We start from the raw sequence: 57,671 nt of genomic DNA on the forward strand, positions 1-57,671 counted from the left end.
AAATCATCTGGACTATTAAAAATTCCTAAATCATCTGTAATAGAAAAACTTTGAATATATGTGCTTTTCCCCTGCCAGCAGATATTTATTTTTTCTTTATCCTCTACAGAAATCCCATAACCTATATATCCATTATTAAAATTATAAAGCTTATCTTTTACTTGATTAAGATATTCTTCATCAATGATTACACCTTCTAAAGCTACCCATTCATCATTAAAATATACTTCAGACCAAGCATGAACTATTTTATTAGGAGCAAATAAATAGGTAATTCCTGTTAATGCTCCTTTCTGCATTTTTTTATCAATATAGAAACCATGAATTCTGCACGGAATATTTAAAGCTCTTAATAAAGCCATTAGAAGTATACTTTTTGTATTACATTGTCCATATCCATCCCTTAGAACTTCCGATGCAGGTATATCATCACTTCTATTATAACCAAACTTAATTTCATTTCTTACGAAGCTATAAACCGCCGCTATCTTCTCTTTTTCTTCTAGTTGCTCCCACCCTTTCTCTGCAATTAAGTTTTGAATAGATGGTATATTAAAATCTAGTAATTTTGTTTGTTTTAAATATATATCCATATAATCACCTTTTTTATTTTATTATAAGGTGTTTTTCATAATTATACTTGCATATATCTGCTATTTTTTATTATTATTCTTGGACTCATTCCTAATTTATCACGAACACTATTAGTAAAATGGGAAGAACTACTAAATCCAGCTTCTATTGCTGCATCAGTAATACTCATTCCATTGAGTATTAGGTAAAAAGCTCTTTCTACTTTTTTATGGAGAATATAACTAGTTAAGGATATACCTATTTCCTCTTTAAACAAATGAGATAATCTACTTTCTGATAAAAAAATTACATTGCTTAATTCTTTAACTGATAATCTATCTAATGGATAAGTTTCTATATATGTTAAAATCTCCTGTATACGACTATCTATTGTATGATCCAAATAAAAATTTGACAATCCTAGAATTTCTCTAAACTTTTTTATAAACTCATTATATTCAATCAAACCAGATTTCTCTGAGGTTGATTGAATATCAAGTTTAACAATATCATTTATTTCTTCCTCACCTACTAAATATACTTCTTTTTCATGTAAGAATTTTCTTTTTATTGACTCTCCAAATATAGATTCTGGGTTAATTAATAGGTACAATTGCCACTCATTATATCCGTGTAACTTGTGATCAATATTAGAATCTAAAATAATTCCTTTTGTATAAAAAGAATCTTCTTCTGTAGTAATGTAGAAATCTTGTTCAAGTCCAATAGTTATCTGGATATAATTATGGCTATGATAAGAAGTATCTACCTTATCTGTAATAAAAGCAATGTGATTGTCAGAGTGAAATAGAATTAATTGATTATTTACTATTTTGATTGAATTTAATTTATTAATCACCATTAAATATACTCCTCTCAAAAAACATATTATAACTAAATAAATCTTACTCTATATTTGGGTTGTTTATAATTCCGATAAATAAAGGTGAGCCTTCTACACCTGTTATTGCAAATATGAAGGGCCTATTTAATATCATTTCAGCTCTTCCATTTGGTTGTGCTGCTCCAGTATAGTCTATTTTTGTATAGGCTGTTGCCTCTACGCCCTTTTCATCAATAGATATAGTTGAACTTTGAGTGATATCTGAAATAAATAACGGTTTGGTATCAGAAAGAGAAGTAAAATCAGAAGTCTCTTGAAAAATCTCTTTTATTCCCAATTCTTCACAAATATCTTTTAATTTAAGCTTCGATGAAAACTTAAATTTAGGAATTTTAAATATAACCTCTCCCATCTTCCTCTTATCTGTTGATAATGAGTTAATAGCTTCATCTAATAACTGCGGGTCTGATATGATATCAAATGGAGATAATCCCTCATCAGGTAAAATAAATATCATTCTGCCGTTGTTCTTTAAATTAAGATGAGAAACAGTATAACCATCAACTCCTACAAAACTATGACTTCCGTATTTCATATTCATAAAGTCAGATTTAACTATATTTCCATCTTCAAGGTAAAATTCATCTTCTTTTGTATCATTAATATTAAATCGATCTATCCACTCATCATAAAAATATATGGTGCTTACTAATGCCATAACATCATCTTGATTTAAAGAAAAGTCATCATAACGATTTTCAAGTTTTCCACCTATTTGATTTGATACCCATTTACTAATCTTTTTAGAACTTTCATTATCATTAAAATCAAGACTAAAAGAGCTAGCATAGTAATCTTTTGCCAATAAATCTAGTGTATTAATGTTAAACCTCACATCCTTATTTAACCATAAAGAATTGCCAAGACTTAATTTGCCTATTTCATTATGATAATAAAGTTTTCTAAATAATTTACCAGTTTCACTTCTTACCATATCAATACTATCCATGTTCAACACTCGTAAAATCTCTTCTTGAGTCTCTCCATTGGCTGTTTCAGCAGCCATAGATAAAGCCATATATAAGCTTATTGGAGAGTATAGGCTATTTATATCCTTATCTGTCCTACTCAGTACTAATGAGGATGATTTAATTGAAAACTTACCAAGTTCTTTTAGAAAGTTCTTGTCTATATCTTCTCTCCTTTTTACTTGTTCATCAAAATCTTCAAATCCAATTTTTTTTGGATATATTGGTTTTGCTATGGTATTAATATTTATTCTATTACCTCTTAAGAGAAATTTAGATAGAATTATCCCTATAACTACGATTATTGCAGCAATTTTAAAAACCTTTTTAGATCCTTTTATATTTAGTGGCTTATTTACAGTTGATTCTTTTAGGGGTTTATCACTTTCCATATAATTATTGGCTTCTTTATGTAATTTTCTAAACATAATCTACCTCCCCTTTATTCATTATATTTTTATCACTGAATAACTTCTTTATAGTCAGTTTAATTTTCACATGACAGATTGTCAAGTACAATAATAAAAGCTTCTATCCTAGATAAAATCTAACTAAAAGTCAGATACTATCATTTATCTTAATTATTCACTATCCTAGCAAAGTAGGAAAAGGATTTTATCGGTAAATATGCTAACATATAATTATCGTACGAAAATTAACTTTTTAAAGGAGGGATCCTCTTGGACTATGTAGATTTAATCCAAAATACCATAGATTATATTGACAACAACATTAATGAAAAAATAACAGTTAATAAGCTGGCAGAAATTGCAGGCTTCTCTACCTATCATTATTATAGGGTATTCCATAGTTTTGTTGGGATTCCTGTTATGGAATATGTAACAAGGCGAAAGCTTCAATATGCTCTTTCTGAACTTAGTAATAATAAAAAGGTATTTGATATCGCCTTGGATTTAGGCTTTGAAACCCATGCAGGATTTACAAAGGCTTTTAAGAAATGTTTTGGATATACACCAAGTTTTTATAGAATACATGCACCAATAGGTTTTCCGCAAAAAGTAGATTTAAAGAAAATTAAAATAAATAAAATTGGAGGTATCATAATGCAACCTAAAATAATAAATAGAGATTCTTTTAAAATAGTAGGATATGAGTTTAAAACAACCCTAAGAAATAATGCTCATTCCAGAGATATTCCTGCCTTTTGGGATCAATGTAATATAGAAGGTAAGGAAGCACATTTATATAGAACACAAAACCCTCCTAGACACGGAGAATACGGAATTTGTGTAAATACCAATATGGAAACCGATGAATTTTCTTATGTACTAGGCATAGAAGTCACTAACTTTAATCATGCAACTAATGAAATGTGTACACTTGAAGTACCAGCCGCAACCTATGCTGTTTTCACAACTCCTGCTGTAGATTCAAATGATGATAGCTTTGTAAATTCAATCAAAGGCACCTGGAAATATATACTTGAAGAATGGTTCCCAAATTCTGGCTATGAAATTGATGACTCAAAGCTAGATTTTGAATTCTATGATGAGCGTTGCCATTCTTGGGAATATGAAAAAATCTGTATGGATATTTATATTCCAATAAAAAGGAGATAAATAAAACTACAGTGAGATTTCCTGTTTAAATCTCACTGTAGTTTTATTTTAGAACCTTTTCATCACAAATATTATTTTCTACAAGAATTAATCTTTTTTAAATAATCTTCCTTTGTTAATCCAAATAGAATTTCATCATGGTATCTTCCATTTGTATAAATATTTTGCTTACACACACCCTCTTGTTCACATCCAAGCTTTTCATGCATGGCAATAGATTCTAAATTACCTTCTAAAATACTTGCACAATATTTATTTAACCTTTTTTCCATAAAAGCATACTTAAGCATTATTCTCATCGCAGCAGTGCCATAACCTTTTCCTCTATACTCCTTATCAATCTTTGTTGCAACTTCAAAAGTTCCATGTTGTTCATCACCTAATAATATATTTATTCTCCCAACAAGAGTACCATCTAAAGTCTCTATAGCAAAATAAGTTCTATTATTAGCTGTTGAAAAATCTTTAATTCTTTCTGAAAATTTTTGTGATGCTACAACTGTTGGTGGCAATGAAAGTTCACAATCTGCTAATCTTAAAGTTTCACTATCAAAATTAGTGCAATAATCCCAATTCCAATCATCTGCACTCCAAGCTCTTAATCTGATCAAATCATTTTGCCAATAATAATTATCATATACTATCTCTCTCATATAAATATCTCTCCCTTTATCGTACTCAAGACACAGAATTTTAGTTGCACTGTTTTAATTCGCCATATACTCTATTAATAATGTAATAATATCCTTTTCCTTCAATTTAATTATTTTGTATACATCAAAATACGGGGATCATATAATCACCACCAGTCTTTTTATATTCATTTGATATGCTATATGGAAATTTAGATATTAGGTTACCTTATTCGTAATATTTAATTTTTAGCAACAAAAAAGCCATAAGAAGAAATAATCTACTTATAGCCTAATATCAAGCATAAAATATTATATTAAAATCCTATAAGGATAAATGTATAGCTTTAGAATCAAAGACAATACATTATATTATATAAAGATTTTAATTCATTATAATAGTTATTTATAGTTAAGTAAGCGACCTTCTAAATTATTAATTCCATAAAAAGCATAACAAACAAGCCTAGATTAGGCAAAATTAATACTTTCTAAGAAATACATATTAATCTTTGATTAATATTAACAATTTAATATCATCATCGCTTACTTTCCTCCTTAAACTAAGATTTCATAGGTATCATAACTTACAATTACCTTTTTGTCAATATACTTGCAATATCTATTTGCTATCTTCAATTCAGCAATGGCGTACACTCTCCAGAATAGTATATACATAAAATATGAAGTGCTCTGGTACAGGCAGTATAGAGAAGCAGCCTTTCCTCCTCACAGTAGTAATTCCCATTTCCTACATTATAAATAAGCACAACATCAAATTCTAATCCCTTAGCAAGATATGCTGGTATTACTAAAGTATCACTAACATATCCATCATCGTCTTTCCTTATGGCTTTAATATGAATCTTCTCTTTTAAAAAATTATATACCTCAGATGTTTCCTTTATAGTTCTTGTTATTATTCCAATGGATTTATAACTTTTATCCTTATATGTCCTTATATCCTCAAGAATCCTTTCTTTTATGGCCTCTTCATCTGGAAATCCAAGAAATAAAGGTCTCTCTCCACTTCTTTGTATGCCTTCGTCCATAATTTCATTATTTAGCAGCTTTCTGGAAAATTCAGTGATTTCCTTTGTGGACCTATAGCTTTTGGTTAAATTCATTATACAAGTATTACTCTGAGAAAATATATGAGAGATATTATTATAATTTCCTACATTCATAAACGGATTAATGGATTGATTTAAATCACCCAATATAGTCATATTTGCAGACTCAAAAAGCTGATAAAAGATTTCATACTGAAGTGGTGTATAGTCCTGAGCCTCATCAATAATAACATATTTAATTTCTGAGGTTTTAGGAATGTCTCCTAATGCAATTTTCAGATATAAAAGTATAATCTGATCTTCGTAGTATAATCTATTAGCATTCAAGTTTTCTAATGTATATCTTCTGATTTTCTCAATCTTATCCTCAGCATATTCAATATTTAAACTTCTATAAAAAAATTCTAGATTTTCAAATAACTCTCTATAGATATTTTCTAAATTTAACTCAGTTATTCTATTGATTTCATTATATATATCCGCCATTTCCTCATTTACTAAAGTTATACTATCTCTTAAAAGCTCCACATGATTTATATAATTTCCAGTACCTTTTAATTCCTCCATGATTTCTTCCGATCTATGTTTTTTATATGGTTCCATAAGAAAAAATATTCTATTCTTTATCTTTTTAAGCCTCCTTTTTAGAGGAAGCTTTATATCCTCTTGGAAAAAAAGTTCTTCTAAGGCATCAGCAGAGACTATCAATTGATCCCTGAAAAATATATCTCTAAAATCTCTATTTTTCTTTTCCATATATGATACATAATATTTTAATATATTCATAAATTCTACAGTAGATTTATACCGTATATTATCAATTCTATTTTGATAATTTGGCTTCTCCTTTACATCCAAAATATATTCCATCATTTCGCAATAATCTTCCTTTGAAAATTCATTACCTAGAGCTTTATGCATATATTCCTTAAATGTTGTCTGATACATATTATCTTCTCCAAGCTCTGGCAATACATTAGAAATATAATCATTAAAGATTTCATTAGGTGAGAAAATCACTATGTTTTGAGGGGTTATCTTCTCTCTATATCTATATAATAAATACGCAATTCTATGAAGAGCAATGGAGGTTTTCCCACTCCCCGCAGGACCTTGAACAATGAGAATTTTATATTCTTCATCACGGATTACTCTATTCTGTTCTCTTTGAATTGTTGTCACTATGGTCTTCATCTTACTATCAGTACTCTTACTCAATATATTCTGAAGTATCTCATCGTCTATTTTGAGATTACTGTCAAACATGTATTCAATTTTTCCGTTATTGATTTTATATTGTCTTTTCAGAGTAAGCTCCCCTTCTATAATTCCTTCAGGGCATGTATAACCAGCTTCTCCGATTTCACAATCATAAAACATACTAGAAAGAGGTGCTCTCCAATCATATATAAGGAAATCAATATTATCATTGATAAGATTTGAAATTCCAATATAACACTTCTCTGCTTTGCTGTCTTCCTTTTCAATAAAATCAATTCTTCCAAAATAGGGTGAAGAAAGCATTCTTTCGTATTTCTCTTGAAGCCTTCTGGTTGATTCATGGCTTATCTTTTGTGTTTTCATAAAACTGATAAATTGCATAAAATCTGCAATTTGATCTAATCCATTTGCTATAGAAACTGAGCCTATTTCATCCCATAGCTCCTTTTGCGTCCTAATTGCATCCTCTTTAATTTTTTCTTTAAAATCTCTATTTTTATCATACTGTTTATGAATCTCAACAAGCACATCCTTCAACCATTCCTCTTCAATCTTCCATTCAAAATCATCTCTATTCACAGTATAACCTCCTTATAATAGATAATTTAATAAATTTTTAAAAAACCTATTGACATTGCTTTTAAAAAGATATATAATATAATTGGATATAAGTAAATATTTATTTAAGAGTGCCAATATAGGTTTATGTTATCACTTTTGTTTTGTTATGTCAATAAAAAAGACATTTGTTGCTAAGCAAATGTCTTTTTCTTATGTACTATCCATTTCTATAAAGGATAATAATATTCTTTATTCTAATAATTTGTAAGAACATAATCCATTCGTTTACACCCAATGGCAGAAGCAACTGAACTACATTTTGCTCTCAATAGATAGAATATATTCTTATCTTTAATATCACTCAATGTTTCAAAATTTGCTTGTCCTTTACTTATAATAAGATCTGCCTTACTAAATTCCCTTTTAAATGTACCTGAGCAATCTTTTAAAATCGTTCCTTGTGCAGAATGACCATTGTCAATAACATTTACCATATCTACAACGCCTGTGCTTATTGCATCATCCATAGTCGCATCATTAACTATTGGACCTCCTTTCACCACATAAGTAACTTTGCTTGTTGGAAGTCTCTCTAATAGAAATTTATCAAATATGATTTCACCGGAGTTATCAGCAATATACATAATATTATCTGCCTTTTTTACGGCTTCTCGAAGAGCTGCTGTTCCCGTACCAAATATACTATGTTTAATGCTATCCTCAACAGATTTAACAATATCTGAAGGCTCTAACTTTAATCCAGCTGAAAAATCTATAATATTTCCTGCAATAGCCAACCTACAGGCCATATCGAAGGGATCTTCTGCCTTATCCAACCATTTTTCTCCAATAATCCTATAATAAATCTCTTTAGCAATTTCATTGTATTGTTCCTTCAATCTTTTATATGGATCATTAATCCCAGTAATATTCTTAGCATGTTGATGCATCCTAAAAGCTATTTCAGGTGCTGTTTCATTGAAATCCATTTCTCCTAATTCTTTTAAAGATCTTTTTATTATTTCTTCTTGCATTGCAATATTACTCGTCGCTTCTTCAGCTATTTCTACTGCTTGTCTAGCAAGACAGCTAATACATTCACGTGATATTTTCATATATTTGTCTCCTAACGATGATATTTGGTAAACCTTTTTCTCATATTCCCTTCTCTAAAATTTCTATAGATGTTATATAATAATATCCTTTAGGAGGATTATCTAAAGCATCTTTATCAGAAGTAAATATATAGTCTTCTCCTAAATACTTAGCTGCTATACATAAATGGCAAATTCCTATACCCATGTCTATTTGATTCAGCCTATTATATATAATTCCCTTGATTAAATTTGATTTAACACAATATGCATGAATCTTATTTTTATCTACTTTAAAATACCAAGGTTGGCTATTTACTGCAGATGGTGCCAGACGAACTGCCTCTAGCAATTCATCTTTTCCTCCATTATTTCTTATTTCTGCAATTGCTTTTCTCTTAAACTCTGATAGATTATCTCTATGTATATTCTCTGCTGGTTTCCCAAATGCTAAAGCAATAATATAATTTAATTTAGATTCATTTGCTATTTCCTTCTTAGGTTGCGTCAACCCTGCCCAACAGCTCCCTATTCCATTAGCTGATAAAAACAAGTCCACTTGTTGAAGCATAAATCCTGCATTTGTTATATGCTTTTCTTTCTCTTCAGAATATACTAGGAGATAGTAAGGTGCTTTAATAGGAAATAAATTTCTAACTACTTCTCCTGTTACAATTTTCATTTGAACTTCTATATTTTCATACATAGGCTTTAGATCGCTAATATAATCTAAAAGCTCTTGAAGAATATTATTATCAAGTGATGATAAGTCATATTTCCTAATAGATTTCCTTTTGAAGATTATGTCGTAAAAATTGTTATAATCCACTCCTATCTCTCCTTCTTTATACATTTTAAAGTTTAAGATTCTCGTTTCGCACCCATCCAATTACTCCATCCTTTTTTACTAGAGTTATTTCATTAGCCTTTTCTATGATTGAAACTATACCGCCTTTTTCTGCATCGATAAAGTAATCGGTACAATCATAGCACCTTATACCATCTTCAGCTTTAAAAATTTTATCATTCCTAATTAAAAGATTATGACCTGAAGATACATGCTTACAAAGGCTAAACTCTTCTCCTTCTTTAAGTATATCAATTAGATTATCAATCCACGTAATTTGAATAGTATTCTTATTTGAATATTGAGTTTTTATTATCTCTCCTTTTAATAAATCATCTGCCGAATCAAAAGTAATATTATCACCATCTATAATTAGTGCATTTAGCTGACCCTCTGTCTTTATGGCATTTCCGCCATCTATACTTATAATCTTTTGCTTTTCATTTATAATGAGATTACAGCAACCTTTTTCTATTCCATAGTTTGCTGTTGGCCAATGCCCCACTACAACATATTTTGAAAAAACCAATTTTTCATTCATAAAGGCATCTCGTTTTATGACCTTATTTATCTCATTCTTTTCTAAATCTTCAGTTGTAATGCCAGCGTGAGCAAATATATAATCCTCTGTTTCAATTATATGTGGTAATTTCTCTAAGTAATCTAACTCCATAACAAAATTCGTCCTTAGTTGTTCATTAATAAAACTCATGTCTGATTTTTCATTAACTTCAATAGAAAGAACCTTACACATCTCATTTAATATGCTATTCTTTCTAAACAACATATATTTTAGGAGACTGTCATTATCAACTTCATACTTTATGTCTTCCCACAAAACATCACAGTTTCCTGTGACTACATAAACTTCTTGTTCATTAGATAGCTGAATAATATATCTTAAAGTTTCTAAACTATTTTCACCTTTTTCAATTAAATCTCCAACCAAAATCAAAACATCATCTTTTGTATAATTAACTTTCTCTAATAGCTTTTTAAAGAGCTTTAGCTTCCCATGTATATCACTTATGACGATAATTCTCCTATTTTTATAAAGAGTAACCTTTTCGACTTTAGCTTTCATTTAGCCATCTCCTAACATTCAAGTATTTTTATCATTTTATATTACTTTAACTTACTATATTAATAGGATTAATGCTAAAAAACCTATTTAATAATGATTATACCTTATCTAAAGTAACTTAGAATAATAATTTTTATTGAACAGCAAAATTCTCTATGCTATATTTAAGATAGCATATATTTAAGAGGAATAAGATAGATGAAATTAAGCTAAATCTACAGGAATGGCATAAAAAACAAGCAATCAATAATTTTAATAATACATGGGATTTAATTGATACAACTGATAGGATTAGAGAAGATAATATAAAAATGATACACACAGCTCATGCTTCGAGATTTCATTGGAGTGAGATTGGAGCTCCTATTTAATTTGCAATATCAGTTTTAATTATTTTCGCAAAATCTTATCCATTGCTTTTCCCTTTGCTAATTCATCAATCAGTTTATCTAAATAGCGAATTTCCTGCATAGTTGGCTCTTGGATATCTTCCACTCGGATACCGCAGACCACACCTTTGATTAAAGCCCGGGAAGGATTCAGTTGGGGTGCTTCCGCAAAGAATGTCTCAAGGTCTATCTGTTTTTCCAGTTGCATTTCCAACTCTTTCTGGCTATATCCTGTCAACCAACGAATGATTTCATCAACTTCTGTTTTCGTACGTCCTTTTTTCTCTGCCTTAGTAACATAAAGGGGATAGACCCTTGCTACACTCATTGTATATATATTATGTTTGGTCATGATACGTCCTCCCTTGCACGATTTTCTTTATTATATCATGAAGAATAATCAAGTTAAAGAAAAGCCGCCTTTGTTTTTTACCCATAAATCAACTTATTCTGTTTTAATGGTTTCTGTAAGAGAAACCGTATCAGTTTGACTCGCAAAAATTATTTAAGGGATATTTCTAAGATATGAGAAATTTTAGTACTTGCTGATTAAAGTCCTTAGCCTCTTCATATGCCCCATGTCCAAGACCTTTATACAAAATCAGTCTGCTTTTATCTATTCTCTCAGCCATTTCCTTGCTTGCATTTTCTCCTACAACTTTATCGCTATCACCGCCTATTACTAAAGTAGAGCATTTGATTTTATCTAATTCATCATAAGCATTATGATGAAGACACGCATTGGCCTGAACAATGAATCTGTTAAAATTTTTTGGTTTCCCAAATTTTGTGACAATGGGATAAAAAGCCCTATATTTCTTAAGTTTATCCTCTGTAAAGGTTTTTTCCATAGTATCTATAATTAGATTTCTATAATCATTATTCTCAGCCAATGTTATCCAATTTTTTATAGCTTTCTGCATAATATCATTTTGCTTCGAAACAGATACCCCTATAACGAGTTTATCTACCATTTCAGGGTAATCAATAGCAAAGTATTGAGATATCATCCCTCCTTGTGAAATACCCATTATATAAGCATTTTTTATGCCTAGGTTCTTCATGGCAATCTTTTGATCTTCTGCCATATCTCTAGTTGAATATCCTTCTTCAATATGATTCTTTCTACTAAAAACATATACTTTATATTCCTTAGCAAATAGTTTATACATCATTGCAAGCAATATTTTTGTTCCTTTGACAGTTTTTAATCCATCTCCTAATCCTGGTATAATAATAAAAGATTTTTGTCCCCTACCAAATGCGATATAATCCATATCCGTTCTACCGACCTTTACCTTCCCCTCTTCTGCTCCATAAAACATTATAATATCCCCCTCATTTAATAATATAATCCCTTTCTTAGGATTTCAACATACTTCCTAAGTTCTTCCATATAACAGTCCTTAATATCATTGATATTAGTATATTGATCTGCTTCTTTAATAAATTTTTCATTAAGCCCCTCTAGAACCCACTTTATAATATTTAAAACCCTTTCCTTTTCCCACTTTGATTCTGGTATTTCAGCACATTCCATGAGGCTTACATCACTATAAATTCATTGTCTCGATGATTTCTTCTTCAATTCCTTCAATCCAATCACGTGGAATATTTTCCTTGTTTATCAATGCCAACATTACTGCTATATCTGCTATTTTTGATAGTTTATACCAATCATCAGGTAATGTCCTTTGGCTCATAGCGTTATAGCCCTTAGCAAAATTACTTTTTATTTTATCATCTATATATTGAGAATAATTCTCTCTACTTCTAAAAAGTTTCCCAATATCATAATAACACGGCACGGAAAAACAATATTCAAAATCAATAAACCATGGTGATTCATATACATCTATAAGAATATTGGAGGGGATAAAATCCCCATGACAGAATACATTTTTTTCAGATATTCGCTCTATTAAGTGGCGATTAGCATCTATGAAATGTCCTAAATCTCGCTTTACTTTTTCATTCAAATGTCTTCCTGGCATTCCATCAAGAAAAAATTCATATTGATTTTGAAATTGTATTATTTGATTCTTAATACATAAATCAACATTTAATAATGCCGTACAAGTGTATTCCTTCCCATGTAGTAACGCAAGCATGCTTCCAACTTTATAGGCAACATCGTTTGAAAAACCTTTGTTTTTGGACACATATTCTCTTAATGTAAATCCGTCAATGTATTGAAAAATCGCATAAGTATTATCAATTATGGCCTTACTGTTATCAAAATGTAGTACCTCGGGAACTTTAATAATATTGTGAGCGTACTTATAGGCTGCTATTTCAATATCGCTATGGTCATTATCTTTAGGATAAACTTTAAGTAAATACTTTTTGTTTCTAGCTTCAATTATATAATTGCTTGTACTCATTCCAGCTATAATTGGGACTATATTTTGAATTAGAAGTCGGTTATTATATTTAGAAAAAATAGCATGAATGCTTTCTGTGTCTACAGATTCAAAATCAAATAATCTATAGTTATTTTGTGACATGTAATCACCTCACCTAATATAAATAATCATTACTTCAACATTGTTTACTAGTTCGTCATAACTAGTCTACTGATATACGGCAATTATATCATAATTTAGAAAACTACACCTAATAATTAAATGTAGTTTTCAACTATATCCTTTTGGAACAGTAATTTCTAGTAGCTTGCAGAAGTTCCTTAATGTATTCTTTACCATCTCTTATGATACACTTACCGAATCATTGCTTTCCAATTCCTTTCGTATCTATATTCTACGTCTGGCTTGAACATCTATTTCAGTCGTATAGCTTTCATTCTTTCAGCCTCCATTATCTTTATTAAAATTTCTTTTCTACTCTTATTAGTCTCTCAGGATTCATTTATGCATAGATATGATTCCATGTCTCCAAACTCAATTTTTTATGATACACACCTTATTTTTTTGCATAAAAATAAGGCATCCTAGTTAAAAGACACCTTAATAAACCTTACCTAATATAGCAAGATAATTATTTATAATGTTTAAAGATATTTATTACCACCAACCACCACCGCCACCAAAATAAATACTTAAAGCATTATATGGTATCGTAACTTCTCATCAACATCTATTATTATATCATCATTTCATGCACTAATGTTTAACCATCCGATAATTGTAATATTGACGTACTTGCTCAAAAAATTTTAAACTTAAAGATAATTTAATATAACTTTTATTTTATAAAAATTATATGTTAATTTTATAATTAATTTATTCAAGACATTAGTTTTCTAGCTATAAATTTTAATACCTTTTTCTAATACATCTGCAAAACATTGAATAGATGGACCAAGGGTTTCTAACCATTGTTTAGTAGATTCATCATTTTTAAAATGTAAGGGTTCTTTTCTTATTTCTATAACTTTTTCTAAAACACTAGAATCTGAACATAAATTATTTTCTAAAGCCCACTCGCCAGCTGATGTTTTCCCAATAATCTTCCCAGTTTCTAATGTATATAAACATCTAGCTATATCTAACATCCAGCCTGCTGAATATAAGCTTTGGTCTGTTTTTACAGCATAAGTTCTTATTGTATTATAATGACCTTTGATTGCTGATATAACTTCTTCCTTCTCTGGATAATCAACTAAGTCTCTGATATCTAATCCGTAAATTAACTTCCCATTATCTAACAGTTCAATGGTAGAAAAAACATCTAAGTAATATTGTTCTGTTATCCTTTGACCACTTGTTCCCCAATAAACAACTTTGTCATCTTTCTTACCTAAAAATTTATCTAATGTTAGTATGCCACCTTCAAACAATCTATAATATGGATTTTGTGGTTCCTTTACTAAAAGAGCTTGGCGTAAATTTAATAATTCGTTTGCTTGTTCTGCAGAAATTTGTTTTTCAACTAGACATAAAATATCAATATCACTCCACCCTAATTTAAAATCATTAAATAGTATGGACCCATATAAATAGATGGATGGATTATTATTAGATAAAATGTGAACTATAGATTCTACCATTATGTTAATACTCTTTTCCATAAATATTCCCCCTTATATTGCATTATCCTCAAAAGACTTATCATAAATTTAAATTTAGATTATAGATATTTTCCAATACCCACGATAGCATTAAGCCGTAAAATTTATAGAATGCGAGTCAACTTAACTTGATGCAATGTTTGTTTTACTTAACTATATAAATAAAATTAACTACTTCTTCTTTGCTATAATTGTGAACTCTCCTGGTACATTTTCATTTGTCCAAGATGGATGTTCATCAAATCTATTAAGAATAAATCCATTTTCAATAACTGCATTAATGATTTCGCTAATGGTATATTTCCTATAACTACATAAAGGCATATGTCTGCGAATCTCATCGGGAAAAAATCTTGCATGAGCCATTTTACCTTCAAATACATCTGTTGAAAAATAACTCATTGTTGGTTGTTCTAACTCTAGAATATCTGATACCTTTTGAAATGGATGAAAATCACTGCAAATCATTCTTCCATTTGGCTTTAAAAGCTGATACATTATTTTCATAAATTGATCAATATCATGAAAATAATGTAGAACGCCTCCTTCCATAAAAACCACATCAAAATATTCTTCATATTTGTTCATGTCAATTTCCAGTACATCACCAACTACAAAATCAACATCAACATTAGCTTCATCTGCAACTTCAAGTGCATACCTTTTATTATCCTCTGAAATATCAAAGATTGTAACTTCTGAACCTAAAATTGCTAATGGAATTGCTTTTTTACCACATGAACCGCAAATATTAGCAATTTTAACACCTTCATACGTATCAAAATAGCGCACATATCTTTTTAACATTTTCATCGGATTTTCTAAATCTTTCCTAGCTCTATCAGATGGTTTTCCCGAAGTATTTACCCAAAAATCATATGCACTATATTCCCAAGCCTTTTTATTTTGTTCACTATAACCTATCATATAACCTTGTATGATATAGTCAGTGACTAAAATCATACTCTCCTTTCTTTTTATTATTATTTATCCATTATAATGGAATTAGACACTGTGGACTTTTTATTTAACCCTATAGCTTGACTATTCTAAGGAGTGTATTACCACTGTCTTATTTAAATCATTTATAGTTGGATAAGTTTTAAACTTTTATCTCCCGCAAGGCTATGAGAATAAGACTAGGTGGATCAAAACAGTCGTCAAATTATTATTAAGGACGTGGTTCTATGATTTATGTTGGCATTGATATTGCCAAACAAAAACACTTTGCCGCTGCTATGACTGCTGATGGTGAAGTCTTAATTCAACCTTTTGGTTTTACTAATGATTCGGAAGGTTTCTCTTTGTTAGTGTCCAAACTCAAGATCCTTGATCAGGAAAATTTTCTAATTGGACTTGAATCAACTTCTCATTATGGAGAAAACCTTATTTGTTATCTTTACAATATGGGTTATCATATTGCTGTTATCAACCCTATCCAAACTGCTACTTTAAGAAAGTCAAATATTCGTAAAACTAAGACTGATAAGGTTGATACCATCTTAATTATTAAATCAATGATTTTAAACAACCATAGGATTTTTACCAAGGCTGACATTGATTCAATTCGTCTAAAAAGCCTTTGTCGTTTTAGAGAAAAAACTAAAAAGTCTAAAGCAAGACTTAAGATTCAACTCGTATCGTATGTTGATATTATCTTTCCAGAACTACAATACTTTTTTAAATCTGGCATTCACATCAACACTTGTTATGAGCTACTTAAAAGACATTCCAATCCAAATGATATAGCTGCCTTACACCTTACTTATTTAGGTAATCTTCTTAAAAAGGCTTCCCACAGCCGTTTTGGTAAAGAAGAAGCTATTGCTTTAAAAGGTCTGGCTAAATCATCTGTAGCACTGGTGATGCCTATTTATTTATTCAAATAACCCAAACCATCTCTCAAATTGAGTTATTGGAAAAGCAAATTAATGAACTAGATGAATCCATTAAATCGATTATGATTGAATTGGATTCTGTAATCTTGACTGTTCCTGGTATTGGATTTCTTAACGGTGCTATGATTCTTGGTGAAATCGGTGATATCCTAGATTTTCCAATCCTTCAAAGCTTTTAGCATATGCCGGCTTGGATCCTACTGTTAACCAATCTGGTGAATTTAATGCTAAGACCACCAGAATGTCAAAGCGTGGTTCAAAGTTACTGCGTTATGCATTAATAAATGCTGCTTGGAATGTTTCCTTAAATAACAAAACATTCAATGACTATTTTATGCTTAAAAAATCCCAAGGTAACAACCATTATGCAGCTCTTGGTCATGTTGCTCATAAATTGGTTCGTGTAATTTTTAAAATACTAAAAGATAATGTTGCTTTCAATTTAGACTAAAATCACCTTATTTTAAATCCTATATCTGATAGGTTTATTTGAGTGCGCCTATTTTAGGAGAATTATTTAATTACATATTGTCAAGAATTTTTGCTTGACAATTCATAGTTGGTCTCCTTAATAAATTGGAATTTACCAACGCTCCATATTTTTGCAATGTTTTTCTAAATATACTTTCTTTAATTCTTCAGGTGAAATAGAATAACAAAGCATTATGTCATTAAAGTACATTAGAACATCGCATAATTCCTCTACAAAATGCTTCCTTGTCTCTTCATTATCCACAATCTGATTATCACCTTTTTTCTTGATTATATCCGCAACTTCACCTGCCTCAATCATCATCCATAATAATTGATTACGACCTTTATCTGGTGACAATATACCCCATTTATCCTTATACTTTTCCTGTAATTGCCTTTGAATTTTTTGCATCTCATTTAGCCCAAAAACATCCATATCATATTCCTCCATAAAATTACTATTTATTAGGCGTTGAACAAGTAACCTTTGTGTCGCAATTTTCTACTTATGTATACTATATAAATGATATATACAACAAACTAAGGATATTCGTTTGTTTAATCCTTTGATATTCATTTTTTGAATTACATTCAATATAACATTTAATTTTATTTAAATCAACATTTTGATTCGTGGAAAAATTCTATCCCTTTATCGCCAATAATCAATCCCTGCTAAAAGAATATTATCATCTAATGATTCATTCTCTTCTTGATATTCAAATAGCAAACATAATACTTGCTGATGCCAAGTCTTATATATATATAATTTTTCTTCTAATGTTGCAGCATCTTCTAAATCTACTTCATTATTACTTTGAAGTATTATAAAGTCCATAGTATCATAATCTTTATTCCTTAATACCATTTCAATTCTTGATATTTCCCGCTGAATATACTTAGTTTGTACTTCTATTAACTCTTTCTCTACACTTAATTTCATGCTATATTCCTTCTTTTCCTTGTTATTATTGTTTTCTATATTACAATTAAAGTATTTCTCTCTATATTCATATCCCTACTATCCATTATTTTTGTCCATTAATGATTTATGTCTCTTATTCTACCTTATTTTAGATATATAAAAAGACAACCTACTATTAGATTGCCTTTAACTAAACTACTCTTCTTATCTTCTCTATTTCCCTATCCTTTAGATATAAAATAAATTCTGCCCTTTTACTTAAATCTATTAGATTTGGTTTTAGAGTTATTTGTGGTATGGTTCACCTTTCATTATCCTCCATCCCCTATATATCTGTTCAAGTAATATAAGCCTCATTAACTGATGAGGAAATGTCATCTTTGAGAAGGATAGTTTGAAATTACTTCTATTCATCACATCTATAGATAATCCTAGAGATCCTCCTATAACAAAGGTAATATCATTTATTCCATTTATCATTAGATCTGCCATCTTCTCAGATAGCTCCTCCGATGATAGTTGCTTGCCTTCTATGGCTAAGGCAATAACAAAGGAATTTTGAGGAATCTTTCCTAATATCCTTTCTCCTTCCTTAGTCTTCACTATTTCCATTTCCTTTTCAGATAAATTCTCTGGTGCTTTTTCATCATCTATCTCTATAATATCCAAAGAGCAATACCTTGATAATCTCTTTGTGAATTCTTTAATACCTTCTTGTATATATTTTTCTTTTATCTTTCCTACTGCAACAATTCTAATATTCATAGCAATCCTACTTTCATTTCAAATATATTTTTGTTTATTTTTATCTTATCATAAATTATCTAAAACTTTCATCTTTGTATATCTAGAATTCCATTTATTCAAATAAATATTAAAAGGCTGTATACTTTTATATACAGCCCTTTAATCCCTTTTTATTATCTAAAATTAATTCAAAACTGCCACACTTCAGAAGTTTTAATGTCCTAAATTGTTCTTTGTCCTTTGTTAATCGTCAATTGATGTTACTCTAACATATTATCTCTAAAAAATACTATCATCCCATAATTTGCAAGTATTTCCATAAATTGATCATGGGTTGAACCTTCTAAAGCTTTCATTTGAGCGTTGTCTTGATATCTTCTTTCATTTTTCTCTATCTCTTCTTCAAATATCTCTAATGCTTCTTCTCTTGTTTCTAGGTTTTTTAGCAAATCTATGTACCTATCATATTCCCTAGATAACTCATCAATTATAAATTGATCTAATTCAGGGTAACGATTTACATATTCTTTCAATACCTCTTCCTTGCTTCTAATTTTAAACATATTAACACCCTTTCCTCTGTTAAAGTAATATTTAATTACTACCCAAAATTATACTAAATATTCAGCTTCATATCCAGCCCTTTACTTCTTCTAATAATTTAAAATTAGTTAAATCATAGTGAAGAGGAGTTACTGTTACATATCCTTGTTGTAAATAGTATCTGTCTGTATCTTCTTCTATTTCTGTTTCCTTTCTGCCCTTTAGCTTTAGAATCTTCTCTCCTTTTTCATTATGATCCATAAAATAATAATCGTAAATTACGCCTCCAATTTTACAAACCTTTATTCCCAATATATCGTCTTCCTCTTTATATGGAGTATTTATATTTAAAACTAAATTAGATTTACTCAGTTTATCTTTGGAATCTTCTAATATTTTCTTTGCATATTTAGCTGCTATATCAAATTTTGCATTCCCGTCTACTAATTCAGCCGATACTGCTATAGATGGTATTTTATAAATATTGGCTTCAATAGCAGCAGATACTGTACCAGAATATAATATATCCATACCTGAGTTTAGCCCTATGTTTATACCTGAAAAAACCATGTCTATTGGTCCATCTGTTAAAATCTCTAATCCAGCTCTAACACAATCGGCTGGTGTTCCCGATATACTATAGGCTTTAGATTTCAATCCTTCTAACTGTACTTCTTTAACTACTAAAGGTTGAAATAATGTAATTGCATGGCTCTGTGCTGATCTTTGAATCTCAGGTGCCACTATAATAACTTCATGATCCTTTTCTAATTCTTTAGCCAAAGTATATATGCCTTCTGCCATTATTCCATCGTCATTTGTTAATAAAATTCGCATTGTCTTCCTCCCCAAGTATATTAAAATTTTGTAAATGTAATTTCTGTCTTCATTTCTTGACCATCTCTAATTATTGTTAAATTTGCCTTATCTCCAATTCTATATTTATATAATACCTTTCTCAGCTGAGTCATGGTTTCAATCTTTTCATCATCTACCTTAGTTATTATATCAAGAGTTTTCAAGTTAGCATCTGCTGCTGGAGAATTTGGTAGTACTTCAACAATCACAACTCCACTATCTACTCTTAGATCTATCCCAAAGTATCTTTCATATTTATTTACTTCTGTACCTTCAAATCCAATATACACATTGCTGAAACTACCCTCTTTAATTACTTCTTCTGCAATTGATTTAACAAGATTTATTGGAATAGCAAAACCTAATCCTTCTCCAGTTTGGATCTTCGCTGTATTTAAACCAATTACCTCACCATAGCTGTTTAAAAGTGGTCCTCCGCTATTTCCAGGATTTATAGATGCGTCAGTTTGTATTAAATCCTCTATTACATTATATTGATCTACCCTAATAGAACGATGGAGTCCTGAGATTACACCTGAAGTTACAGACCTTTGAAAATCAAGGCCCAAAGGATTACCTATTGCAATTGCTAATTGACCTACTTCAAGTAAATCTGAATCTCCCAGATCTGCTACTGGGAGGTCTCTGGCATCTACTTTTACTATTGCCAAGTCAAGTGCTGCGTCATACCATAGAACCTTACCAGGCATTTTATCTCTATTTTCAATAAGTACAGTTATACTCTTTGCCTTACCATCTCCTATAACATGGGAGTTAGTTAAAATATATCCATTTGAGTCAATTATTACCCCAGATCCCACTCCTTCTGCATCTCTTGCCCAAAAGAATTCCCTAATTTCTTGAACTGTAGTTATACCTACTACTGATCCTATTGTCTTTTTAGCCACAGCAGTCACTGTAGAAATATCTTCAGTTGGTGTAATATTAATTTCATTAATAGGTCCCGTTTCCCGTCTTACAAATATTTCTGGCATAGGCAATATTTTACCATATAAATAAGTAGGTGCCACATAGACACTCAAAACTCCACCTATAATAGCTCCTATTAACCCTACTATAAAGTATGAAAAAAAGCCTCTTTTCTTAGGTGGTTTATTATAGCTATAATAGTTATAATCACTCATTTCGATCCCTCCATAATTATAGATTATAAACTTTTGTTACCTTATCTCTATAGGTTAAATCCAATGTAATATCTTTGTTTGTATCTATACCTTGATTTAATAATAAACTTTTTACAGTTTTATGAGCAAGATCTGGAGTATTATTATCTTGGCTCAAATGTCCTAATAAGACTATTTCTCCCTTGCCTGATATAACTTCTCCTAAAACTCTTCCTGCATCATCATTTGATAGGTGTCCTTTTGTACTGAGTATTCTTTGTTTCAATGGCCAAGGATAGCTGCCTTCTTTCAACATAGTTATATCATGATTTGATTCCATCAAATAAAGATTAGAATCTTTAATTTTAGTTTTCATATTATCATTTACCCAACCTGTATCCGTTATAATACTAATTTTAATTTTATTATAAAAAAATATGTACCCAACTGGTTCCAAGGCATCATGGAATATATTAATAGGATAGACCGTAATATCCTTAATATCCAAATATTCCTCAGAAATAAAAACTTTTATATTCTTTTCTTGTATCTTGCCAATCATTCTTTCCATCCCTAGCCAAGTATTTCCATTTGCATATATAGGCAAATCATATCTCCTTGAGAAAACACCTACCCCCTTGACATGGTCTATATGTTCATGAGTCACCAATATTCCATCCAAAGTGCTGGGACATACTCCTATAGATGATAGTAGAGCTTCCATTCTTTTTCCAGAAAATCCTCCATCTATTAATATTCTTGTATTCTTAGTTTCAATATATTGACAGTTCCCAGAGCTTCCACTAGACAAGGAACAAAATTTAATCTCCATAATAGTCTCCCCCATTTTGTATTATCATTCTTATAACCATTCAAAAATTCTCATTTTTAAATATTTATCTTTAATATATTAGTACTTCATTAACAGCCTTTTTTATATTATAATCTATATACATTAAAAAAAGAAGAATTAGAAATTCTTCTTTTGATAGTTATCTATTGTAGTTATCTATTATTACCTTATATCCATCATCAAATAGAACTCTCCAAGCTGGATTAGCTTTTCCTTTTTTAGGATTTTTATATTCTTTCAAATAATCCTGTTCTATAGGGTCAAAGTAATAACATAAGGATATATCTTTTATAGTCTTTCCATATACTTCTTCCATACTTAGCAAGCTAAGAACAGCCTTTGGAGCTGTACTAATATATATGGGCGTCTCACCTTCATCTAAAGCCTTTAACCAAATCCGCTCTAGTTTTTTGACCCCTCTTTTATCTACTTCTACAATAGTATTTGCTCGTTCTACGTATCTACTATTATATATTTTTGAGAATTCTAGACGATAGCTATTATCTTGCTCTTTTGCATAATATAATAACATATCCGAAGTATCATAGTTTTTATCCTGTAAAAATTCTAAAGCAATTGTCTTAGCTTGTTCTTCATTTAAATTTATATATTTTTCTTCTTCATTATTATTTTCATAAGTTAATTTTTTCTTATTTTCAATTAATACATATTCATTATTATATATAATTCCTTTGCTGCCTTGATCTGCTGACTCAATTTTCCCTTCCCCATTGAAATAATTCTTATTTATTTCATATAGATCTAAGATTTCATATTCTACTATTAAAGTATTTAAACTAGGAATTTCCCTAGATATTTCCGTATCTATAAGAATATTTTTATTATTTAGAAGTTTAGTTACATCTTCAATAAATCCCTCTTTTGTTGCTGTTTCTACTTGTCTTCCACTTAAAAATAGAACAACACCCAATAATATATTGGTTATTAAGAATGCAACTATTAAGATGGTTTTTGCCTTTGACCAGTCCATTTAATTCACCATCCGATACTCCTTAATTTTTTTCATATACTAAAGATCCATTATAGATATCAAAGGCATAAAGTCCTTTATTGGTTTTTATAACCCATACACCAATCAGCTCATCTTCTATATCCTTTAGACACGGATCAAAATATGATAAAGTAATGTCTTGTATAAAGGATGAGGATAAAACTTTTTCTTTTATATCTAGATCTTCTTGACTTTCTGAAATGATATTATTTTCTTCTAAGTATTTTTGGACTATAAAATCTATATTCCTGTCTATTACATCAAAAGAAGATAACATCTTGCCCCCCGATGGAATATTATCTACTGGTTTATTTATATCTTTATCTACCGATTTATTCATATCTTTTCTAATAAAATGCTTATAAGATCTTACATGGTCATTGAAGACCTCTATCTGAACAAAATCTACCATTTCATTCCCAAGAATTATAGGTATTCCTCTAACTCTATATCTAAATGTTAAATTATACCCAAAGCTATCATCTATTTTAATTTCCTCTACCTTAGCTAAATACATTCCCTTTTGTACTCCTGCACTTTTAGATATGAATTCAGCCGCAGTGATTAAGCTTTGATATAGATTCCTCTTCTTTACAGCTTGCTCTAAAGGATGAAAATACTCTAAAGTACCATTTACATTTAACTTTAGAACTCTTTGATTATATCGATAGATCGTCGAACCGTTATTCTCACCTATTTCGCCAATATAATCAATACCTATATTTAAAAATTTTTCTGCCAACTTCTCCTTTTCTTTTTCATCCAAATTTCTTATCTCATTTTCTACATATACTGTAGGCAATGGATTTTTCATATCATTATTAGTTACATAAATATCATTATCAAATCTATAATAATCCCTCATTGAATGATAGAAATTATAATTTCCCGATTCTTCTATCATAGAAACTTGTTGTGTAAGACTAGCTACATCAATAGATTCATCATATATAGCTATATGTTTTTCTCCATCAGAAAATACAAAAAAAGAATCACCTTCACCTAGATAAACATAGATACTGTTTATATTAGGTATAGTATCTACAATAAGATTAGGCTCCTTAACATCTAAGGCTTTAGCCAATATATAAGTATTTATTTTATTAGGAAAATAAAAACTTATAGATCTTTTCCCATTATACGTTAGGAACTCATCGTTTGGTAATTCTACAACTTTAACATCTTTTAATCTTAAGATACCATTTAAGATTTTTCTGGAGTTTGTCCATAACCCATGTTTAGAATCATCATAGAAAATGGTGTGATTTTTATCACTAAAATTTACCAAATATTTATTAGGAATTATCATATCTGATAATAAATATGATGTCTTATATGTTTCATTTCTTCTGCTAAATACATCTAGCATTTCATTAGGTAATTCTATCCATAGCCTTTTGGTAAATAACAAACTAATACCTACTAATGATATCAATAGAAAAGTCTTAATCCTTTCTCTCATTTTAACCATCTCCAATATCATAAGTAAGCGTTATTTTGACTTTTGTATTATATCTGTGATTTTTACTTCTTTTGTACTATTTCCAGAATCTGGAGTCTTTAAATATACTATTATTTCAACAGTTGGTACCTCTTCTACACCAAAATCAATAACTATTTTATTAATTCCTGCTACTAATTCAAGTTGCTTATCAAAAAATCCTAGATTGCCTGACTTTACAGTTTCAGAAAGTATTTCTATATAGTCATCTTCAGTAGGTAATGTAAGTAAATCAAAGTTTTTTCTTGTAGTACCATATACCTGAATTACAATAGAAGTTCCTGAAGGAGCTTTCCCATTTATAAAAGCAACCTTATCCTCTGTAGAATAAGCATTTTTTTCAGGATTTATTACTTGATATTTAGATATATCAACTTTTGGCTCAGTTTTGCCTGTTTGGTCTGTTTTAGTTGTTTGTTCTGTTTTGCCTGTTTGTTCTGTTTTGGTTGTCTGTTCTGTCTTAGTTGTCTGGTCTGTTTTGGTTGCGTTAGTTGTATTTGTTGTATTTGTTAATGCTGCTGAATGAACTGTTGAACTAATAGCAAACAAACTAGCACCAATAAATAAACTAGCCAATATCTTCTTCCACATTTCATATCCTCCTTTACTATTTACTTTAATTAGTATTATATAGTAAATATATTACAAAATTGTTACAACATAATTAAGATTGAATTACACTTTTTCATATGGTATTTTTATTTCAACGGTAGTACCCTCTCCGAAACAGCTATCTAAGAGTATTTCACCATTATGAGCCTCTATTATTTGTTTTGCAATGGAGAGCCCAAGCCCAGTACCTCCTGATTCTCTACTTCTACCTTTTTCTACTCTATAAAATCTTTCAAATATCCTTTGTCGATCCTCTTCTGGAATACCTATACCATTATCTTTTACCTTTATACTTATAGTGTCATCCAAGCATCTTGAAGAAATTTGAATTTCTCCTCCATTTTCCGTATATTTTATGGCATTAGAAATTATGTTTAGTATAACCTGCTCTATACCATCCTTATCTATTACAATATTTGGTAAATTCTCTTCAACATCTACTATTATTTTATGATTTTTTTCCTTAAAAGCAAATTCTAATTTTAATAATATTTCCTTTAAAAGTTTTTTTGCAGAAACTTCTTGTTTTTTCCAAGTAGTCTTTTTATAATCTAAGTTTGAAAGCTGCAACAGGTCTTTTACAAGTCTTGCCATCCTATCACATTCATTATCTATTACAGCTAAAAATCTCTGTTCCATTTCCTCATCTATTCCATCATCCATCAATGTTTCTGTATAACTCTTGATTGTTGTAATAGGTGTCTTTAATTCATGAGATACATTTGCCACAAATTCCTTCCTCATATTATCTAGTTTATGCTCATTTGTCATATCTTGAAACACTATTATAAGTCCACCGATATTATTTCTCTCATTTTTAAAGGGAGCATACTTAACCTTATAGACATGTGAATCAATCTCTAGGCTTCTGTCTCCTTCTAGAGTAGTTTCATCATCATAATTAATATCATCAAGGTTTATTAGTTTTAACGGTATTGCTTCTCTAAAAATAGAATAAGGTTCTAAACTTTTTTCTTGAGTCAATTCTAATATTTCTATAGCAATAGGATTTGCATGTATTATATTTCCACTAAGATCTACCGCTATAACACCTTCTGCCATATAGTTAAATATTGTATCTAGCTTAGATCTTTCTAAGTCCATTTCTCGTATTGTATCTTTTAACTTTAATGTCAGATGATTAAACATACTGGCCAGCTGTCCAATTTCATCATCGGATTTTACCTCAACAAACTGTTCGAAGTTTCCCATAGCCATTTCTTCTGCCTTATTAGTCACATCCCTAATAGGCTCAGTAATACTTGAGGCAATTAAATAGCCTAAAAACACTGTAATTATTAAAGCTATCATAGTTGCATTTGTTAATATCTTCTTAGATTCATTTACTGTTACATATACATTTTCAAGATCCGAAACCATATAAATTATGCCTTTGACCTTTCCTACATCTGTCAAAACGGGGTAAGCAATATGATTTGCTACAGTATTTTCATTTGAATCTGGTATATCTTTACTTAACTTTTCTCCATTATAGGCTGCTAATATCAACTCTGAATCCATGTACTTCCCATTTATAAAAGCACTTTCTCCAATAATCCTCTTATTTTTCTTTGATGATGAAGCTATAACAGTAGCAATATCATCATTTTTTATTACATATAAAGTTTCATTGCTCCCAAATCCCCACGCGCTTAAAGTCTCTTGTATATCTTCTTGGACAATCATCCAGTCATCCTCTGCTAATTCAGAGATTGACTCTATTATGGTTTGTATATTCTGCTCCATAGAACTGGTAATATTTGCTATTTGTTGACTTTCTAGTCTTCCAATAATAAATATACCTACTATTACCATGGCAATAAACACTAGTAAAAAATAAACTACAATAAACCTCCACTTTATACTAGCAAACATAGTTAAGCCCTCCTGAAGTAATAGCCTACACCTCTTTTAGTTAAAATATATTTAAAGTCTCCACTATTATCTTCTATTTTTTCTCTTAGCCTTCTAACAGTAACATCCACTGTTCTAATATCTCCATAATACTCATATCCCCATACTTCTTCCAGCAATTGTTCTCTAGAAAACACTTGGTTAGAACTAGAAGCTAAGAATTTAAGTAATTCATACTCTCTAAGTGTAAGCTCTACAATATTTCCATTTTTTTTAACTTCATATTTATTTAAATCTATTATTAAATCCTCTGAAGTGATCATAACACTTGTATCATTTGAGTTAGAAACATTAGAAAAATCAACCCTTCTTAGATTGGCTTTTACTCTTGCAATTAACTCTCTCATACTAAAGGGTTTTGTAATATAGTCATCTGCCCCAAGCTCCAAACCTAATACCTTGTCCACCTCTTCCTCTTTAGCAGTAAGCATTATAACTGGAAATTTATGATACATTCTAATCTCTCTTAGAACTTGAAATCCATCTTTTTTAGGCATCATAACATCTAAAATAACCAAATCTGGAATAACTCTACTAACAGCTTGCACACCTTCTTCGCCATCATAAGCTGTCTCTACACTATAACCTTCTTTTTCTAGGTTAAATTTTATTATATCTGCAATTGCCTTCTCGTCATCAATCACCAATATTTTATTATCCATATTGAATCACTCCAATTAACTATTTACATAATTATTCTTCTCTATTAGATTATCTAATAAAGAATATTCATTGTCAAATAAATATTGTGATTTGGATATTATTCACAATATTTATCTTGAACTTAAACCTATTTTACTGTATAATTATAATATTCGAAGGGGAGTAGCTTAAAAATTGTTAGTCGTCAATACGGATTTTCCCGGCTAACTACCTAGTAATCTTCAGGAAGCAAGACCTTTGGTTAAATTTCAGGATTTAACCAAGGGTCTTTTTTGTTTTATTTTATTTATAAGTGGTATACTAATTAATAAGATTTAGAAGGAAGGGGATATCTTTGAAAGAATGGTACAGAGAAAGTAAAGAAGAGTTGTTGTTGGACTTGGATACCAATATTAATTCTGGATTGACTAAAGATGAAGTGGATCTTAGACTGGAAAAATATGGTCCTAATGATTTGAAGGAAGAGGATAAAAAAAGTTTTCTCTCTAAGGTTATAGCTCAGTTTTCAGATTTTCTTATTTTAATTTTAATAGGGGCTGCAGTCGTTTCATTTGCTGTTGGTGAATCAAAGGATGCTATAGTTATACTAGCCATAGTTATTGTCAATGCATTCTTAGGCATCTATCAAGAAGGCAGGGCTGAAAAAGCTTTAGATGCGCTTAAGAAAATGTCTTCACCTAATGCTAAAGTTATTAGAAACGGTAATTTAGTAACAGTTCCTGCTAATACTTTGGTGCCAGGAGATGTTGTATCCTTAGATGCAGGGGATATTATACCTGCAGACTTAAGACTTGTGGAAAGTTCCAATTTAAAAATTGAGGAAGCCTCCCTAACTGGTGAATCAGTACCAGTGGAAAAAGATAGTAATATAACTTTTGAAGATGAAGTATCTTTAGGTGATAGAAAAAATATGGCCTATATGAGCACTGCAATTACCTATGGTAGAGGAAAAGGTATTGTTGTAGGCACAGGTCATGATACAGAAATTGGAAAAATAGCTACTATGATTCAATCCTTTGAAGATGAAGTGACTCCTCTACAAAAACAATTAAATCAATTAGGGAAAGTACTAGGTCTTACTACAATATTTATTTGTATCGCTGTCTTCGGTATGGGACTTCTTCAGGGCAGAGAGGTTTTAGAAATGTTTATGGTTGCAATAAGTTTAGCAGTAGCAGCTATACCTGAGGGTCTGCCTGCAATTGTAACTATCGTATTAGCTATTGGTATGAACAGAATGGTTAAACGACATGCTATTGTAAAAAAACTTTTAGCAGTTGAAACCTTGGGTTCTACTACAATCATTTGTTCTGATAAAACTGGTACATTAACTCAAAATGAAATGACGGTAGTTAAAGTATTTACAGATGGGAAAATAATAGATGTAACTGGTGGAGGTTATGAGCCAACTGGAGATTTTAAGTTAGAAGGAGAAAATATAAAAGTAGAAGATATAGGTGATTTGCAAACACTCCTCTCCATATCTGCATTAGCTAATGATGCTGACTTAGAAAAAACATCTGATGGATATAAAGTTATTGGAGATCCTACAGAGGGTGCTCTAGTCACCTTGGCTGGTAAAGGTAATATTAATAAACATACAATTAATAATGAGTTTCCTCGAATAGAAGAGATACCTTTTGATTCAGATAGAAAAATGATGACCACATTTCATAAAGATTATATACCTAATAAAATTGTTTCCTTTACTAAAGGAGCTCCAGATATAATTATTAATAGATGTAATCGTATTAGTATAAATGGCAAGGTTATGGATCTTGATGATAATATGAAAGAAGAAGTATTAAAAGTAAATAGCTATTTTTCAAAAGATGCTTTAAGGGTTTTAGCCTTTGCCTATAAAGAATATAATGAATTACCAAAAGACATCTCCCCTGATTTAAATGAAGTAGATATGACCCTTATAGGATTGGTAGGTATGATAGACCCTGCAAGGCCAGAGGCCAAAGATGCTATAGCTAAATGTAAGGAAGCAGGTATACAGACTGTTATGATTACAGGAGATTATAAGGAAACTGCTTTCGCCATAGCAAAAGAACTTGGAATGGCAGAATCTATAGATGAAGCTATGATGGGAGAAGAATTGAATAAGATTTCCGATGAAGAACTAAGAGAAGTAGTAAAAGATGTAAAAGTCTATGCTCGAGTTTCACCAGAACATAAGGTAAGAATAGTAAGTGCACTAAAAGCTAATGGTGAGATAACTGCTATGACTGGCGATGGAGTAAATGATGCGCTAGCTCTAAAGAGAGCCGATATTGGTGTATCAATGGGTATTACTGGTACAGATGTAGCTAAAAATACTGCAGAATTAATTTTAACTGATGATAATTTTGCATCTATTGTATCTGCAGTAGAAGAAGGTAGAATAATATATAGTAATATTAAGAAATTTGTTTTCTTCTTACTATCCTGCAACATAGGAGAGATATTTTTAGTCTTTACTAGTATATTGTTAAATTTACCAGTGCCTTTATTACCAATCCAACTACTATGGTTAAATTTAGTTACTGATAGTTTCCCTGCACTAGCCTTAGGAGTTGAAAAAGGTGATCCCGATATTATGAAGGTTTCTCCTAGAAACCCTAATGAACCTATTCTTACTAGAAACATGCTAGTAGGAATATTACTACAGAGTTTAGCGGTTGGAGGAGCAGCTTTGCTCGCTTATAGATGGGGACTTTCTACCTATGCAGACAATATAGATAAAGCAAGAACTATAACTTTTACAGCTTTAATAACAGCAGAATTATTAAGGGCTTACTCTAGTAGGTCTCAGAGATATACTTTATTTAAAATAGGATTTTTTACAAATAAAACCTTAGTATATGGAACTCTATTCTCATTTATTTTATTACTTGGAGTCCTATATATACCATTTATGCAACCAATATTTAATACCTTCTCTCTTGGCGTAAGGGACTGGGCTGCAATTTTAGAATATGCCTTTATTCCTTTAATCGTAGGTGAAGTTAGTAAATTATTTATTAAAAGATAGAAAAATCCCTATGATATGATACCTCCTAAGTAGACAACGTAATTACTTAAAATTACTCACTCTACTTAAGGAGGTTTTTTCATGGAAAGTTGTACAAAGTCTAGTAAAGAAGTTAAAATAGAGCATGTGAAAAGTATCGACATGACGAGAATAACTTTATAATATATAAAAAATTTCTATTTAATCTTAGTATAAACTTTATCTAAATAAATTTTATAAAAGACTTCCATAATGTATTAATTTAAAATTAAAGTCTTCTATTCTTTTTGACACATTTTATTTTTTTGCAGCATAGAATAGACCAAGGAAGGTGGTAATAGTGAAAAAAATAATTAATACTAAACTTTGCCCTATTCTAAGTGCAAAAATAATGTCTCAATCTATGGAAGATGTACCTGTAATCGTACAATTTAATAATAGTGGATCAAATCTAAAAAAGAATATCAATAATTTATCCAATAGAATCAAGACTAACTTACCTCTAATAGATGGATTTGCTGGGCTTATGTCTACTGAAACCATATATCGGATTGTAAATAGTCCAGAGGTAGATTACATCAGTTTTGACTCAAAGGTATACACGCTATTAGATATTGCAACTCCTACTATGGATGCATACTTTCCTCATGATAAAGGCTATGAAGGTAAAGGCATTACAGTAGCTGTAATCGATACAGGTGTAGCTCCTCATTATGATTTGACTAGACCTACTAATAGAATCGTTGGGTTTAAAGATATGATAAGTGGTAAAGAAATTCCATATGATGATAATGGTCATGGTACTCATGTAGCTGGAATTATTGCAGGAAATGGATTGTCCTCTAATGGAAAATATATGGGAGTAGCTCCTAAAGCCAATATATTGGGAATCAAAGCTTTAGATGAATATGGTGGAGGAAGCACTTCTGATATAATTGCAGCTATATCATATGTAGTAGAAACTAAGGACAAATATAATACAAAAATAATAAATATCTCTTTAGGTACTCCTGCAAATAACTCATGTGATAAAGATCCTTTATGTAAAGCTGTTGATATGGCTGTAAAAGCAGGATTAATAGTAATTGCTGCTGCAGGTAATAGTGGCCCTAAAGAAGGTACTATATTATCTCCAGGTATTAGTAGAAATGTTATAACTGTTGGAGCTGTTGATGATAAAAGAACTATAGATCCATCTGATGATACCATTGCTCCATTCTCTAGTCGTGGTCCAACTATAGAAGGTCTAATGAAGCCTGATATAGTAGCTCCTGGAGTAAATATAAAATCTTTATCTAATACTAAATTAGATAGCTACGCTTCTCTAAGTGGTACATCTATGGCTACACCTTTAGTTTCAGGCTCCGTGGCACTTTTGTTAAATAAACATGGAAATCTTTCACCACAAGAAATAAGGGATAGGGTTACAACATCTTGTATAGATTTAAAAGAATCAAAAGAAAATCAAGGAGCGGGTATGCTGAACCTTAAAATGTTATTTGGAGATACAATAAATAAAATAGAAAATAATCAACAAGTCAATTCAATATTTGGTGAAGGTGAAATCTTTGAGAGTATATTAATATTATTAATAATCGTTTTCCTATTAGACTCTAGATTCTAAAATAAATAGAGGAAGCCTTCGCTTCCTCTATTTTAAATAATTACTTGGATTATAATTTTTTCCATTTTTTAAGACTTCAAAATGAAGATGTGAGCCTGTAGATCTACCAGTGTTTCCCACATTAGCTATATGTTGACCCTTATATACTTTATCTCCTACTTTTACCAATATCTTACTACAATGAGCATATCTGGTCTTAAAGCCATTTCCATGATCAATTTCAACTAAATTACCAAAAGCACCTCTATATCCTGCATATACTACTTTACCTCCATCAGCAGCATTTATAGATGTACCTGTTTTTGCTGCAATATCAAGACCTCTATGCATCCTTCCATTTCTCATGCCATATCTAGAAGAAATAGTTCCCCTAGTAGGTACTGAAAATGCACCTGTTGCAACTGTTTTAGGAGGTTCTTTAGTACCTTTAATTATAACTTCTGTAGTAGGACTTTGAAGTATCTCTTCTTTCACAATCTCTTTCTCTACTAAAATACCATTATGTTTTACTTCATTTGCTACAACTTTTCTTTCACCATTAGCACCAGCTACCTTGGTTTTTTTCTCAGTTTTATACATCTTATCATTATATTCAAATTCTGTTTCATACTTTATTTTTTCATTATATTCTACTTCTGCCACTGTAGCTACTGTAAGAACAGGTTTTGGTACAACTAGTTTTACCTCATCGCCTATTTGTATCTTTTCTGGATTCTTATCTGGATTAGCAGATATTAAGTCATCGACAGATAAGTTATATATCTTCGCTATAGTCCAAAAACTTTCTCCTACTTCAACTGTATGAGTTTTTATCTCCTCTGAACTTGTCAATAAATAATTGTATAAATCTTCTACATTGCCGATTTTATACAATGGCATCTCTTTTTTAGCTATTTCTACATTTTCAACTATCTTTATTTCTTTTATATTAGTATCTTCTTTGTTACTCTCTTCATAGGGCTGCTTTATTCTATTAATTACATCTTCAATTTCTTCTTTAGTCTTTAATGCCCCTACTTCCATATCATTGACTTTAAGTACATATCCATATACTAAAAAACTAATCTTTGACTTAATTTCTTTTTTCAATTCATCACTAGATGTTATTAGATCGTCTTTAGCTTTTACTTCCTCAAATTTAATATCCTTATCTAAAACTATATCTATATTATATGTACCTGCTAATTCTTTTTCTAGATTATCCATTATAGATAAAACTTCTTCTTGCTGCCTAATAGTACCTACTTTATCCTCACCAAGATAAACATCGAATGCTCTCAATCTAATTTGACTAGCCTTATATCCTGTAATACTTAAAGCTATTATAGATATAATCATTAATCCAGTTAGAACCATTTTCATATGTATGCTTTTAAAATTTATATTTTTAATTTGAATTTTCTTACCGCAATCAATAATTTTATTTATTTTTTTTCTTATATACTCTAAACTCATTCTTATATGATTGGGATTTTCCATATTGTACCCTCCTAGTCCAAGACTATCTAAATCACATTTGTAATCTGTTTGTAATCATTCTGTAACAATTATATCACAGATTATTTTTTTTTCAACTCTTTAGCATGTCTAATTAGTCTTATTATATTCTATTTGCCATAGTTTATACATCTACTAATATTCTAGTCATTTCAACGTATTTCTATATCAATTATTATGTTATAAAAATTATATTAAAAATATTAAAATTTCTTAATATTTTTTTATTCTTATCAGTAAAAGTATTTATATTTATTTTAAGGTAATACTTCTAATATCCTTTTATCTTTAATACAAATAAATAATAAGAGAAATAGGAGGGTATAATGAACATATTTATAAAAAATAACTACATAGACTCATCTTCGCCTTTTGCTTTATCTAGATTTTCAAATCTAGTTTTCAAGTATTTGTCCGAAGAACATGAAAGAAACAGAGATTTAGTCATACTTTGTATTGGAACGGATAGATCTACAGGAGATTCCCTAGGTCCCCTAGTGGGGCATAAACTATCCCCAATAATAAAAAACTTTAAAGATGTGAGTCTAATAGGCACTTTAGAGTATCCTATTCATGCTCAAAATCTGGAGGAAAATCTTGATAAGATAAATGAAAACCATAGAAACCCTTTTATAATTGCTGTAGATTCTTCTCTCGGTAGGCAAGATCGTATAGGCTATCTATCAATTAAAAACTCTCCCTTGAGACCAGGAGCTGGTGTCAATAAAGTATTGCCTGCCGTAGGAGATATAGCAATTACTGGAATTGTAAATATTGGTGGAATGATGGAATTTATGGTATTACAAAATACTCGATTATCTTTAGTAATGAATATGGCTGATATTATATCAAAAAGTATTTATTTATCACTTTCTAGATTATATAGTGATAAGGATGAAAGTTATATATTAGAAAAGTAGCCTTCGGCTACTTTTCTTCACATAATACATTTAATTTTTTATCTTCCATAGAAAACACAATTTCTTTCATTTCTGGAGCTATTTCTCCGTCTATGTTTATATATATTTTATCTCTCGTCTCTACCTTAATAGTTTTTCCCTTATACATTTTAACATACTTCTTATATTTAATATGATTCCCTTTAAAAATAGTAGGAAATAAAAATAGTAGTTTTAATTTATTAATATTCGAAACTATACATATATCTAAGTATTCATCATCAACTTTTGCCATAGGTAAAATTTTCATTCCACCACCATAATATTTCCCATTGCCAACTGCCAACAATATTATCTTTTCTTCCATAATATTATCGTCTATAGTTATTTTCACTTTCTTTTTTTTGAAACTTAATAATGTATATATAACGCTAACAGCATAAGATATTCCACTCTTTATTACCGTCTTTATACTTTGATTATTTATTACAACTTCTGCATCAAACCCAACGCTAGCTATATTTAAAAAATTAGAATCATTAACACACCCAATATCTATATCTTTTTTTAGTCCCCTACATAAAGTTTCTAATGCCTTAACGGGCTCTGTTGATATACCTAAACTTTTTGCCATATCATTTCCTGTACCTCCCGGCACAATACCTAGGGTACCTTTACCTATGTTAATTAATCCTTTAGCTACTTCATTTACAGTTCCATCTCCACCTACTGCAACTGTTATTTCATAGTTCTCTACACTGTCTTCTGCAATATTGATAGCCTCTTTAGGTCTCGTAGTCAACTTTATTTCATAATCTTTTTCGTGCTTGTCCATTATTTCCTTAATTAATGGAATCAGCCCCTTAGCCTTTCCTCCACCAGCAACAGGATTTATAATAAAAAGGATTTTACTCATCTGCAATTATCCCCCTATTAAAGAGTCTTTTCATTATATTCACCCATCACTGCTCTATCTATGGCTTGCATTTCCTCTACAGATAATGGATATATAGACTTCCCAAACTTAATTGGTTTTGCATAGCTAGTAGTATGTTCTCTGCCATAAATACTGGTGAGAACAAAGCCATTTTGGAACTTGTCCAATAATGCAATAGAAAAGCTTAAATCTGACCCCATATCACCAAAGGCATTATACCTTACAAAGCCAACCTTTTGAATAGCAAAGGCTAGCTTTGTTTCAATACTTTTCATGTTTTCTTCTATATTATTCATATCTACACGAATATCTTTCAATTCTTCACCAGTTTTTATTAGAAGTTCTTCTACGTTTACACCCTTTACACCTCTAGTAAACTCATTATATTTCTTTTTTATCTTTGATATTCTTATTTCAGCTATTAGATATAATACTAATAATACAAGTAATGCTGCAATAAGTCCTATCATAATCTCTATATTGTACGATGCCACAAAATCTCTTAGCTGAACCATATAACTTCTCCTCTCTATACTTCCTTGGCTATTTCCCTTAACGCTTTAATAGCAAATTCTATTTCTTCGTGGGTATTTTCATATCCAAAGCTAAATCTAACTACTCCTTGCTCAAAAGTTCCTATAGTCTTATGTGCTAAAGGAGCACAATGCAGTCCTGGTCTTACTGCAATATCATATTCTTCATCTAAAATATAACTTATTTCAGATGAGTCCGCATCTCCTATGTTTAAAGCAACAACTGGTGCGTGATAACCAGGCTCTAGATATCCATAAACCTTAATTCCATCTATTTTAGATACTTCTTCAATAAAATGTTTTGTAAGACCTTCTTCTTTGTTTCTAATGTTTTCTATACCTTCTTCAAATATATATTTGATACCAGCACCAAGTCCTATTATACCAGGAGCATTTGGTGTACCAGATTCAAATTTATCTGGGACTACATCAGGTTGATCCAATGAATGAGAAATACTACCTGTACCGCCCTGAAAAATTTCAACTAATTCTATACCATCTCTAATATAAAGTCCACCAGTACCTTGGGGCCCTAATAATCCTTTATGACCCGGAAAGGCAAGAAGGTCTATATTCATCTTTTCAACATCAATATCATAAACTCCAGCTGATTGGGCACCATCTACTAGATAAATTATTCCATGATTTTTTGCAATCTTTCCAATAGTTTCAATATCCATTATATTTCCTGTCAAATTTGAGATATGAGTAGTTACAATCATTTTAGTTTCTGGTCTTATGCTCTCTTCAATATGTTTTGGATTAATTCTTCCCTTAGAATCCCCCTGTACTATGGTGTTTGTAATCCCTAATTTCTCTAAAAAGGTAATAGGCCTTAAAACAGAATTATGTTCCATAGAAGTGGTGATCACATGATCACCTGGTTTTAAGACTCCTTTTATAGCCATATTTAAACTTTCTGTACAATTAAATGTAAATATTACATCCATAGGATTTTTTATATTAAAAAGTTTACTAATTTGAGTCCTAGTATCAAATATTCCCCTACTTGCTTTTAATGCTTTTTTATGGCCTGACCTTCCCGGGTTAGCGCCATACTCTATCATAGCTTCCATTATAGCATCATAAACTGCCTTTGGCTTTGGATAAGATGTTGCTGCATTATCAAAATATACCATAAAATCACTCCTATTTTCTAATCATCAATTCATATTAATCCTCATTATAAGATTCAATAAAATCAAATTTTTCCACATCAAATAGCCCCATATCTGTAAGCTTTAATTTGGGTATTACTGGTAGAGCCATAAATGCTAATGTCATAAAAGGATCTATATTTTTATTTACCTTCAATTCATCATAGGATATTTTAATCATTTCCTTTAAAGTAGAATTTGTTTCCTCGATAGGTTTAGATGTCATTATACCGCCAATTTCTAAAGGTAAGCTTTTTAATACTTCTCCTTTAGATACAAGTGTGAGTCCTCCGCCAATCCTTTTTAATTCTTCAATAGCTATTAAGATATCTTCATCATTATCTCCTATGATTATTATATTATGTGAATCATGACCAACTGTTGAACCTATGGCACCATTTTTTAATTTAAAATTTTCAATAAGTCCTACTCCTATATTACCTGTAGCTAAATGCCTTTCAATTACAACAAGTTTTAATATATCATCATTAGAAAAACCAAAATATCCGTCTACTGTATTTACTTTTTTTACTATTCTATCTGTGACTAGACTATCTTCTATTACACCTATTATATTAGCCTTATTTGTTTTCATAGGAATTTGGATATCTTCTATCCTTATATCTTTTATCTTTACCGATTCAGTCATATTTTCTGGCAAATATATTGCAGAATCGAACAAAGCCTTATTGTCCTCAGCTACTAATTTTCCACTTTTAAATACTTTTAATATATTTAAATCATCTAAATTATCTATTACAACTAAATCAGCCATATATCCCGGAGCTATGGCCCCCTTATTTTTTAGACCATAACATTCTGACGGATTTAATGTAGCCATTCTAATAGCATCGACAGGATTAATGCCAAACTTTATCGCCAGCTTAATATTAAAGTCTATACTACCTTCATTAATTAAATCATCAGGATGCTTATCGTCAGTACAAAGCAAAAATCGTCTCAAATTATCTTTATTTACCCCATGGATTATATTTCTTAAATCTCTTGCTGCCGAGCCTTCTCTAAGAAGGACATACATACCAAGCCTAATACGATCTATTACTTCCTCTATAGTAGAGCATTCATGCTCTGTTTTTATCCCTGCAGCCACATATGCATTTAGGTCTTTGTCACTAATCATGGGTCCATGACCGTCTATTATCTTATCATTAAACAAAATTAATTTATCTAATATGTTATCATCTACACCTATGACTCCAGGATAATTCATCATTTCACCTAATCCAATTACATTATCTTCATCTATTAAATCTTTTAGCTCTTTAGCTTCCAGTATAGCACCTGCATTTTCAAAATTTGTGGAAGGTACACAACTAGGTAACATTACTTGAACATCTAACGGAACATTTTTACTATCCTCAATTATATATTTTATTCCCTCTACACCTTTAACATTTGCTATTTCATGAGGGTCAGCTATTATTGTAGTTACTCCCCTAGGTACTATTACTTTAGCAAATTGAGAAGGAGATGACATAGATGATTCTATATGAACATGACTATCTATAAATCCAGGAGACAAGTACTTACCTTCTAAATCTATTTCATTCTCGCCTTTATATTCTCCTATTCCTACTATCTTTCCATTATCAATAGCTACATCACCTTTAATTATTTCACCACTGAAAACATTTATTATATTTGCATTTTTAAGTACCAATTCCGAATTTTTAGCACCTTTAGCCTTAATTATGAGATCCTTAAGTTGTTCCTTAAACATTCTGTTCCCCCCTAAGCTTTTAATAATGAAGACCTTTCTACTTATACTACTATTATACTACATTATTTTTATTATTACATAAAGAAAAAGAGAAGGTTTTCCTTCTCTTATCCTAATCTTTTGTATACTATATCCAATAATTTTTCTTTTAATTTCTTTCCTTCATTTAGAAGAGTATTTACCTTAGCTGAGATGTCTTTCTTGAATTCTTCATCTTTAATGCTACCTAGGTTAATAGTTACATTAAATAATGCTCCTTCTAAGCCTGAATAAGCTAATAATGTACCTACCCCAACATCTGTAATAGCATTTACATTTCCGTAATTAGCAAAAACTTCTTGTAGCTCTAATATTCTCAAGCATTTTTCAGCACATCTTAGAGGAACCTCTAAAGCTACCTTATATCCTTCTTGTATTGCTTTTGTTCTTGTCGCTTTTTCCTCATCAGTTTCTTTTGGAAGTTTGAAAGCTTCCATTACCTTATCAAAGGCTTTTGTATCCTCGTCTACAATACTACTCAATTCTTGAACAAGTTTTTCAACTTCTTTTGAATTTTGAGCTATTTCTGACTTAATCTCATCTGAAAGCTCTTCATATACTTTTTTGCCAACTGTCAAATTATTAACCATATTAGTAAGTGCTCCCCCGAGGCTACCTACTAAAGCTGCAACACTTCCACCTCCCGGTGTAGGCTCTCCACTAGCTGTAGCACCTATGTATTCCTTTAGGCTTTTGTCTATAAACATTTACATACACCTCCTAGTTGTATTTTACTATAAATGCTGAAAAAAGGGAACATCAATTGTTCCCTTTTTATAATCTTTATTTATTATATAATTCTCTTATTTATTCTTATCTTTGTTGCTTTATAAATGTAGTATCATAATCCTTTAATATAGCAGATGCTTGTGGTGCTAATATTAAAAGACCTATTAAGTTAGGAATAACCATCAGACCATTAAATGTATCCGCCAAATCCCATACTAAATCAACTTTCAGAAATGAACCTAAAATGATAAAGCCAAGTACTACAATTCTATAAATATTTACAGCCTTAGGTCCAAATAAATATTTGATATTTGCTTCTCCAAAGAAATACCATCCTATTATAGTAGTAAATGCAAAGAAGAATAAACTAATAGCTATAAATGTTAATCCAAAATTCCCAAGGCCTAGTTGAAATGCCTTTTGAGTCATTTCTATACCTGTAAGGCCTAAAGTATTAGCTCCTGTAACTAAGTTGATTAGTGCTGTAACTGTACAGATAACTAATGTATCTATTATAACTCCAACCATAGCAACCATACCTTGTTGTGCTGGGTGATCTACCTTTGCAACTGCATGAGCATGTGGTGTTGAACCCATACCAGCTTCATTGGAGAATAATCCCCTTGCAATACCAAATCTAACAGCCTGCTTCATTGTAACTCCCAAAGCCCCACCTACTGCTGCTTGAGTAGTAAATGCACCTGCAAATATACTCTTAAATGCTGGCCCTATTGCAGAAGGATTTTTAAATATTATTACAAAACTACCTATAATATAAAGTAAGGCCATAAATGGTACTACTAACTCTGCAAAGCTAGCAATTCTACTCATACCTCCTATTAATATAAGAGCTACAAATATTGCAGTTGCAACTCCTATGATAACCTTATTAACTCCAAATGCTGCATTAACAGCTGTTGCTATTGAGTTTGACTGAACCATATTACCAACAAATCCTAATGCTATTATTATAGTAACAGCAAAAAATCCTGCCAAAAACTTACTTTTTACACCCCTAGATAAATAATAAGCTGGACCTCCTGTAACTTCATCGCCAGATCTATCTGCATATTTTTGTGCAAGTACAGCTTCACCAAAGTTAGTAGCCATACCTAATATTGCAGATATCCACATCCAGAAGATAGCTCCTGGACCACCAGCTGCTATAGCTGTTGCTACACCTGCTAGGTTACCTGTACCTACCTGTGCTGCTACTGCAGTAGCCAAAGCTTGGAAAGATGTCATTCCATCTGCATCGGCTTTTTTATCTTTTTTAAATATTCCCCCAAAGGCTTGCTTAAATCCTGGGCCAACCTTGCTAATTTGTGGGATTCCTAGTCTAAAAGTATAATAAATTCCTGTACCTAATAAAGCATATATTAGGAATTTTTCCCACAAAAATTCGTTTATTAAAGTAACAAACTCTCGCATTAAAACCTTCCTCCTCTTTTAGTATAATAAATTTTTATGACACAGTTCTTAATATATCATTTCTCTATAGTTTTGTAAACTATATTTTGTTAATTTTTCTTCAAAGATTGTATTTTATTCTAATTCCTCTGTCTTATATTGCCTATTTTATATATAAATAATCCATTTTTTGAATAAAAAAACAACCATTTTTTGGTTGATTCAAATTGTTAACATTCTATATTCCAATAGTTTTTTATTTAGAATTTAATTTTGCCTTAAAATATGCTACAATTAACATTATTCGGATAATATACATAATTAATAGTTATCCATAAAATTTATATAATTCTGGGGGATTTAAATGAATAATGATATATCTAGTTATTTAGATAAGTTTGACGATCAAACAGTTCAAAGATTCTATTCAATACATGAACTTATCTTCGACAGTACATCTAATAAAATAGATGAAAAACTGTGGGCTAAGCTACCTTCATATTATGTTGAAGATAAATTTATTCGTATTATACCATTTAAGGATCATATTAATATCGAAGCAAATGCTGTACTTCTTTATAAAAAAGAACTTTCTGAATATAAAATAACTCCTAAAGGCATGTTGCAAATTTTTCATAATCAACCAATTCCTATTAAAGTATTAGGAGAGATATTTAAAAAAACTCTCCAATAGTCAATTACTTGAATAAGTCGTCTAAATATGAAATTACATTTTTCTTTTATGCTTGGTCCAACTAGCTTTTGATTTTTTAGATACAGAATTTTATAAAAATCAAATGGCTTTTTGATTTTTATGTAATCAAAAAGCCATAAGCCAATGATCTAAATCAACATTTGCAGGTTTATTTTTATATCATATAGAGATTACTCCATTTATGACTATTTTAGCATTTCCTCCAATTTTAACTATTGGCTTCTCATTCTTTTCTATAATTTCACAGTAAATAGTACTAGGTCTATTCATAGATTGACCTTGATAAGATATTATATTATTATCTTCAATTAAATTATTTTTCTTTAAAAAATAAATTAAGGCACCATTTGATGTTCCTGTAGCAGCTTCTTCATCAATCCCTACTAAAGGAGCAAAATTTCTCGTATATACAAAGCTTGAATTTATTTCTGGTAAATGAAATGCATGTACACCAGTTACACCTAAATCTTGAGAAATCTTTGCTAAAGTTTTCATATCAATATCTAATTTATCTAATACTTCATTTTTCTTTATAGGTAATATAATATCTGGGAGACCTGTAGAGATTATTTCTGGATATATTATATCATCTAATACTCCAACTTCATTTATATTAATCCCCATTGATTCAATTAAAGGAGATATATCGCTAATTGAACCAATTTTCTTAGGAGTAGCTTGTTCCATAAATATTTTATCTACTTCACCATTTTTGAATATTATATCAACAGATAGTTTACCTGCTTTTGTATCTTGATAAACTGTTTTTACACCATTAGCAATGGATTTAATATATCCCATTTTTGCTAAAGTATAAAATGTTGCAATTGTAGCATGTCCACATAAATCTACTTCACAAACGGTTGTAAAAAATCTTACTGTAAATAAATCATCATATCTTGAAGTGACAAATGCAGTCTCAGATAAGTTCATTTCCTTGGCAATATTTTGCATTATATCCTCAGTTAAATATTTAGCATCTAAAACTACTCCAGCTGGATTTCCTCCAAAAGCCTTATCAGAAAAAGCATCTACTTGATATATATTTAATTCCATATATTTCTCCTTTCAGTCTTTCCAAATAAAACAAATTCTTACTTAGTTAAAACTTCTATAATTCTCTCCAAATCTTCATATCCATAATACTCTATTTCAATTTTTCCTTTTTTATTTCCTTGTATCAAATTAACCTTTGTGCCTAATGTTCTCATTAAGTTTTCTTCTAAATCCATTATATGAGGATCCCTATTTTCTTTACTATTAGTGCTTTTAGTTGCTATAGTTTTTTTATTAGTCATTTCCTCTGTCTGCCTGACATTTAAATTATTATCTATTATTTTTTTTGCAGCTAATAATTGTTGTTGTTTATCTTTAATACCTAATAGAACTTTACCGTGACCAGATGTTAACTCTCCTTTAGCTATATAGTCTACAATTTCACCTTCTAAATTTAAAAGCCTAACTGTATTTGCTATATATGATCTGGATTTTCCTACCTCATTTGCTAATTCTTCTTGAGTTAGATTATAATCTTTCATTAATTTCTTATATGCTAAAGCTTCTTCTATAGGATTTAAATCTTCTCTTTGAATATTTTCAACCAAAGCAAATTTTGCTGATACCTCTGTATTTACATCTTTTATAATGCAAGGAACTTCCTCTAGTCCAGCCGCCTTACAGGCTCTTAGACGTCTCTCCCCTGCTATTATTTCATATTTATTTTTTACCTTCCTAACTATAATTGGTTGTATTAGTCCATGTATTTTTATGGAATTAGTTAAATCTGATAGTGCATCTTCGTGGAATTCTTGTCTCGGTTGGTTCTCATTAGGTATAATCAATTTTATATCTATGTTTTCAACGAGCTCATTTGACGGTTTGCCTTCATCAACTATTATTTCTTCAGAAATTAAAGCAGATAATCCTTTACCCAACCCTCTTTTTTTTACACTCATATTATCACTCCTCAACTAATTCTAAAAACTCTTCAGCTAGCTCCATATATGCCTCTGCACCCTTTGATTTAGAATCATAATCCATAATTGATAATCCATAGCTTGGTGCTTCAGCTAATCTTACATTTCTAGGAATAAGACTTACGTAAACCTTACCTTTAAAAAAGCTTTTTACTTCATCTACTACTTGTATGGATAAGTTTGTTCTACCATCAAACATGCTAAGAACAACTCCTTCAATTTCCAAGTTGGGATTCAATCCTTTTTTTACAAGTTTTATTGTTTCAAATAATTGGCTTACACCTTCTAATGCATAGTACTCACACTGAATAGGTATGATTACACTGTCAGAAGCAACTAATCCTATTACAGAAAGTATTCCTAAGGATGGAGGACAATCTATGAAAATATAGTCGTATTTATCTTTAACATTTTCTAATTTGCTTATTAGTATCTTTTCCCAATTTCCTTCTCTAGCTAATTCTATTTCTAAGCCTGCTAATTCATTATTTGATCCAATTATGCTTACACCTTCTGCTGAAGTTTCCCTAATAGCATCCTTTAAATCCACTTTATTTACCAATACATCATAGATAATAGGATATCCATCATTTTTCTCCACTCCTAGTCCCGAGGTTGAATTACCTTGAGGATCAATATCAATCAAAAGAACTTTCTTTCCTAACTTTCCTAATCCTGCGCTTAAATTTATGGTGGTTGTAGTCTTTCCAACACCACCTTTTTGATTGAATATGGATATAATTTTGCCCAAAAAACCACCACCCTGTGTTTCATCTTATTACTTATATGATATCAGATTATGTTAATATTTGAAAGAAATCTTTAATGTTCCACGTGGAACATTAAAGGAATAGCAAAACTAATTTTCATAGAAATATGTAGCAGATTTATGAATTAGTTCTTCAATACCAAATTTATAGTACGGCATTAACTCATCTGCTTTCCAAATATCTACCCAAACTATTTCAGAAATTTCTTGAGGATTTTCAATTGAAATATTTCCTCCAATAATTTCCCCTCTAAATGTGATAAAAACGATATGTTCATCTTCCTCTTCAAAAAAACATTCGTTTACAGCAGCTACATCTTTGATCTTTACTAAAAGACCTGTTTCCTCACGTACTTCCCTAATAACAGCCTGTTCTAAAGTCTCATCTTTTTCTACTGCACCTCCAGGCATAGACCAACTATTACTATCACAATTATATACCATAAGTATCTGTTTACTTTCTTCATTGTATATTAGGCAATACACAACATTTACTTTTTTCAATTATATCACTCCTCAGAATAAAACTAGTCAAACTTATTGAAGAAATATGTTACGTCATTATCCTTTCCATCACTTGTTTTTTCACCACCAGATTTTTCATACAATAAACAGGCACCAGTATTGTTTTTTTGTGTAAACAAAAAAAATCTACAAATCCCCGTCAGCTTACATAAATTCTTTATATCGGTAAGCATCTGAAATCCAACACCTTGCCTCTGATACTCTGGGAGCACGCCTACTTCATGAATGTATAGCATATTTCCTTTGCTATCAAGTCGATTAAGTTCATATCCATATGCAAATCCAATTATTTTTTCTTCTTGAATACACGCAAAAATCCAATTGTTTGGATTTAAAAGAAATTGCCTTGCATTTTCCTCAACAATAAATCCATTTCTAAAATTCTTTTCCATTTGTAATACAATATCTAAATCAGAGAGACCTAACTTTCTAAATTCCCGTTTTGTTATCATATTAGCACCTCATTACATAAATAATTTTCTAATTAAAATTTAATATCATAGTAAATATAAAAAATCTTCTATTAAAAAATTAAATCCTTTTTTGAAAATAAAGAACAAATGAGGACTTTATTATAGATTATAGAAGTATCTATTTATCCTATTTCTCTACCTGATTGACATTTATAATTTCTAATCATCATTCCTTGAGCTTTAAACATTCCTTGTTTTTTATAAAATGATTGTAAGTCTTCATCGCATAGTAAATCTATCATATAAAAATCATTTAGTTCCTCTAACATCCTTTTAACTAGTTCAGTTCCTATACCTTGATTCTTATATTTAGGCAACACCTCTAAAAGAGGAATATATGCAGATAAAACTCCATCACTAATAGCATTTATAAAACCAATTATCATATTATTTTCATCTATAGCAACTATAGATTTATAACTACCTTCTAAAATTTCTCTATGTTTTTCTACACTAGGTGGATTTGGCCATCCGTCAAAGAAACCTTGTCCTATTTCTAAGTATTTTAAATTTGAAGAGTATGTTTTATACTGAATCAATTTTCTCACTCCTTTATAAATATTAATTTCCTTAAGATAATAACAAATGGCTTATTAATGTTCCACATGGAACATTAATTATTATATCTCCCTTCTTCTAAAAATGGAGCATACATCATAATGGCATGGTTTTCTGTTATATATTCATGGCCAATTAAATTCCCTTCCAAATCATATTTATTTCTATATAGAATATTATGTCTTGTATATCCACCCCAAAATTCTGGCTGAATTTTATGTTCTTTTTCATAAACCTCGTATTCATATATTGGCTTCGACACACTTCTCCATTCCCCATATAAATATTCTTGTTCTATTTCTATATAAAGTTGATAAGGCTCATTTGTTTCATTTTTTATCATCAAATCTCTATAATTATAAACACAAGTTGCTCCACTGCCAAAGGGTTGAGTTCTATTAGAATCAGGAAAAACATCATAGCTATGCCTATATCTTTCTACAACTGTTAAGGGTGTATGTATTGTCATCCAGTATATAAGATTTGATAGCTGACACAATCCGCCACCTACTCCAGATTTAAAACTACCTAAAAATAGCACCATACCATCTTTATAGCCTTTTCTTCTTGTAGGTTTTCCTACTAATTTCCAATAAGAAAATGTCTCTCCTGGCCTTACTATTATTTTATTTAACCTTGCAGTAGCAATTTTTAAATTAATTATTTTATTATACTGTAAATACATATCTACATTTTTTAACTGCCTTATTAATGGAGTCTGATGTGCAAACTGAATGTAAGGTAACAATGTATTAGATTTTTTCTTTGAAAACTTCACTCCTCCAAATATCCAATAAAGATACCTTTTAGAAGTAAAATAACACTTCCCTGCTATTAATCTAAGTTTTGATCTTTCAATAGGTCTTAAGCTCATTTAACTCACCTATTTCCCCTATTATACTTTTTAATTTTCTGCTCCTTAATTAAATAACTTATAAAAACAGCTCCTATTGAAACAATTAATTTAATCTTCCAAAGATGAAAGAAGTTTCTTATTAAATAGTCTATTGATCTAAACATCAGAAATTTAATAGGCGAAACATAGTCTATCTTTACACCTGGAAAGAATCCAAACAATATATATATTATAATAAAAGCTATAAAAAAATTGCTTTTATTATCCTTCATCTTCTTCACCTCGTTTTATGCTAAACTAATCTATTTTAATCATATCATAAATAAATTTAATTTAGTGATTATTAAGTAATTTGTAATAATAATGTAATTTGATAATAAGGATTATTGTATTGATTTTAGATTGTTAGTTATATTACTTCTTGGGTATATCTAATTTAAGTATAAATAAATATAAATAAGGAGTGATCCAATGACTAATATAAAGGTATTTTCGGACTTTGCTTGTCCCTTCTGCTATATAGGATTTTCAATAGCTAATAAGCTGATACAAGAAATCCCTAACATAAATATTGAATGGTTACCCTATGAATTAGATCCCGACTTGTCCTTAGAGGGAGTTTATTTGACTAATCATATTCCTCAAGAGCAAATAGATATGAGCTACAGAAGAATTGAAAGACTTGGTTCAGAATATGGATTAATATATAATAGCAAAATTAAAAAATTTAATACCCATAGATTGCATAAGGCAGCTCTTTATGCACATGAAGAAGGCAAGTATTACGAGTTTGCTAAAGAAGCTTTTAAAACAATTTTTGAATATGGTAAAAATGTTGGAGAACCTATAATAATTAATGAAATAGGATTAGTAGCTGGATTAAATATAGTAGAAATGAATAATTGTATTGACAATGGCAGCTTTGATGAAAAGATGAAAGAAGCTAAATATTTAGCATCTGTATATGAAATAGATAGTGTACCTACCTTTATAGTAAATGATAAGAAGAAAGTAACACTATTAAAAGATTATGAAAAATTTAAGAAAGATTTATTAGAATAAATCTTTTAAAGCAATAAATGTTCCACGTGGAACATTTATTGCTTTATCTTTTTAATTTTGATTTTTTTATGTTTTCTAGACTTATATTTTATATAATTAATTGCTAACGACAGTTTTGTTCAGATAAAAGATATTTATCTTCTCTACATTAACGAACCATTTCAATAAATTAACATATCTCTTTAAATATATCTGTGTAAATAATTTTTCCGTTTAACTCTTTTTACTAAAATATACTTTGCTGAAAATCTTATTTTAAAACCATTTTCATCATAGTTTTCACATCTATTACGTAAAAAATATAACTTTTAAAATACTAGAGATAATGTCCAATTGTTATAGCATCATATAACTTTAATTGATACATAATATCCATTTGGTTATATCCCATCGCCTTACTAATAGTTCTAAAAATTCATACTCTACTCCGTGACAACCTAAAAAATATATTACTATCAAATAATTGATACTTTTTTTATATAATTTTATTTATAAATGTTTTCATAATAATATGATAACTAAATATAATTAGCTCTTCAACAATAATATTTAAAAACCTTTTACTATATAATTTCAATAATCCATTGAAAAGCACTATAGGCCCAAATTTAAGTTATACTTGTTAATCATACCTATTATATGGACATCCCCTGAAAAGTTTCTTAAATCTCAAAATACAGCCTCGTTTTTAATAGCCCATCTGGTAAATTTTAGACATTGGTTAAAACAACATCGGAAATATTTTAAAATAAATAATTTAAAAATATTAATATATGATAATACTAAAAAATATTTTTATAATATTTATATAAAATTTAATAATGAACTTTATATTATGAAGCAAACTATTATAAGTGATTATTTTTGGATAGCCCGTCGTACAATTCTCCAAATTCTACTTGCAGATAAGACAATAAGTTACTAATGAAATTATTTATAAATCATAACTTTAAAAATTTTATAAAATACCTTTAGTTTTTAAATATTCTTCTGCTTTTTCCATTCTTCGTCCATTATTTTTTACAAAGAGGTCATAGCGTCGCTTAATCCACATGTAAGTTTTATCTCTAACATATGAATCATCTGCGCCCTGAATAAAAGGAACACAAGCAGTAAATGAGTCAAAGCTCAATAGAGCCTCAAAACATTCCAGTTGTTGAATGTCCTTTCTAGTAACGTTTACATAACCTTCTAACATATATTCTTTTAAATCAATACCAAACCATGAATAACAAAGAATTAATGTATTTGCAATATCATATCGACAATCAACAATCTTTGACTTTTCCCAATCCAAAATATACAGCTGTTTTTTATCAGTAAATATAACATTCCAAAAATGATAATCGCCATGATTAAGGCAAATATTATTAAAGTTAACCTCCTTAAATCTTCTACAGAGTGAATCAAGAATTTCTAAATATTCCATTTCCCCTAGATTTATTATTCTATTTTTTAGTGATTCTATATAATCACTAAAATACTTCTTTTGGCTTGTATAATAACCAGGAATGACTTCTTTAATTGAATTAATATCTAGAAAGTGTATATATCCCAATGTCTCTCCAAACCTTTTCATCAAACATCCAAATTGCTCTCTATCATTTATATAAATTTTATCGAGAGTTTTACCCTTTATCTTTTCCATAATAATTAAAGTCTTTTCTTCATCTTCAAAATATATTTCCGGAATATTTATATAATCGCTATTAAGATAACTTTTAAATATAGCCAGTTCTTTTTTATATTTTGAAACACCACTATTACCTTTATAAACCTTTGAATAATCCTTAAAAACAACATCCTTAGAGAATTCCAGTTGATTTATATAATATTTAAGATTAAACATAGCTATATCATTACTAAAGCCTTCATTAACGAATTGTAGATTTGTCATTTCTATATCTACTTGCTTTTTGGTTTTCTTTTCAATTAATTTTTTTACATTTTCACTAAGTCTCTCCTTATCCATAGTCCTCCCCTCATATCTTAATACTTTATCAGCCATATCATATACCTATTAATATCTTCTATTTTCTCTGTTATAACTTTATAAATTCATAATATAAATGTAAAAACCTAATAATTATACTCATGGTCACTGACCTTTATTTTTTGAATTAAAGCCTCATCCTTCCATGGCTTCCTTATTTCTATTAAATTTAAAACATTATATCCTCTTTTAGCTAAAAAAGATATCATCTTATCATTATTAGGATTTACCCAATTATAAACTGTGTCTTCTCCTAGCTCTCTGGCAATAGTTTCCGCTTTCTGATATAATTTTGATGCTACTCCCTTTCTTCTTGAATCATGAGAGACAAATAAAGACTCAACCCATACTACACTATCATCAATTCTACAAACTAAATATCCTAATAACTCTTTCCTATCACCTTCCACAACAAATATAGGATATTTTGCCTCCATATATTCTTTAAATTCTTCTCTTCCTTGCTCAATATTAATAGATGATTTAATTCCTTTAAGTTCCTTTAGCTCTTCTCTAAATTTTGCTATCAGTATTGATATTTTCTTTTCATCTTCAAATTTTGGTAATCTTATAATCATAATTTATTTTCTATCTTTAACTTTCATCATCAAGGTCTATAATTATTTTTCTACAACTAGAACATTTATAGCTTTTCACCTTTGCTTCAGATAAAAAGTTATTTTTATTTAATTTTTCTGATTAAAATACCCAAGCTTCTAAGGTCGGTTCTATATTTTGTGGCAACCATATTATTCCTTTCCGTACTCCATAACCTCCTCCGGAAATAAATCCGGAAATAAGTTCTTTATTGCAATATGGACAATTCATATTACACCCCCAAGATATTAATAAATTCATTGATATACTACATCTACTTTTGTGCATCCTAATAGCTTATTTATAAATTTAACCTTTTCTTTATTTTATAATTTACTAACCTTTAACAACATCATAACCCAGTACTTTTAATTCATCAATAAATAAAATAATGTTCCACGTGGAACATTATTTTATTTATTGATGAATTTCTATAATATGTACTTGCCCATATGAATATATATATTTTATATGAAATAATAATTCAAATACAGGGAGAATCTAAATGGGAAAGATAATAAAAGACCTTAACAAACTATTAAATCTTACGATTGTAATTATTATATTGATGTCATTAACCATATACGACATATATCCCGAAGCTATATATACATTTTCAAATAATCAGACAGCAATCGTATCAAAAGGACCAAAAGAGGAAAAGATTTTAGCCTTAAGTTTCGACGATGGACCTCATCCCACATATACTGTTGAGATTCTTGATATACTAAAGGAATATAATATTAAAGCAACATTTTTCGTTCTAGGTATACATGCTGAATTATATCCAGATATAATAAATAGGCAAATATCAGAAGGACATGAAGTTGGTAATCATTCCTATTCTCATGTAAACATGAAAAAAGCCTCTAAAACCGTAATTAAGGAAGAATTTAAAAAAACACAAGACATAATTTATTCCATAAGTAATGTAAAACCTAAAGTCTTTAGACCTCCTTATGGTAATTATAATGATGAAGTAATTAAAATAGTCAGTAGTGATAATACATCTATTGTTCTTTGGACTTTCTATCAAGATTCAAAGGATTGGAGCAACCCAGGAGTAGATTCAATAGTGAATACTACTTTATCAAAGGCACAAAATGGAGATATTATACTTTTTCATGATTATGTATATAAAGAGGAAAGCCATACTGTAGAGGCCTTAAAAATAATTTTGCCTAAATTAATTGATGAAGGATATAAATTTGTTACAATGTCTGAATTAATTAACATTACCGAAGAAAGAAAGGTGTTGAATAATTATAATTAAATTTTAACTGTATTCATTATATATAGTAAAAAGTCAGGGATACTCCCTGACTTTATTTTGGTATTTTGACAACTACTTCTACATGGTCACCTTTATCTACCTCTTTATACTCAGCCTTAACACCAGTATCTTTAATTGCAGAAAAAGCCTTTTTAATTGTATTTAGATAAATTCTAATATTTATCATACTCTTAATGTTTTGTTTTACTTCATTATCCTCTCTCTTAGTTAAATCATCTAATATATCATTAACCAATTCCTCTGTCTTATTTACATTTAGTTCATTCTTTATTACTTTTTCTAAAATTTTTCTTTTTAAATCATCGTCAGCTAATTTTAATAATGCTCTTCCATGTCTCTCTGTAAGATTATATTCTAATAAATTTTTCTTAATATCCTCTGGTAATTTTAGAAGCCTTAATTTATTAGCAATTGTCGACTGATTTTTTCCCATCTTTTCAGCTATTTCTTGTTGAGTGAATCCATGGTCCTCTATTAAATTATTATATCCTTCAGCTTCTTCAATAAAATTTAAATCTTCTCTTTGTAAGTTCTCCATTAATGCAATTAAGGCAGATTCTTTATCCCTGTAATCTACTATAATAGCTGGTATCTCATGAAGTTCAGCCAATTCCGAAGCCCTAAGCCGTCTTTCTCCAGCTATTAACTCATAAGAATCTTCCTTTATCTGTCTAACACTAATTGGCTGAATTACTCCATAAGATTTTATCGATTGACTTAACTCTTCTAATGATCTTTGATTGAAATCTTTTCTAGGTTGATATGGATTTGGTTTAATATCAGATATAGGAATATATTTGATTTCCGGTTGAAAATTTTTCATATGCATCCCTCTTCTCAATTGACTTTAATATATATTTCTATATTGAGCAGAATATTTCCTTCTTTATTGCCCAAGTTTTTTCCTACAAATTCTCCTATATTATAAGGGATTTTTCTTTGGTTTTCCTCCTCCCCTAGGATATTTTGTAGGAGTTTCTTGTATTTTGTGTATTATTATCAAAGAATGTATTATGTCAGAATTAGGAATCCTAACAATTTCCTTCTTTAAAATTTTTCCACCTAGAAGCTTTATTCCTTTTTCAGCTTCTTTAAGTTCTTCGTCTACTTCTGACCCTTTCATTGATATAAAGTATCCTCCTACTTTTACAAAAGGTAAAGAGTATTCTGAAAGAGTATCTAAAGAAGCTACTGCTCTAGATATACAAATATCATATTGTTCTCTGTATTTTGGTGTTCTACCAAATTCTTCTGCTCTACCATGTATAGCATCTATATTCTTTAGCTCTAAGGCTTTAATAACCTCATTTAAAAAAATAATTCTTTTATTTAAGCTATCCAGTAAAGTAACTTGAAGTTCATTATTGAAAATTTTAAGAGGTAAGCCTGGAAATCCTCCACCTGTACCTATATCTATTATCTTCTTTTTTCCCTCAAATAATTTTGTGATTATCGGCGTTAAACTGTCTAAAAAATGCTTTATATCTATTTCTATATCATCAGTTATAGCAGTTATATTTATTTTTTCATTCCATTCTTTTAATAAGTCTTTATATTTAATGAAATGTTCCTTCTGTTTTACACTCAACTCAATCCCTAAATCTCCTAAACCCTCTATCAAGGTTTCAATATTACTCATCTATCCCTACCCTTTCTTCTCTTCTTTTATGCTCCATATAAATTAATAATACGTTTATATCTGAAGGTGAAACACCTGATATTCTAGAAGCTTGTCCTACAGAATCAGGTTTTATATTATTTAGCTTTTGTTTTGCTTCATTGCTTAAACCCTTTATCTCATTATAATCAATATCTTGACTTAATTTTTTATTTTCTAGCTTTTTAAATTGATCTATTTGTATCATTTGTTTCTTTATATAACCTTCGTATTTAATTTGAGTCTCTACTTGTAATCTAATTTCCCTCAATAAATCAGGTCTATCTGGATCAAGAGCCGATAATACATCATATCCTAATTCAGGTCTTTTTATAAGTTCATAAATATTTGTAGGAGTATTTATTGGTGTACTGTTTAGACTCTCTATAATATTATTATTTTCTATTGTTGGGTTTATTTGCACCCTTTTAAGTCTCTCAAGTTCTTTTTCTATAGACTCTTTCTTTGCAAGAGTCTTTCTATATCTTTCTTCTGTTACTAATCCTATTTTATATCCACGTTCTGTAAGCCTCAAATCAGCATTATCTTGCCTTAAAGTGAGTCTGTATTCAGCCCTTGATGTCATCATTCTATAAGGTTCCTCTGTACCTTTAGTAACTAAATCATCAATTAATACTCCAATATATGCCTCTGATCTATCAAGTATAAATGGTTCTTCATCTTTTATATTCAGAACAGCATTTATTCCTGCAATTAAGCCTTGAGATGCGGCCTCTTCATATCCTGATGAACCATTTATTTGACCTGCAAAGAAAAGATTATTTATTTCTTTATGCTCTAATGTCCTTTTCAATATTGTAGGATCTATTGAATCATATTCGATAGCATATGCAGATCTCATAAATCTCACATTTTCAAGCCCTATAATTTCTTTATACATCTCTAATTGTACTTCCTCTGGTAATGTAGAACTAACACCTTGTACATACATTTCCTTAGTAGATAAACCTTCTGGTTCTATAAATACTTGATGTTTATTTTTATCAGAAAATCTTACAACTTTATCTTCAATAGATGGGCAATATCTAGGTCCTACCCCATCAATATCACCTGCATACATGGGTGAACGATGTAAATTATTCTTTATAATTTCATGCATTTTTTCAGTAGTATATGTTAAATAACAAGGAACCTGTTCTTTATCAAACACCTTATCCATATTTAAGAAGGAAAAAGGTATAACTTCCTTATCTCCAGGCTGAATCTCCATCTTTGAATAATCTATGCTATCTCTATGAACTCTAGCAGGTGTACCAGTTTTCATTCTTCTTAAATTGAATCCCTTCTCCTTCAGTGCATCTGATAAAAGTATAGAAGGAAACATTCCATCTGGTCCTGATTCATAATTGACTTCTCCCATGAATATTCTTCCCTTTAGATAGGTACCTGTTGCTAAAATTACAGCCTTACAATTATAAATAGCACCTGTTCTAGTTAAAATTCCTTTTACCTTATTACCTTCTAACAATATATCTATTATTTCTCCTTGTCTTAGAATCAAATTTGGTTCATCCTCTAATACTTTCTTCATTTCAGTATGATACATTTTTTTATCGGCTTGAACTCTTAGAGAATGAACAGCTGGTCCCTTAGAAGTATTTAACATTCTCGATTGAATAAATGATTTATCTATATTTAATGCCATTTCACCGCCAAGAGCATCTATTTCTCTTACCAAATGTCCCTTTCCTGTACCACCTATATTGGGATTACAAGATAGAGCTACGATAGAATCTAAGCTCATTGTCATTATCATAGTATTCATACCCATTCTACTGCTTGCTAAAGCAGCTTCAACACCTGCATGTCCGGCACCTACTACTATAACATCATATTCTCCTGCAAAATATTTTTTTACTTCCTTCATAAATTTCACCTTTCTAATAATGCAGTGAATAGTGAATAACTAATAGTGAATAGTTAAGACACAAAACTCTTACTCAAAACTATTCACTTTTCACTATTAACTCTTCACTAACTCTTTATTTTCCTATACAGAACTCAGAAAATATTTTATCCAATATGTCTTCTCCAATGGTATCACCAGATATTTCTCCTAAGTTCTCCCAACAATTCTTTAAATCTACCTCTATACAATCTATTGGTACATTTCCTTTTATATCTTCTATTGCTTGAGTTATATTTTCTAAAGCCTTAACTAATTGGTTTTTATGTCTTACATTAGTAACCACAGTATCTGAGTAAATCTCAATTTCCCCACTATAGAACATATTCTTTATACTTCTTTCCAATATATCTACACCTATGCCAGATGTAATAGATGTGCTTATAATCTCCCTTTCATTTAAAAGAGATTTCAAATAAGACTCATTATATTTTGTAGGTAAATCTGTTTTATTTAAAAGAATTATACTTTTCTTATCCTTTATCAGCTCTATTATTTCATAATCCTCATCAGATAGTTCTCTTGAGGCATCAAATACTGCAATAATTAAATCTGCCTTTTCTACTGTTTCCTTAGCTCTATCTACCCCAATTTGTTCAACTAAATCATCAGTATTTCTTATTCCAGCTGTATCTATTATCCTAAGCGGTATTCCATCAATATTTACATATTCCTCTATAATATCTCTTGTAGTACCTGGTATATCTGTTACTATAGCTCGATTTTCTCTAAGAACTGCATTTAATAATGAGGACTTTCCAACATTTGGCTTCCCCAATATTACAGTATTTAATCCATCTCGAAGTATCTTACCTCTATCTGCTGTAGAAAGAAGTTTTTCAATTTCTTCCTTTACCCTGTTTCCACTTTCCCGCAAATCTTCATATGTGACTTCTTCAATGTCTTCATCAGGAAAATCTATAGAAACCTCCACATGAGCAATCATTTCTAACAATATATTTCTTATTTCCTTTATCTTTCTTGATAAAGAACCTTCCAGTTGATCTAGAGAGGCCTCAAAACTCTTATCGGTCTTAGCCCTAATCATATCTATTATAGCCTCTGCTTGAGATAAATCTAATCTCCCATTTAAGAATGCTCTTTTAGTAAACTCACCAGGCTCAGCTAGTCTAGCACCATTATTTAATATCAATTCTAAGACCTTTCTTACAGAAATTATTCCACCATGACAATATACTTCCACCATATCTTCTCTAGTATAGGTATGAGGACCTTTCATATAAGATATTAAGACTTCATCTATTAACTGATTATTTTTTTTATCTACTATATGACCGTATATTAATTTTCTATTATAATCTTCATTTAATTCTTCAACCTTATTCCCTTTAAATATTGTATTTCCTATATTTAAAGCATTCTTTCCACTAATTCTTACTATACCAATACCTGCTTCTCCAACAGCAGTAGAAATAGCAGCAATAGTCATAATATCACCTCTTCTGCATCTATATATAAAGGCTAACATAAAATTACAATTTTTTATTTAAAATTAAAAAATTGACTTTTGTTAACTCTACTAATTGTAATATACCATTAATAATAAAATAATAAAACTACTTTAATCCAGTATTTATTATTCCAAAATCATTCATTTATATAAA

At 29.9% G+C, this 57,671-nt stretch carries 56 protein-coding genes and 1 pseudogene (1 of these 57 only partly in view); 9 read left to right on the forward strand and 48 right to left on the reverse strand.

Going from position 1 to position 57,671, the window contains the following annotated elements; translation table 11 throughout:
• The 3 genes in view from KQI38_RS04845 to KQI38_RS04855 are tightly spaced (at most 43 nt apart) and all read right to left on the reverse strand, a layout consistent with a single transcriptional unit that may run on beyond the window.
• Positions 1-593, reverse strand: the 5' portion of a protein-coding gene (locus KQI38_RS04845; RefSeq protein ID WP_216556490.1) for a transglutaminase-like domain-containing protein. Its footprint begins 112 nt before the window's first position; 593 of the gene's 705 nt are visible here — the first part of the coding sequence; it begins with the start codon at positions 591-593; its stop codon lies beyond the left edge, outside the window.
• Positions 594-634: 41 nt separating this feature from the next.
• On the reverse strand, positions 635-1,435 hold the full coding sequence (locus tag KQI38_RS04850; protein ID WP_216556492.1) for a helix-turn-helix domain-containing protein: 801 nt from the start codon (positions 1,433-1,435) through the stop codon (positions 635-637).
• A 43-nt stretch (positions 1,436-1,478) separates the two neighbouring features.
• Positions 1,479-2,873, reverse strand: a complete 1,395-nt coding sequence (locus KQI38_RS04855) for a serpin family protein (protein WP_216556494.1) — start codon at positions 2,871-2,873, stop codon at positions 1,479-1,481.
• 252 nt (positions 2,874-3,125) lie between these two features.
• Here KQI38_RS04855 and KQI38_RS04860 point away from each other — a divergent pair, with 252 nt between their 5' ends.
• Entirely contained in the window at positions 3,126-4,025 is a 900-nt protein-coding gene (locus KQI38_RS04860; protein WP_216556496.1) for an AraC family transcriptional regulator, read from the forward strand.
• 71 nt (positions 4,026-4,096) lie between these two features.
• Here the strand turns inward: KQI38_RS04860 and KQI38_RS04865 are convergent, their stop codons facing one another.
• The 11 genes from KQI38_RS04865 to KQI38_RS04915 form a co-directional block, all read right to left on the reverse strand.
• The gene (locus KQI38_RS04865) at positions 4,097-4,678 is read right to left on the reverse strand and encodes a GNAT family N-acetyltransferase (protein WP_216556498.1); all 582 of its coding nucleotides are present in this window, start codon (positions 4,676-4,678) and stop codon (positions 4,097-4,099) included.
• Positions 4,679-5,292: 614 nt separating this feature from the next.
• Positions 5,293-7,530, reverse strand: a complete 2,238-nt coding sequence (helD, locus tag KQI38_RS22250; protein WP_216556500.1) for an RNA polymerase recycling motor HelD — start codon at positions 7,528-7,530, stop codon at positions 5,293-5,295.
• Between the two features lie 236 nt (positions 7,531-7,766).
• Entirely contained in the window at positions 7,767-8,627 is an 861-nt protein-coding gene (locus KQI38_RS04875) for a damage-control phosphatase ARMT1 family protein (protein WP_216556503.1), read from the reverse strand.
• A 40-nt stretch (positions 8,628-8,667) separates the two neighbouring features.
• Entirely contained in the window at positions 8,668-9,435 is a 768-nt protein-coding gene (locus KQI38_RS04880) for a nitroreductase family protein (RefSeq protein WP_216556505.1), read from the reverse strand.
• Positions 9,436-9,460: 25 nt separating this feature from the next.
• Positions 9,461-10,537, reverse strand: coding sequence for a metallophosphoesterase (locus tag KQI38_RS04885; protein ID WP_216556507.1), 1,077 nt, complete (start codon positions 10,535-10,537; stop codon positions 9,461-9,463).
• Positions 10,538-10,927: 390 nt separating this feature from the next.
• Entirely contained in the window at positions 10,928-11,278 is a 351-nt protein-coding gene (locus KQI38_RS04890; protein ID WP_216556509.1) for a DUF2200 domain-containing protein, read from the reverse strand.
• Positions 11,279-11,444: 166 nt separating this feature from the next.
• Positions 11,445-12,251, reverse strand: a complete 807-nt coding sequence (locus tag KQI38_RS04895) for an alpha/beta fold hydrolase (RefSeq protein ID WP_216556511.1) — start codon at positions 12,249-12,251, stop codon at positions 11,445-11,447.
• Between the two features lie 17 nt (positions 12,252-12,268).
• Positions 12,269-12,466, reverse strand: a complete 198-nt coding sequence (locus KQI38_RS04900; RefSeq protein WP_216556513.1) for a hypothetical protein — start codon at positions 12,464-12,466, stop codon at positions 12,269-12,271.
• A gap of 13 nt (positions 12,467-12,479) precedes the next feature.
• A complete protein-coding gene (locus KQI38_RS04905; RefSeq protein WP_216556516.1) occupies positions 12,480-13,433 on the reverse strand; it encodes an aminoglycoside phosphotransferase family protein in 954 nt (317 codons plus the stop codon).
• 755 nt (positions 13,434-14,188) lie between these two features.
• Positions 14,189-14,956, reverse strand: a complete 768-nt coding sequence (locus KQI38_RS04910) for an aminoglycoside adenylyltransferase domain-containing protein (protein ID WP_216556518.1) — start codon at positions 14,954-14,956, stop codon at positions 14,189-14,191.
• Positions 14,957-15,127: 171 nt separating this feature from the next.
• Positions 15,128-15,919 (reverse strand): class I SAM-dependent methyltransferase, encoded by a 792-nt coding sequence (locus KQI38_RS04915; protein WP_216556521.1) that lies wholly within the window; start codon positions 15,917-15,919, stop codon positions 15,128-15,130.
• Between the two features lie 224 nt (positions 15,920-16,143).
• Between KQI38_RS04915 and KQI38_RS04920 the strand changes: the two genes are divergently transcribed.
• Entirely contained in the window at positions 16,144-16,845 is a 702-nt protein-coding gene (locus KQI38_RS04920; RefSeq protein WP_216556522.1) for an IS110 family transposase, read from the forward strand.
• Between the two features lie 199 nt (positions 16,846-17,044).
• Positions 17,045-17,305, forward strand: a complete 261-nt coding sequence (locus KQI38_RS04925) for a transposase (RefSeq protein ID WP_216556524.1) — start codon at positions 17,045-17,047, stop codon at positions 17,303-17,305.
• Between the two features lie 132 nt (positions 17,306-17,437).
• Here KQI38_RS04925 and KQI38_RS04930 read toward each other — a convergent pair whose 3' ends face one another.
• From KQI38_RS04930 to yycF, 12 genes are all read right to left on the reverse strand, one after another.
• On the reverse strand, positions 17,438-17,764 hold the full coding sequence (locus KQI38_RS04930) for a MazG nucleotide pyrophosphohydrolase domain-containing protein (protein ID WP_216556525.1): 327 nt from the start codon (positions 17,762-17,764) through the stop codon (positions 17,438-17,440).
• 216 nt (positions 17,765-17,980) lie between these two features.
• Positions 17,981-18,271 carry a hypothetical protein gene (locus tag KQI38_RS04935; protein ID WP_216556527.1) on the reverse strand — a complete coding sequence of 97 codons (291 nt, stop codon included), beginning with the start codon at positions 18,269-18,271 and terminating at the stop codon, positions 17,981-17,983.
• Between the two features lie 267 nt (positions 18,272-18,538).
• Entirely contained in the window at positions 18,539-19,018 is a 480-nt protein-coding gene (rlmH, locus tag KQI38_RS04940) for a 23S rRNA (pseudouridine(1915)-N(3))-methyltransferase RlmH (RefSeq protein WP_216556529.1), read from the reverse strand.
• Between the two features lie 242 nt (positions 19,019-19,260).
• Positions 19,261-19,563, reverse strand: coding sequence for a hypothetical protein (locus KQI38_RS04945; RefSeq protein WP_094903824.1), 303 nt, complete (start codon positions 19,561-19,563; stop codon positions 19,261-19,263).
• A gap of 67 nt (positions 19,564-19,630) precedes the next feature.
• On the reverse strand, positions 19,631-20,380 hold the full coding sequence (surE, locus tag KQI38_RS04950; RefSeq protein ID WP_216556531.1) for a 5'/3'-nucleotidase SurE: 750 nt from the start codon (positions 20,378-20,380) through the stop codon (positions 19,631-19,633).
• Between the two features lie 20 nt (positions 20,381-20,400).
• Positions 20,401-21,546, reverse strand: coding sequence for a serine protease HtrA (htrA, locus tag KQI38_RS04955; RefSeq protein ID WP_216556533.1), 1,146 nt, complete (start codon positions 21,544-21,546; stop codon positions 20,401-20,403).
• A gap of 16 nt (positions 21,547-21,562) precedes the next feature.
• Positions 21,563-22,357: an MBL fold metallo-hydrolase gene (locus KQI38_RS04960; RefSeq protein ID WP_216556535.1), complete on the reverse strand. Its 795-nt coding sequence runs from the start codon at positions 22,355-22,357 to the stop codon at positions 21,563-21,565.
• Positions 22,358-22,517: 160 nt separating this feature from the next.
• Positions 22,518-23,369: a YcdB/YcdC domain-containing protein gene (locus tag KQI38_RS04965; protein ID WP_216556537.1), complete on the reverse strand. Its 852-nt coding sequence runs from the start codon at positions 23,367-23,369 to the stop codon at positions 22,518-22,520.
• Between the two features lie 22 nt (positions 23,370-23,391).
• Positions 23,392-24,852, reverse strand: coding sequence for a two-component system activity regulator YycH (gene yycH / locus KQI38_RS04970; protein WP_216556539.1), 1,461 nt, complete (start codon positions 24,850-24,852; stop codon positions 23,392-23,394).
• A gap of 30 nt (positions 24,853-24,882) precedes the next feature.
• A complete protein-coding gene (locus KQI38_RS04975) occupies positions 24,883-25,482 on the reverse strand; it encodes a hypothetical protein (protein WP_216556541.1) in 600 nt (199 codons plus the stop codon).
• Positions 25,483-25,566: 84 nt separating this feature from the next.
• Entirely contained in the window at positions 25,567-27,378 is a 1,812-nt protein-coding gene (locus KQI38_RS04980; RefSeq protein WP_216556543.1) for a sensor histidine kinase, read from the reverse strand.
• Positions 27,379-27,380: 2 nt separating this feature from the next.
• Positions 27,381-28,079: a response regulator YycF gene (gene yycF, locus KQI38_RS04985; protein ID WP_216556545.1), complete on the reverse strand. Its 699-nt coding sequence runs from the start codon at positions 28,077-28,079 to the stop codon at positions 27,381-27,383.
• 335 nt (positions 28,080-28,414) lie between these two features.
• Between yycF and KQI38_RS04990 the strand changes: the two genes are divergently transcribed.
• Both KQI38_RS04990 and KQI38_RS04995 read left to right on the forward strand, forming a co-directional pair.
• On the forward strand, positions 28,415-31,099 hold the full coding sequence (locus tag KQI38_RS04990) for a calcium-transporting P-type ATPase, PMR1-type (protein WP_216556547.1): 2,685 nt from the start codon (positions 28,415-28,417) through the stop codon (positions 31,097-31,099).
• A 319-nt stretch (positions 31,100-31,418) separates the two neighbouring features.
• A complete protein-coding gene (locus KQI38_RS04995; protein ID WP_216556550.1) occupies positions 31,419-32,702 on the forward strand; it encodes a S8 family peptidase in 1,284 nt (427 codons plus the stop codon).
• A 27-nt stretch (positions 32,703-32,729) separates the two neighbouring features.
• On the opposite strand, the gene KQI38_RS05000 is transcribed toward KQI38_RS04995, so the two are convergent.
• Positions 32,730-34,181: a LysM peptidoglycan-binding domain-containing M23 family metallopeptidase gene (locus KQI38_RS05000; protein ID WP_216556552.1), complete on the reverse strand. Its 1,452-nt coding sequence runs from the start codon at positions 34,179-34,181 to the stop codon at positions 32,730-32,732.
• A gap of 344 nt (positions 34,182-34,525) precedes the next feature.
• On the opposite strand from KQI38_RS05000, the gene yyaC reads away from it, so the two are divergent.
• Positions 34,526-35,119: a spore protease YyaC gene (gene yyaC, locus KQI38_RS05005; RefSeq protein WP_216556554.1), complete on the forward strand. Its 594-nt coding sequence runs from the start codon at positions 34,526-34,528 to the stop codon at positions 35,117-35,119.
• Positions 35,120-35,126: 7 nt separating this feature from the next.
• Here the strand turns inward: yyaC and KQI38_RS05010 are convergent, their stop codons facing one another.
• The 6 genes from KQI38_RS05010 to KQI38_RS05035 form a co-directional block, all read right to left on the reverse strand.
• Complete coding sequence (locus KQI38_RS05010) at positions 35,127-36,014, reverse strand: diacylglycerol/lipid kinase family protein (RefSeq protein WP_216556556.1); 888 nt, start codon at positions 36,012-36,014, stop codon at positions 35,127-35,129.
• A gap of 17 nt (positions 36,015-36,031) precedes the next feature.
• Positions 36,032-36,550, reverse strand: a complete 519-nt coding sequence (locus KQI38_RS05015) for a DUF4446 family protein (protein WP_216556558.1) — start codon at positions 36,548-36,550, stop codon at positions 36,032-36,034.
• A 14-nt stretch (positions 36,551-36,564) separates the two neighbouring features.
• Entirely contained in the window at positions 36,565-37,707 is a 1,143-nt protein-coding gene (locus KQI38_RS05020; protein WP_216556560.1) for an aminotransferase class V-fold PLP-dependent enzyme, read from the reverse strand.
• 34 nt (positions 37,708-37,741) lie between these two features.
• Positions 37,742-39,466: an adenine deaminase gene (gene ade / locus KQI38_RS05025; RefSeq protein WP_216556562.1), complete on the reverse strand. Its 1,725-nt coding sequence runs from the start codon at positions 39,464-39,466 to the stop codon at positions 37,742-37,744.
• Positions 39,467-39,573: 107 nt separating this feature from the next.
• Positions 39,574-40,212: a cyclodeaminase/cyclohydrolase family protein gene (locus tag KQI38_RS05030; protein ID WP_216556564.1), complete on the reverse strand. Its 639-nt coding sequence runs from the start codon at positions 40,210-40,212 to the stop codon at positions 39,574-39,576.
• Between the two features lie 106 nt (positions 40,213-40,318).
• Positions 40,319-41,665: an alanine/glycine:cation symporter family protein gene (locus KQI38_RS05035; protein WP_216556566.1), complete on the reverse strand. Its 1,347-nt coding sequence runs from the start codon at positions 41,663-41,665 to the stop codon at positions 40,319-40,321.
• A 343-nt stretch (positions 41,666-42,008) separates the two neighbouring features.
• Here KQI38_RS05035 and KQI38_RS05040 point away from each other — a divergent pair, with 343 nt between their 5' ends.
• On the forward strand, positions 42,009-42,338 hold the full coding sequence (locus KQI38_RS05040; protein ID WP_216556568.1) for a hypothetical protein: 330 nt from the start codon (positions 42,009-42,011) through the stop codon (positions 42,336-42,338).
• Between the two features lie 180 nt (positions 42,339-42,518).
• On the opposite strand, the gene KQI38_RS05045 is transcribed toward KQI38_RS05040, so the two are convergent.
• The 8 genes from KQI38_RS05045 to KQI38_RS05080 all read right to left on the reverse strand — a co-directional run bounded on the left by KQI38_RS05045 (position 42,519) and on the right by KQI38_RS05080 (position 47,788).
• The gene (locus KQI38_RS05045; protein WP_216556570.1) at positions 42,519-43,415 is read right to left on the reverse strand and encodes a PhzF family phenazine biosynthesis protein; all 897 of its coding nucleotides are present in this window, start codon (positions 43,413-43,415) and stop codon (positions 42,519-42,521) included.
• Between the two features lie 38 nt (positions 43,416-43,453).
• Positions 43,454-44,314: a ParB/RepB/Spo0J family partition protein gene (locus KQI38_RS05050; RefSeq protein ID WP_216556572.1), complete on the reverse strand. Its 861-nt coding sequence runs from the start codon at positions 44,312-44,314 to the stop codon at positions 43,454-43,456.
• A gap of 4 nt (positions 44,315-44,318) precedes the next feature.
• The gene (locus KQI38_RS05055; protein WP_216556574.1) at positions 44,319-45,086 is read right to left on the reverse strand and encodes a ParA family protein; all 768 of its coding nucleotides are present in this window, start codon (positions 45,084-45,086) and stop codon (positions 44,319-44,321) included.
• Positions 45,087-45,194: 108 nt separating this feature from the next.
• Positions 45,195-45,608 carry an NUDIX hydrolase gene (locus KQI38_RS05060; protein ID WP_216556576.1) on the reverse strand — a complete coding sequence of 138 codons (414 nt, stop codon included), beginning with the start codon at positions 45,606-45,608 and terminating at the stop codon, positions 45,195-45,197.
• A gap of 23 nt (positions 45,609-45,631) precedes the next feature.
• Complete coding sequence (locus KQI38_RS05065; RefSeq protein WP_216556578.1) at positions 45,632-46,081, reverse strand: GNAT family N-acetyltransferase; 450 nt, start codon at positions 46,079-46,081, stop codon at positions 45,632-45,634.
• Between the two features lie 143 nt (positions 46,082-46,224).
• Positions 46,225-46,641 carry a GNAT family N-acetyltransferase gene (locus KQI38_RS05070; protein WP_216556580.1) on the reverse strand — a complete coding sequence of 139 codons (417 nt, stop codon included), beginning with the start codon at positions 46,639-46,641 and terminating at the stop codon, positions 46,225-46,227.
• Positions 46,642-46,715: 74 nt separating this feature from the next.
• Positions 46,716-47,534 carry a VanW family protein gene (locus tag KQI38_RS05075; protein ID WP_246565593.1) on the reverse strand — a complete coding sequence of 273 codons (819 nt, stop codon included), beginning with the start codon at positions 47,532-47,534 and terminating at the stop codon, positions 46,716-46,718.
• Between the two features lie 5 nt (positions 47,535-47,539).
• A complete protein-coding gene (locus KQI38_RS05080; protein ID WP_216556582.1) occupies positions 47,540-47,788 on the reverse strand; it encodes a hypothetical protein in 249 nt (82 codons plus the stop codon).
• Positions 47,789-47,987: 199 nt separating this feature from the next.
• Between KQI38_RS05080 and KQI38_RS05085 the strand changes: the two genes are divergently transcribed.
• Positions 47,988-48,578 carry a DsbA family oxidoreductase gene (locus KQI38_RS05085; protein WP_216556584.1) on the forward strand — a complete coding sequence of 197 codons (591 nt, stop codon included), beginning with the start codon at positions 47,988-47,990 and terminating at the stop codon, positions 48,576-48,578.
• Positions 48,579-49,536: 958 nt separating this feature from the next.
• Here KQI38_RS05085 and KQI38_RS05090 read toward each other — a convergent pair.
• The 3 genes and pseudogenes from KQI38_RS05090 to KQI38_RS22580 form a co-directional block, all read right to left on the reverse strand.
• Positions 49,537-50,550 (reverse strand): aminoglycoside phosphotransferase family protein, encoded by a 1,014-nt coding sequence (locus KQI38_RS05090; RefSeq protein ID WP_216556586.1) that lies wholly within the window; start codon positions 50,548-50,550, stop codon positions 49,537-49,539.
• Between the two features lie 107 nt (positions 50,551-50,657).
• Positions 50,658-51,149, reverse strand: coding sequence for a GNAT family N-acetyltransferase (locus tag KQI38_RS05095; protein WP_216556588.1), 492 nt, complete (start codon positions 51,147-51,149; stop codon positions 50,658-50,660).
• A gap of 16 nt (positions 51,150-51,165) precedes the next feature.
• A pseudogene (locus tag KQI38_RS22580) lies at positions 51,166-51,456 on the reverse strand (PF20097 family protein).
• Between the two features lie 217 nt (positions 51,457-51,673).
• Here KQI38_RS22580 and KQI38_RS05100 point away from each other — a divergent pair.
• Positions 51,674-52,441, forward strand: coding sequence for a polysaccharide deacetylase family protein (locus KQI38_RS05100; RefSeq protein ID WP_246565597.1), 768 nt, complete (start codon positions 51,674-51,676; stop codon positions 52,439-52,441).
• Between the two features lie 52 nt (positions 52,442-52,493).
• Here the strand turns inward: KQI38_RS05100 and noc are convergent, their stop codons facing one another.
• From noc to mnmE, 4 genes are all read right to left on the reverse strand, one after another.
• Positions 52,494-53,285, reverse strand: coding sequence for a nucleoid occlusion protein (noc, locus tag KQI38_RS05105; RefSeq protein ID WP_094904230.1), 792 nt, complete (start codon positions 53,283-53,285; stop codon positions 52,494-52,496).
• A 99-nt stretch (positions 53,286-53,384) separates the two neighbouring features.
• Complete coding sequence (gene rsmG / locus KQI38_RS05110; RefSeq protein ID WP_216556590.1) at positions 53,385-54,101, reverse strand: 16S rRNA (guanine(527)-N(7))-methyltransferase RsmG; 717 nt, start codon at positions 54,099-54,101, stop codon at positions 53,385-53,387.
• A complete protein-coding gene (mnmG, locus tag KQI38_RS05115) occupies positions 54,094-56,007 on the reverse strand; it encodes a tRNA uridine-5-carboxymethylaminomethyl(34) synthesis enzyme MnmG (protein WP_216556592.1) in 1,914 nt (637 codons plus the stop codon). Before mnmG ends, rsmG begins: the two co-directional genes overlap by 8 nt.
• Positions 56,008-56,122: 115 nt before the next feature.
• Positions 56,123-57,496: a tRNA uridine-5-carboxymethylaminomethyl(34) synthesis GTPase MnmE gene (gene mnmE, locus KQI38_RS05120; protein WP_216556594.1), complete on the reverse strand. Its 1,374-nt coding sequence runs from the start codon at positions 57,494-57,496 to the stop codon at positions 56,123-56,125.
• Positions 57,497-57,671: the final 175 nt, after the last annotated feature.

Origin of the sequence: Tissierella carlieri (assembly GCF_018917285.1) — a bacterium.
Classification (GTDB): Bacteria; Bacillota; Clostridia; order Tissierellales; family Tissierellaceae; genus Tissierella; species Tissierella carlieri.

Coding starts and splice junctions, on each gene's coding strand:
- KQI38_RS04875 (WP_216556503.1), bottom strand. CDS start 8,627: ATGAAAATATCACGTGAATGTATTAGCTGTCTTGCTAGACAAGCAGTA.
- mnmE (WP_216556594.1), bottom strand. CDS start 57,496: ATGACTATTGCTGCTATTTCTACTGCTGTTGGAGAAGCAGGTATTGGT.
- KQI38_RS04945 (WP_094903824.1), bottom strand. CDS start 19,563: ATGTTTAAAATTAGAAGCAAGGAAGAGGTATTGAAAGAATATGTAAAT.
- KQI38_RS04905 (WP_216556516.1), bottom strand. CDS start 13,433: ATGTCACAAAATAACTATAGATTATTTGATTTTGAATCTGTAGACACA.
- KQI38_RS05065 (WP_216556578.1), bottom strand. CDS start 46,081: ATGATAACAAAACGGGAATTTAGAAAGTTAGGTCTCTCTGATTTAGAT.
- htrA (WP_216556533.1), bottom strand. CDS start 21,546: ATGAGTGATTATAACTATTATAGCTATAATAAACCACCTAAGAAAAGA.
- KQI38_RS05100 (WP_246565597.1), top strand. CDS start 51,674: ATGGGAAAGATAATAAAAGACCTTAACAAACTATTAAATCTTACGATT.
- KQI38_RS04915 (WP_216556521.1), bottom strand. CDS start 15,919: ATGATTTTAGTCACTGACTATATCATACAAGGTTATATGATAGGTTAT.
- KQI38_RS05010 (WP_216556556.1), bottom strand. CDS start 36,014: ATGAGTAAAATCCTTTTTATTATAAATCCTGTTGCTGGTGGAGGAAAG.
- KQI38_RS04910 (WP_216556518.1), bottom strand. CDS start 14,956: ATGGAAAAGAGTATTAACATAATGGTAGAATCTATAGTTCACATTTTA.
- rsmG (WP_216556590.1), bottom strand. CDS start 54,101: ATGAGTAATATTGAAACCTTGATAGAGGGTTTAGGAGATTTAGGGATT.
- mnmG (WP_216556592.1), bottom strand. CDS start 56,007: ATGAAGGAAGTAAAAAAATATTTTGCAGGAGAATATGATGTTATAGTA.
- KQI38_RS05075 (WP_246565593.1), bottom strand. CDS start 47,534: ATGAGCTTAAGACCTATTGAAAGATCAAAACTTAGATTAATAGCAGGG.
- KQI38_RS05015 (WP_216556558.1), bottom strand. CDS start 36,550: ATGGTTCAGCTAAGAGATTTTGTGGCATCGTACAATATAGAGATTATG.
- KQI38_RS04920 (WP_216556522.1), top strand. CDS start 16,144: ATGATTTATGTTGGCATTGATATTGCCAAACAAAAACACTTTGCCGCT.
- KQI38_RS04930 (WP_216556525.1), bottom strand. CDS start 17,764: ATGGATGTTTTTGGGCTAAATGAGATGCAAAAAATTCAAAGGCAATTA.
- yyaC (WP_216556554.1), top strand. CDS start 34,526: ATGAACATATTTATAAAAAATAACTACATAGACTCATCTTCGCCTTTT.
- KQI38_RS04900 (WP_216556513.1), bottom strand. CDS start 12,466: ATGGAATGTGCTGAAATACCAGAATCAAAGTGGGAAAAGGAAAGGGTT.
- rlmH (WP_216556529.1), bottom strand. CDS start 19,018: ATGAATATTAGAATTGTTGCAGTAGGAAAGATAAAAGAAAAATATATA.
- KQI38_RS05045 (WP_216556570.1), bottom strand. CDS start 43,415: ATGGAATTAAATATATATCAAGTAGATGCTTTTTCTGATAAGGCTTTT.
- KQI38_RS04960 (WP_216556535.1), bottom strand. CDS start 22,357: ATGGAGATTAAATTTTGTTCCTTGTCTAGTGGAAGCTCTGGGAACTGT.
- KQI38_RS04850 (WP_216556492.1), bottom strand. CDS start 1,435: ATGGTGATTAATAAATTAAATTCAATCAAAATAGTAAATAATCAATTA.
- KQI38_RS05095 (WP_216556588.1), bottom strand. CDS start 51,149: ATGATTATAAGATTACCAAAATTTGAAGATGAAAAGAAAATATCAATA.
- KQI38_RS05040 (WP_216556568.1), top strand. CDS start 42,009: ATGAATAATGATATATCTAGTTATTTAGATAAGTTTGACGATCAAACA.
- KQI38_RS05080 (WP_216556582.1), bottom strand. CDS start 47,788: ATGAAGGATAATAAAAGCAATTTTTTTATAGCTTTTATTATAATATAT.
- KQI38_RS04885 (WP_216556507.1), bottom strand. CDS start 10,537: ATGAAAGCTAAAGTCGAAAAGGTTACTCTTTATAAAAATAGGAGAATT.
- noc (WP_094904230.1), bottom strand. CDS start 53,285: ATGAAAAATTTTCAACCGGAAATCAAATATATTCCTATATCTGATATT.
- KQI38_RS05050 (WP_216556572.1), bottom strand. CDS start 44,314: ATGAGTGTAAAAAAAAGAGGGTTGGGTAAAGGATTATCTGCTTTAATT.
- KQI38_RS04895 (WP_216556511.1), bottom strand. CDS start 12,251: ATGTTTTATGGAGCAGAAGAGGGGAAGGTAAAGGTCGGTAGAACGGAT.
- KQI38_RS05020 (WP_216556560.1), bottom strand. CDS start 37,707: ATGGTATATTTTGATAATGCAGCAACATCTTATCCAAAGCCAAAGGCA.
- KQI38_RS05030 (WP_216556564.1), bottom strand. CDS start 40,212: ATGTTTATAGACAAAAGCCTAAAGGAATACATAGGTGCTACAGCTAGT.
- yycH (WP_216556539.1), bottom strand. CDS start 24,852: ATGAGAGAAAGGATTAAGACTTTTCTATTGATATCATTAGTAGGTATT.
- KQI38_RS04855 (WP_216556494.1), bottom strand. CDS start 2,873: ATGTTTAGAAAATTACATAAAGAAGCCAATAATTATATGGAAAGTGAT.
- ade (WP_216556562.1), bottom strand. CDS start 39,466: ATGTTTAAGGAACAACTTAAGGATCTCATAATTAAGGCTAAAGGTGCT.
- KQI38_RS05000 (WP_216556552.1), bottom strand. CDS start 34,181: ATGGAAAATCCCAATCATATAAGAATGAGTTTAGAGTATATAAGAAAA.
- yycF (WP_216556545.1), bottom strand. CDS start 28,079: ATGGATAATAAAATATTGGTGATTGATGACGAGAAGGCAATTGCAGAT.
- surE (WP_216556531.1), bottom strand. CDS start 20,380: ATGCGAATTTTATTAACAAATGACGATGGAATAATGGCAGAAGGCATA.
- KQI38_RS04975 (WP_216556541.1), bottom strand. CDS start 25,482: ATGTGGAAGAAGATATTGGCTAGTTTATTTATTGGTGCTAGTTTGTTT.
- KQI38_RS04890 (WP_216556509.1), bottom strand. CDS start 11,278: ATGACCAAACATAATATATATACAATGAGTGTAGCAAGGGTCTATCCC.
- KQI38_RS05035 (WP_216556566.1), bottom strand. CDS start 41,665: ATGCGAGAGTTTGTTACTTTAATAAACGAATTTTTGTGGGAAAAATTC.
- KQI38_RS05090 (WP_216556586.1), bottom strand. CDS start 50,550: ATGGATAAGGAGAGACTTAGTGAAAATGTAAAAAAATTAATTGAAAAG.
- KQI38_RS04935 (WP_216556527.1), bottom strand. CDS start 18,271: ATGAAATTAAGTGTAGAGAAAGAGTTAATAGAAGTACAAACTAAGTAT.
- KQI38_RS04980 (WP_216556543.1), bottom strand. CDS start 27,378: ATGTTTGCTAGTATAAAGTGGAGGTTTATTGTAGTTTATTTTTTACTA.
- KQI38_RS04865 (WP_216556498.1), bottom strand. CDS start 4,678: ATGAGAGAGATAGTATATGATAATTATTATTGGCAAAATGATTTGATC.
- KQI38_RS05085 (WP_216556584.1), top strand. CDS start 47,988: ATGACTAATATAAAGGTATTTTCGGACTTTGCTTGTCCCTTCTGCTAT.
- KQI38_RS04965 (WP_216556537.1), bottom strand. CDS start 23,369: ATGGACTGGTCAAAGGCAAAAACCATCTTAATAGTTGCATTCTTAATA.